Source organism: Providencia sp. Marseille-Q8014 (assembly GCF_965112055.1).
The window spans coordinates 519,044-576,714 of the sequence record NZ_CBCOPT010000001.1 but is presented as its reverse complement, the minus strand read 5'-3'; the positions used below and the strand labels follow the sequence as shown (position 1 = coordinate 576,714).

Sequence of the window (57,671 nt, the reverse complement as noted above, 5' to 3'; positions counted from 1 at the left end):
ACCAAGCGCGATCCATTGCGGCACAAGGCATTTCGCCATGTAATGGATGATTATCTTCTGGAGATGGGCAGCCATTGCTAATTAAACCTGAATGAAAAGCAAAGCAACCATATGTTTCTACTACGGTTTTAACTGGTTTTGGCTCTGAAAACATATTATCCATTTTCAGATTATGTCCACAAAATTCGGCATCCCAGATCATCTGACCTAGGAAAGGTAAATTGTTAGATATCCTTGTGAATTCTCAACTCGAAGCCCTTCAACACCCGATGCATAACGAAATGCACTGACCGTAAATTGATTATTTTTTATGATAAGGCTTGCTCTATCCGTAAATAAGCTTTTGTGAAGCGGAATAATTGTGTTCATTTTCATACTCACGGTTAAATTAAAGGAATGAGGCAGGCTTAACCTGCCTCAAAATAACTTATTCAGCTTGTTTTGCTTTAAAGCGGCGTTCACCCACAAAATAGATACCGACATAGATAAAGCACAACATAGAAACTAAGAAAGAGAGTTGTAATGAGTGCAATACATCCGCCACATAGCCTTGAACCGCAGGTACAAATGCAGCACCGACTATTGCCATAACAATGACAGCACCCGCCATTTCAGTATGCTCGTTATCAACGGTATCTAACGTTCCCGCATAAATGGTTGCCCAACAAGGTCCAAAGAGAATACTCACCAATACCGCTGCGTACACTGCGGTGAAACTTGGGACAAAGGCCACATACGCTAGGAATAGAGCCCCAATCACTGAATAAATAATCAATACTTTTTCAGCGTTAAACCGAGTCATTAAGATATTTGCTACAAATTTACCGATAAAGAAGCAGGCAAAACTGTAAACCATGAAGTTAGACGCATCACGTTCATTAATATCGCCCATTTCCAGCGCAAGACGAATGGTGAATGACCAGACAGCGACTTGCATACCAACATATAAAAACTGTGCGATAATCCCTTTTCTGAAACGGCTATTTTTAGCGAGATATTTCAACGTCTCTAATGCGGAAGGTCGTTTGTGATCTTTAGTCTCAGCCACTTTACATTTTGGGAATTTCGTTAGCAGGAATAAAATCATCACAATCACTAGCACCATAATCATATAACGATAAGGTTCTAGTGTATTTTCTAGCATTTCCAAACGGAATTGATGTACTTGTTCAGGATTCATATTGGCCATTTGGCTTTGTAGGCTTTCCCCTTCAGAGAACACCAAATACTTACCTAATAAAATACCGCCAGCAGCCCCAATCGGATAGAAAGTTTGGCTGATATTTAAACGTAATGTTGCATACTGTTTTGGACCAATCATTGAACTATAAGTATTCGCTGCGGTTTCTAAGAAACTCAAACCAATTGCTATTGCAAAGATTGCAGCTAAAAACATGGTATAAGTTGCCATATGTGAAGCAGGAAAGAACATCGAGCAACCAGCAATATATAAGATCAAACCAACCATAATGGCATATTTATAACTGGTTTTTTTAATTACTAATGAAGCAGGAATGGCAATTAAAAAATAACCGCCATAGAAAGCACTTTGTACCAAAGCAGAGGCAAAGTTACTTAATTCAAAAACGCTTTTAAACTGTGTAATCAGAATATCATTAAGTGCCGCTGCACACCCCCATAACGGGAAAAGGCAGGACAGTAGGATAAATTGGAATATAGGAGTCCGACTCAGGTAGCCATCAGGCAACTGAGTGATATTTTTGATGTTCATAGTAACCCTTATTTTTATTATTAATATCCGCTGAATTGCGGCTCTACGGCCGCATTTAACATCGAGGGATATTGTTTTCTATTAACTATTAAGTTGAACAAACTCTGTAAATTGCTCAATGCTAGGGTAAGAAGATTGGGTACCTTTACCTGTTACACTAAATGCAGAAAACATCACCGCTTTTTTTAATGCTTCGGCGACATTACCTGTGTGCACATAGTAGTGAGAGAAACAACCAATAAAGGCATCACCGGCTCCGCTGGTATCCACCGCATTGACTTTAATCGCGGGGATCAATAACTCATTGTCACGCGTCATCCATAGCGCCCCTTTATCGCCCAATGTGACAATCAGATTTTTTAATCCTTTATCTAATAAAGACTGCGCTGCACGACGAATATTTTCCATCGTATCAACAGGCATATTTGTCAAAATTTCCAGTTCAGTTTCATTAGGTACAAAGAAGTCACAACGACAAGCAAAATCAAGATCTAACGTGCGTTGTGCTGGTGCAGGATTTAGCAATACCGGTATATTATGCTTATTACCGAATGCGATCGCGTGATAAACCGTTTCTAATTGCACTTCAAGCTGCAATACGATTAACTTACATTTTTTCAGATCTTCTGCGGCGCGCTCAATATCCTCTGGAGATAAAAACTTATTTGCTCCTTTTACAATAAGAATGCTATTCGCAGAATTTGGATTCACGAAAATAGGTGCCACACCACTCGAAGTGCAAGGCACTTTTTCAACATAGCGTGTATTTATGCCATAAGACTCAAGATTGCGAATGGTATTATCTGCAAAAATATCATCGCCTACTTTTGTTAACATTATGACTTTTGAATTAAGTTTCGCAGCAGCAACCGCCTGATTGGCACCTTTACCACCACAGCCAATTTTAAATGCAGGCGCTTCCAAGGTTTCGCCCTCTTTTGGCATCTGATCAGTGTAAGTGATCAGATCGACCATATTTGAACCTATAACTGCTATATCCATAATGTCCCTCGTGTTAAATAAATCACATAATGATATGATAATAACATTATCATGTTGCATAAATATCATTTGTGATTAAGATCTCGAATAACGAATGACCAAGTGTTATATCCGCCACATTTTTTCATTCATTGTTATTGACTCCATATTTATTCTTAATAGGAAACATTTAAATGAAAAACTTAGCACAATATATCGATCATACACTGTTAGCGGCTAACGCTACTGTTAGTGATATCAAACAGCTCTGTGCTGAAGCTGCTGAACATCACTTTGCTTCTGTTTGTGTGAATACAGGCTATGTGCCTTTAGCCAGCGAATGCCTAAAAAATAGCGATGTTATGGTTTGTTGTGTGGTAGGCTTTCCGCTGGGTGCATGCTTAACCGAAGCGAAAGCCTTCGAAGCGGCTGAAGCCGTTCGTCGTGGAGCAAATGAAGTTGATATGGTGATCAACGTTGGTATGCTAAAGAGTGGTGATCTTGAGTTCGTTCGTCAAGATATTGCTGCTGTGTTAGCCGCTTGTGGTGATGCGACATTGAAAGTCATTTTAGAGACTTGCTTGTTAACCGATGAAGAAATTATCCAAGTTTGTGAAATTTGCCGCACATTGAAAGTTGGTTTTGTGAAAACCTCAACAGGTTTCAGTACAATGGGAGCCACAGAACACCATGTCGCATTAATGCGTAAAGTCGTTGGTGATGAAATTGGTGTAAAAGCATCTGGCGGTGTACGTGATCGAGAAACCGCAGAAAAAATGATCAAAGCCGGAGCCAGTCGTGTTGGCGCAAGTGCCAGTGTCGCGATTGTTTCGGGAGATAATGTAACCTCAAGTGGGTACTAAACGATGGGGCGCGGCAGGCCCGCGCCGATTAAAAAAGGATTGCTCGGTGATAGAAACAAAACAAAAAGAACGCCTCCGCCGTTTGAGTGAATGCATCAAACGCTCAGGTAGAATTCACCTTAAAGAAGCGGCCAGAATACTTGAAGTCTCTGAAATGACGATTCGCCGTGACCTTAATGCCGATACCGAAGGGCCTATCCCGATGTCGTTACTTGGCGGCTATATCGTTTCTGTTACTCAGCCATCCTCACTGACCTCAAAAGATCCACAAGCCGATATCTTTACCCCCGACCAAACTGAAGAGCTGTATATTCCTAACTTAGCGGCTAGCATGGTGTCAGAAGACGATGTGATCTTTTTCGATAATGGTATCGAAATGGCGACACTAATCTCCTTAATTCCTGAAGATATCAGCTTTACAGGCATTTGTTATTCTCATAACGTTTTTCTGGCATTAAGTCAGAAAAAAAATGCGACTGCTCTGCTATGTGGCGGAGAATATCGTCCAAAAAGTGATTCCTTTTATAATCCTACTCAGCCATCCATCCTTGATTCCATAAACCCCAAAAAAGCCTTTATCTCAGCGGCGGGTATACACAGTACCTATGGTGTCACGTGCTATAACTTAGATGATTTGCCCATGAAGAAAAAAGCGATGGAAAAATCGATCCGTAAAATCTTACTAGCAACATACAACTTGTTTGATGAGGTAGCGACGGCGAATATGGGCGATCTCTCGCAATTTGATGTGATTATCACGAATCGCCCACTCTCTGACGAGTATGAAACCTATTGCCGCAATGGATTTGTGAAGGTTATTTACTAACTTTGCGACTCTCTATTGCTTATGTCGCTTTTAGCGACTGTCGTCGACCCGCCATTTTTGCGAGTCGACATCATCGATATTTTGTAGATGACTTACTCATTAAATTTTAATCGTTAAATAATCCGATGCCATCTCTGTATTAGGGAAAATAGCCTGACATTCTGCCAACAACATCGGCACATCTTCAGTGCTATAACGTCCACTAATGTGAGTTGCAATAAAACGTTTTACGTTGGCCGCTTGCGCAACCAATGCCGCTTGCCCTGTCGTACAATGGCCGCGCTCATTGGCTTTTTCTTGGTACGCATTTTCTAACGTCGTTTCATGCACCATCACATCGGCATCTTTTGCAAGTAATACCGCCTGCTCTGTTGGCACCGTATCACCAAAAAGCGCTATCACCTTACCGGGTTTGGGTTCCCCCAAATAGTCAGCCCCCTTTATTGTACGCCCATCTTCTAATTGGACCGTTTCACCAGCTTTCAAAGCTTGCATCCATGGTCCGCGGGGAATGTTATCTTGAGCGAGTTTTTCTGTATTCAATGCGCCTTTTTTTGCATGTTCTTCAATACGATAGCCATAACATTCAACACGATGATTTAACGCGTATGCAGTCACAATCAACTCGCCATCATCGAACAGTTGTCCAGCCTCTATCTCAACAATGTCTAACGGATAAGTTAAATACGAGCCACTTATGGTGAGCGCCGTTTCAACATACTGTTTTAACCCTTTCGGACCGTATAAGGTTAACAAGTCTGTCGATCCTCCCATTGAACGGCTGCATAACAACCCTGGCAAACCGAAAATATGATCCCCATGCAGATGAGTAATAAAAATTTTCTCAATTCTTGGCGCCTTAAATACGCTATTAAGAATACGGTGTTGGGTACCCTCACCACAATCAAACAGCCAATATGTCTTACGAATGCCCGTTAAATTTAATAGCATACTGGTAACATTACGCTCTTTTGTCGGCACTCCAGCACTAGTGCCAAGAAAAGTTAACTCCATAATTTAATTCCTTATACTTAATGACTTTATTATTTTTATAAAAATGATATCTAAACATATCGCTAACGATTTCATTAAGTTAACAGATTCTCTTAATGATTTTTCACTTTATCCCAATCCAATCCGAAGCGAGCCAAATATTTACGCAGCCTATCTGCATCATTTGGTTGCTTTTTCTGTAGTCTCGAGACAGAAAACAACATTCGGCCAGCCTCCGATAAACTCGATGAGCGATAGCATACCTCCAACACGGTAGCTAACTGCGGCTGCTCGAACAGATCGATTTCACCTATTTCCGGCGGGAGAGCATGCGTTGTTTTCGTTCCCCATAGCGATTTCAAGCGTATAATTTCTTCATCGACAACCTCTTTTGTGATACGCCCACGCTCTGCGAAAGTCGCCATACGGTTAATGGAGGCGCCCAATTCTCGGAAATTCCCTCGCCATAATGCCGAGGGGGAATTGGCAAATTTCAAATATAACTGTCGAGCTTCACGATCAAAACGAATTTGGCTTTGTGCTTCCCGACTGAATTTTATCAATTCATAATCTATGTTTGGTTCAATATCTTCACGACGATCCGCTAAACCTGGTAGCGTGAAAGTCCACATATTAATACGTGCAAATAAATCTTCGCGAAACTTCCCCTCTTCCACCCATTGCGCAAGGTTGCGGTGGGTTCCCGCAATAAGCTGAAAATCACTCTCAACTTCCTCATCAGAACCGTACGGAAAAAAACTTTTCTCTTCGATCGCTTTCAATAACATCGCTTGTTCATCAAGCCCTAATTCGGCGATTTCATCTAAAAACAAAATACCGCCATCCGCTTCCTTGAGTAAGCCGCGACGGGGATTGATAGCACCGGTAAATGCGCCTTTGATATGTCCAAATAACGTTGACATCGCATTATCACCACGCAAAGTCGCACAGTTGACCTCAACGAAACGCCCTTTTACGTGATGACGACTTTCACGTAATTGGTAAATACGCCGAGCCAAAAAAGACTTTCCTGCTCCCGTTGGACCATTCAATAAGATGGGAGCTTTAGAGCGTAATGCCACCCGTTCGATTTGTGCAATCATGGCATTAAATTTGGCATTACGCGTCGCGATACCCGATTTCAAAAAAGAAACCTGAGCTTGCTGTTCTTTCTGAAATCGATTAGTGATATCCGTATAGCGGCTTAGGTCAAGGTCAATAATCGTATAAATACCCGCTGGATTTTTCTCTCCTCCCGCCTGTGATGGTGAGGTTTGTAATAATTTAGCGGGTAGGTAATGAGCTTCTGTTAGCAGAAACCAACAAATCTGTACCACGTGAGTACCTGTCGTGATATGAACCAAATACTCTTCTTTCTCTGTGTCAAAATGGTAGTTTGCAGAAAAATCTAAGAGTGAGGTATACACTTCTTCGAAATCCCACGGATCCGCAATATCAATTTCGCGCAAAATCACTTCAGTCTGTGGCGATGCTTGCTCAATATCCTCTTTAACACGATGTGCCATCGTATAGTCATTCACCTGATGAATTAACTCAAAACGATGAATATTCAAATCCGCTTGCTGACATAACCCAACCGTTGGTCGCCACTTCGTCCAGCGATTCGCTCTTTTGCCTCGTCGGTCAAGAACGGTACCCAACACGCCAATAACTACTTTACGTTTTCCACTCATATAATTTATATAAATTTATAAAAGACGATAAAAAAAGATAATAAATAGCATAGGTCATTTTGTGTTAAAAAAATATCCAAACCTCACACTTAATATAAAAACATTTATATATCATGATGATACAAATATTTTTCAATCAAAATAAAAAGTTGGCACGCTTATCGCAATATTAACCCTATCCGCTGCCGGAAATTGTCAGAACTACGGTTCTACCCGTGCAGACATGGTGACTCAATGATGTCACTACATGGTCTGTATGCTGCCGCCAGTAAGATAATAACTTCATGATAGTTAAACCTGTTCCTTCCAAGAACACATACTGACATACGTTATCTTTGTAATTAAGCAAGCACCAGCATCCGAGCGTTTTATCGGGTAACGGGCAGAAATTTAGACAACCCTTTGGTGGTGCTCTACCTTTCCCCCCGTGACTTCATCTCTCTCTCCGATGATGGTTAATTTGAATCATAAAAGGACACATAATGAAAAAAATAACAGTGGCACAAGGACAAATCGCATTAACCGAAAAAAACGGTAATTTTCAGCATATTTTGATGGCAGGTGAACATAAAATTCATGACTGGTTTAATAAAGTGGCAGTCACCGTATACACACTCAATCATGAGCCTATTGATGAGAAATTAGCGGAGCATTTACGCCAGTATCACCCTGAATGGGTTGCCGAATATTGCATAGATATTAATTTATTAGACAACGAAATCGCTTTTTTATATCTGCATAATAATCTGAGCGAAATTTTAGCGCCAGCAACACGCCGTTTATATTGGAAAGTCTCGGACACCTTGCGTGTCGAGACTCAACAAACGGGAGAAATTGTCATCCCACAAATGCTAATGAACCGTTTAAATACCAAAAAACGTATTCAAGGCAGAGAGCTTACTTTACTTGTGCAGATTCCTGCATGGCATGTAGGCGTATTAAAAATTGATGGTGTCGTGGAGACACTTTTACCGCCTGGCAAATATGGCTATTGGTGTATTGAACACACGCCAGAAGTGGAAGTGATTGATACGCGTTTACTTGCACTGGACGTTAGCGGACAAGAAATTCTGACCAAAGATAAGGTCACGTTGCGTATCAATTTGTCTGCCAACTGGCGCTATAGCGATATTTTACTCGCATACGCAAAATTAAGTCAGCCTGTTGATTATTTATATCGTGAACTGCAATTTGCACTACGAGAAATCATTGGTACACGTTCATTAGATGAGTTACTGGAAAACAAACAACTCATCGATGAATTGATGCTACAGCAGATCACACACTGTGTGACGGAATTCGGCTTAACCGTCGAGAGTATCGGGGTAAAAGACATCATTTTACCGGGCGATATGCGAACAATTTTATCGCAAGTCGTCGAAGCAGAAAAAGCGGCTCAAGCGAACGTGATCCGCCGCCGCGAAGAAACGGCCGCAACACGTTCACTACTTAATACGGCAAAAGTGATGGAAAATAATCCTATCGCATTGCGTTTAAAAGAACTCGAAACATTAGAAAGCATCGCGCACCGTATCGACCAGATTTCCGTTTATGGTGGATTAGATCAGGTATTAAACGGACTGGTAAAAATTAAGGAATAAATAATGGTTAGTAATCATGTAAACAACATCATTTTGGAAAACAGTGCCCCTGTCAAAATGTGGACTCACGGAGTCCCCGTTGACCCAAAAGCAATCACACAATTACAAAACACGGCGAAAATGCCATTTATCTTTAAACATTTAGCTGTAATGCCGGATGTACATGTTGGAAAAGGTTCAACTATCGGTAGTGTTATCCCAACGAAAGGGGCCATTATCCCTGCTGCCGTGGGTGTCGATATTGGCTGCGGAATGATAGCGGTACGTACATCACTAACGGCTGCTGACCTTCCCGATAACTTACAGAATATTCGTTTTGCCATTGAAGCTGCGGTACCACATGGGCGAACCACCCAGCGGCACGGTCGTGATAAAGGTGCATGGCATCAAGTTCCTCAGATTGTTGATCAACATTGGGCGCATCTGGATGAAGAATTTAAACGTTTATGTGATAAGTACCCCAAACTACGTGCGACTAACCATTACAAGCATTTAGGAACATTGGGAACGGGTAATCACTTTATTGAGCTGTGTTTGGATGAACAAGATCGCGTGTGGGTGATGTTACATAGCGGATCGCGTGGAGTGGGTAATGCGATTGGTAACCTGTTTATCTCGTTAGCGCAAAAAGATATGCAGCAACATATTGCCAATCTACCAGATCGTGACTTGGCTTATTTTAAGGAAGGCAGTCAACACTTTAATGATTACATGAACGCTGTGGGTTGGGCACAAGATTTCGCTCGTCATAACCGCGAAGTGATGATGCACCGCGTATTAGAAGCTCTTTCAAAAGAAATTACGAAGCCTTTTACGACACAGCAAGAAGCCGTTAACTGCCACCATAACTATGTGCAGAAAGAACAACATTTTGGTGAAGAAATTCTGGTTACACGTAAAGGCGCAGTGTCCGCACAAAAGGGGCAAATGGGGATTATTCCTGGATCAATGGGAGCGAAAAGCTTCATTGTACGTGGATTAGGTAATGAAGAAAGTTTCTGTTCTTGTAGCCACGGTGCTGGCCGTGTGATGAGTCGCACTGAAGCCAAAAAGCGTTACTCCGTGACTGACCAAAAAATAGCAACTGCCCATGTTGAATGTCGAAAAGATAGTGATGTGATTGATGAAATTCCTATGGCATACAAGGATATTGATGCTGTGATGGCAGCGCAATCCTCATTAGTAGAAATCGTACATACACTACGCCAAGTTGTGTGTGTTAAAGGATAGGAGGGCTTAATGGAACATGACAGCATAACGCCATTAATGCAGGATCGAATACGACAAACATTAACACAGATAGAAAAAACGCAACGAATAAAAATACTTTACGCTTGTGAATCAGGAAGTCGCGGATGGGGCTTTGCCTCACGCGACAGCGATTATGATGTCAGATTTATCTATGTTCATCAATTAGATTGGTATTTAACACTTGATAGAAAGCGTGACGTGATTGAAAGACCTATCGATGATGAACTGGATGTGGCCGGTTGGGAATTATCAAAAGCCTTAAAACTAATGCGTAATTCTAACCCTGCGTTAATTGAATGGCTACATTCGCCTATTGTTTACCAAAAAGACGCGCTATTTATGCAGCAATGTGAACAATTAGCCTCAAAATTCTATTCGCCATTGAAAGCGCGTTACCACTATTTATCTATCGCAAAACGTAACTGGCGAGAAGACTTTAAAGAGGAAACAATACGACTAAAGAAATACTTTTATATATTAAGAGCGGTGCTGGCATTACGTTGGATTGAGCACTCAAAAATGATGCCGCCCATGGCATTTTCACAGTTAGTGCAAACAACGGTGACAGACCATGCGGTGCTAGCTGAAATTGAGCAGTTATTGGTAATGAAACAACATGCTGATGAAAGCCGATATGGTCCACATCGACCAGCTATCGATAGATTGATAACTGAAACGATTGAAAAATCAGAAAAACTCAATCTTCCTGAGCCTTATTACCGTGATAGTCATTTATTGGATGATTTTTTACAAAAAACCATCTTAGCAAATGATATAAAATGGGAGTAACCTTTTAAATAGCGGCAAAATCAACTTGCCGCTATTTTTCCCCTATCACTCTGCCCATCAATGTTATAATCTCCCCACCCAATGAGTAAATCGAGTAACAGATGACCCGCACACAACGCTTATTGACTTTATTGCAAATATTAAAAGAAAGCCGCTACCCAATTACGGCGGAGTCTCTGGCTTGCCAATTACAAATTAGCATTAGGTCGATATACCGTGATATTGATGAATTACGCAGCCAAGGTGCAGAAATAACAGGCGAAACAGGGATTGGTTATCAATTAAAATCAGGGTTATTACTGCCTCCTTTAATGTTCGATGAAAATGAACTCGAAGCACTGACACTCGGTTTACGTTGGGTACAAAATAATGCCGATGACGAACTGAAATTATCGGCAATACGCACACTTGATAAAATCAATTCAATAGTTAAACCGAATTCAAAAAGCATTCTCAATCAAACAACCTTATTTGCGCCAACAACCCAAGTGACGGCTATTGATAATGTGATGGCAAAAAATCTAAGGCGTAGCTTACGAAAAGAAATAAAAGCGCAAATTGAATATCAAGACGGAAGTGGACAGTTAAGTCACAGGGTTATCTGGCCGATCGCGATTGGCTATATGAAAGAAACCCAAGTGCTTGCTGCTTGGTGTGAACTAAGGCAAAGCTATCGCCATTTTCGTTTAGATAGGATCCAATCCTATACCGCACTTGATGATAAATATCCCTACCCGAAACATTATTTATTTGAACAATGGAAAAAAGAAGTGCTATGCATGACTACTGACAAAATCTGACAGTAACCTACCTTATGATGGCATCTCTACTTAATCATAAGGAACAATTCATGAGCTCACTAACTCTGTACACAAACTCCATGTCACGCGGAAATACTGTCGACCTTTTATTTAAATTATTAGCAGTGCCTTATAAGCGAGTTGAGCTTAATTATGGCGAACAAATGCATACGGCTGAATATCTTGCACTTAATCCGATGGGAAAGGTACCTACGTTAGTTGATGGTGACAATGTTATTACAGAAACCGCGGCCATTTGTGTTTATTTGGCAGATAAGTTTATCGAAAAAGGGTTAGCTCCCGCATTGAATTCCCCACAACGTGCCATTTATTACCGCTGGTTCTTTTTTACAGCAGGGCCAATTGAAGCTGCATTTACAGCCCATATGACAGGATTAGTACTCGATGAAGAACAGCAAAAAATGTCAGGTTTTGGTTCACTCAAACGCGTTATGGACTGTTTAGCTACAGGAATTGCAGATGCGTCCCCTTATATTTGTGGAGAACAATTAACTGCCATCGATGTATATGTGGGGTCTTTCCTATTATTCTTACAAAAACAGAGCATTATTGAGCTAACTGACAGTATGGAGCACTATTTAAAAACGCTAAAATCTCACCAAGAATTTGCCGAAAGAATGACACAATAAAATGACCTACCATTGGCCATCCTGACAGATGGCCATATATTTATAGGCGATTAAACTTAACGCCAATTCGCATTTTTCATAATAGAAAACTTTCCTGCTCCCATCAATGCAAGCGCAATCGAACCCACAAAGAAATACACAATACTTTCAATTGCCCATGCACCTGTTCTATCCAGCAAGAATGTCTTATCTAGACCGACCATTAACCAAGCAATAAACATTGTAAAGGCAACAAGTAATGCTGACGGACGAGTTAATATCCCTAAAATAATAAAAATAGGTGCGACAACTTCACCTAAAATAGTGCCATAGGCAATGTACTCAGGTAAGCCATATGAGGCAAGCATAACCTTAATGCCACTGGCCCCTGTTAATAATTTACTCATGCCGTGAAATAGCATTAATCCACCAATCGTCATACGCAATAATAATTTTCCAGCATCATCATGTGCCAGTAAGCGATTAATAAACCCCATCATCTGCACGTCCTCAAGTAATAATATTTATCATAACGACTGACTATGACCGACTTAAAACGAATATTAAAAAAGACTTGTATATTTAATTGTTATATTAGTATCGTGTTTATTCAAAATTGTTACTAATACTTTCGGGGTATAAGAAAGGAGATTTCCCACTAATTTAGATATAACTAAAACAAATTCAAGGTGATAGTTTTTACTCGTTATTATTAAATTAAAACTTGAACGACCTATTTGGATTGTCAAAATAAGAGATGGCTCATCCTATTATTAATACTAAAATATGCCTTTATTAAACATGGCTGATTATTATTAATAAATATTTATATTTACGTTTTCTATCAATATAAAGCAGAATGATTTAATTTATCAATAAGATATTACAGTGATATAATTTTATTGCTATTTGATTATTAACATGTAATTTTATTATCTAAATAGGGATATGCATGTTAATTAACCATCATCAAGGTCGCATCTCATTTATACGAGGCATAAATATGAAAAATAATGCATCTCACTTCTCTCATTCATATATACACCAATTAAAATTATCTAAAATTATGAGTTACTTGCAATCCATTAACATCCCTTTTTCATATAGGTCAAAAGTAATATTTAATAAATTTAAGCTATTAAAAATAACAGAAGTTGCACCTATTCAAGTTTATAATGAATTTTTACACTTAATTGCCCATGAAACTAAAGATCCGCAATGGTGTGCAAAGGCAGGCATTTCAAGAACTCATGATTGCTATTCGCCAATAAGTGAACTTTTCATGTCTGCTAAAACTTTGCATGAAGCCTTAATTGAGCTTAATAAATACACTGATTTGTTCCAAGGGAAGACTCATACCAGTATTGTTATTGAAAATAAAAAAGTATTTGTTAACTATGAAGTCAGTATATTTAAACCTGATTACTATAAGTTTGACATCGAATATACTTTATTTAGATTAGTTAGCCAATTAAGGGAACGACTTGGAAAAAATTGGATACCCGATTCGTTCCACTTTCAATATAGCTTAAGTAAAAAAGACAAGGAAAATCTAAAGAAAATTATCCCAACTCGTTATGAAGATAATGCTAGGTTTAATGGTATATCATTTGATGAACATTGGCTAAATGATAATTTAAACCAAAAAACGCCAGATGAAACTTTCATATTTTTCATGAAAAATCACTTAGATAAACTTAAACACTCAAGTTGCATGCCTGATTCAATGAGTATCAAAGTTCAAAATATTATTTATCAATATATTTTGGTGGAGAAAGATCTTTCATTGTCATGGGTGGCCTCAAAATTGTATATCTCCCCTAGGACATTACAACGTAAACTCGCTAAAGAAAGTATCAATTACTCTGATATCCTAGACAAAATCCGCTGTGATATCTCCATTGATAAACTTACTGAAGAAAATATTAGAATCGATAGCCTAGCAGAATTACTAGGCTATACCGATAGCGCTGCATTTTCAAAAGCATTCAAGCGATGGACAGGTTACCCGCCACTCCAATACATTAAGAAGAATAACAATCACAAAGCATGATGATTATAGTCATCAAGCCTTTTATTGATCTTTTTCATATGCGCACCAATTGGGATGCTAAACCATTGTTCATCTGTATAGCCAATGGCGAACCCTGTGTTTCTCATTAATTTAAAATCTAACACTAAAATAATCGCAACATCGACAGCCAATTCTCTAAATCCAAGCAAATAAACATCATCTTTAATTTTCAGATATGTTGCTTGGTCACAATCACACTCACCATGCCTGACTCCCCCATAAATATGGTAAGCGTACCATTGGCTATTAATATAAATATGCTCAACTGCCGTGCTATCACTATACTCATTAAGAATATGCAAACCAAGTAGATCACGAGTTTCTGTCGGTGCAGCAGTATATAAATTATCGCCAATGATCTTTCCGAGATGATAGTTTTGCTCAAACCTAGGCGTTATTTTTTTACTTGGTTGATATTGAGAACTCAATAAAATCACATTACTATTGTTAAGGTCTAAAACTAAAATTGAATGTGCAAAATCGATATTTCCTTTTGATAGTTCAATTAAAAATACGTTCTCTGCAACTTCAGTCAAATCGCTAATCTTTTGGTTTTTGCTATCGATATAATCACTCAAAAAAACACTATTCGTTATGATCCTATCACGCTCATCAATACGGAAATAGAAGTTTTCATTATTTAAATACAAGTTAAATTCAACATTAATGATTTTATAACTCCTCTTTATTCTATTTATTTTTAATTCTTTAGCGAAAGCATCAAATGATGTATCTGAAACTATCTGATCAGCCATATTATCACCTATTGTATGAATTAAAATGAATGAATGTTTATTTCAAGAAAAGATTTGTTATTCATCAGCTTTCTAACCGGTAAAGTTTCTATAATATAATCACTTACATTCGCACTCGCTAATTTCATCATTAGCTCATCATGTATGATATCGATATAAACCCCACTACTATTCTTACTTTTAACATATTTTGTTGTGACTCTGATCCTTGGCGAACTGTTATCTTTTAATATTGTATCAATGTATTTTTTGGCACTCGTAAAACTATCATATAAATCTAAATTGAATTGAAAGCATTGATAATCAATTGGATTGTCAATGTTTAATTGATGGTTTTTCACAAAGCCATCGATTTCAATTAAAAAGCTATCAACTGCCATACCATCACAATATGTGATATTAATATTGCAATTAATAGAAGATGGGCTGTTAGTATACTTCGCTAACTCATCTTTGATGAGTGATATTGCATCCTGATAAGCAATATCACTACGGAGATAAACATTTAATAAAAAAATATCATCTATTGAATAATCTAGTTCAACTATCGAATTATAAATCTTATTAATAATAACACTAACCTGCTCCTCTAAGGTATCACAGATATAATAAGGTGTTACCGTATTGTCAGAAACGACTAATGCTTCAGTACCAGTAATATAAAGTAGTTCTTCATGAATTAAAGAACGACTCACATCCATATCCATATTATAGAATGGTAAACACCGTACCTGTGTTTTTTTGCATGAAAAAACAAATTCAATTGAAACTAAGACATCATCAAGATTAAAGTGAGGTAATTTAATAATTGTCCCGACTGGCTTTTTATCCCCATATCCTTTAGATATTTCCTTACTGACTTTATGAAATTGGTTAATTGCATAAATAGGGTCCACTTGACCACTTTTTATAGCAATAGTATGTTTTAACATATCAGAATAATGAATACCCATTTTAAATAGCTGATTATTCACATCGATGATAATTTCTTTTAATTGTGTATCAAAGTCACCTTGAGAACAGGATGAGTGCCACCCAATAATAACGCAGTCATTCGTTTTTAATATATTCATTCTTGACCACCTGATTAATAAATTAAGTTAGGGCTAAAAACATCATTGAAATATTAAAAAAGGCTTATTTAACGGCTGACACTATAAACCAAGTTTAATGGCTTGATGATTTATCAAATTTTCTTGCAATTCTTTTAATTCTTTAGGAATGGTTTGCTGCTGAATAAATGAAATAAAAGGGTCTATCACTTGTGTAGTGATACCACTTAATCCTTCAAGTGCTGCTAACGCACAAAAAGGGACATAATGTTCCGAATATCCACCTTCATGTATAGCCACGACTCTGCCATGACAAATATCTTGTGCTAAAGCAACAACACACTCCATCATTTCTCGATAACTTTGACTATGAAGCTGCATATGTCCAAGAGGATCAAAGGTATTCGCGTCATATCCGCTGCCAACAATAATGACATCGGGCTTATACATCAATAGTGATGGGATCACAATTGTTCTTAATGCATACAAATATTCATCATGCCCACATCCCGGTAATAATGGAATATTAATATTAAAGCCAAGCCCTTCGCGGCTTCCTTGCTCCTCTATCGTACCAGAGTGAATAGGAAAGCAGTTATCTTGATGCAGAGATATAGTAAGGACTCTATTATCGTTATAAAAAATAGCCTGCGTACCGTTTCCATGATGAACATCCCAATCTAATATCGCCACCTTTTTAGCTGAACAATGTTCTAGTGCATACTTAGCGGCAATACTACTGTTTGCAAGATAAGTCGCCCCCATCGCGCTATCCGCTAATGCATGATGCCCTGCGGGTACACATGCTGCATAAGCCCTATTTAAAGACCCCTCCATAACATGATGTATAGCGGCCTTGGCTTGACCTGCGGACAGTAGTGCGATTTGGTAACTACCGGGACCAAATGGAGCTTGTAATCCCAGTTCCCCGCCTTCATTCTCACTAAGCTCAATAAAGTTATTTAAATACTCCTTAGTATGAACAAGCGCAGCATCGTGATAAGTAATTGGGGGCGCGCTATAAGAAAATAAAAATTCATTTATTCCGCTAACGTCAATTAATGATTTAAAACGACGAATACAACTTGCAGAACTGGCACCAAATTCATTAACCGCAAAAGGTTGCATCCAATTCATCTGATTATAAGCTAACGGGGGAGCTTTATGGTTTTTCCCCCATAAACAATATTCATGATAAAAAAAGCCTGTTTTAATCGTGGAGTCTTTAATATTACAATGCATACTATCCCCTTAATTAATTACTCGATATTGCCAGTGATAGCAACAAACTGATTTATTTCTATTTATTGCTTATAGACCATTTTTCCATGACAAATAGTTGCTATAACACTCGTTTCTCCGATTTGATGACTCGGAATAGTAAATATATCGTGACTCAATATTTGTAGATCTGCCCATTTTCCGATTTCTATAGAGCCTCGTTCATGTTCAAGGTGTTCCTGTTTAGCACCATTTATAGTGTACATACGAATAGCATCTTCAATATGACAAGCTAATTCGGGCTGATAAATTTGGTTATTTTTCGCTTTTCTTGTAAGTGTAAATTCAAGACCTTTTAACCAATTGAAAGGAAAACAACATGCATCTGAACCCGCTGCAACGACGACGCCTTCATTAATGTAAGCTTGCCAGTTAAATAAATTAGAATTATATGTATCAGGCATAATTTGCTTAATATTATCGATAATGCTATACCCAGCAATAGGTTGACAAGATAATAAAATATTATTTTTTGCCATTGTTTTCGCATTATCGATAGTGAGATCATCACCGTGAATAATAAAGTGCCGTAAATCTTTATTCGGCATTATCTCTTCAGCATAAGCAAAGGCCTCTATTGCAGCATCAATAGTTTTTCCACCTATAGCATGAATACCAACCTGCCAACCTAAACGATGTAACTCAACAATCGTTCTTTTTAGCTCAGTAATCTGTTCTTCAACGGTATCACCCTGGAAAGTTAATTCACCGTGATAATGGTTATGGCTTTTCCGAATACAAGGAGAGCTATCACCAAATAATTTTATAGTATTTATTTTTAGCCAAGATTTATTAATATTCGTTGGTAATTCAAATTCTTCGATACCCACGATAACATGTTTAAAACTGTGAATCCCATCCTTAGCTGCAAATAAGTTTACACTAACGCGTGTCAATAATTTATTTTCATCATAAAGCTCTTTATAGAGCCGAATAATCCTCGAGCTCCATGCACCATGAAATAAATTATCACCACCGGGTCCTAGAATATCTGTATAACTGGTTATTCCATTTTTTAATAAATGACTCTGGATGAGTAAAATGTAGTTTTTCAGAGCCTCATCAGATAGCTGAGGTAAGTATTTTCCAACAAGATTCATCGCCCCCCACTCGGAGATAATCCCTGTCGGCTCCCCTTTTTTATCTACACCAATACGACCGACCTCTTTAGGTAAATCGATTAACTCTTTCCCTAATCCCACTAAGTCGATAACATTTTTATTGACAATTAGGTTATGTAAACTGAAGTCACTGAACGTAGCAAGTTTCCCCTCCGTTTTTTTTGTTAGATAGTGACTATCCACAATAACGTTGTCTTGATTATCATCGATTAATTCAAAGGGGCATCCAATGCCGTATATCCATTCCTTATTGTTATTCATGAGCACATGCGCATCTAGTTTGCTATCAAATTCATTTTTCCCTTTGCTTTCAAATAAATCCAAAAAATCACCTGAAATTAACATGCCTGTATGTGTGGCATGAATATGAGCATCATTTGCAGCAGGTAAAACAAGTTTCTTGTTTGCATCAATAACCTGAGTTTGTACACCGATTTTCTGACTAATATCATCGTTGCTGCCAACATCAATAATACGTCCTTGTGAAACAGCAATGGCTTCTGCAAATGAAAATAAGCTATCAACCGTAGCCACTTTAGCGTTAATAATGACTAAATCTGCTTCTTGATTCATTATAAACACCTTAGCTAGGGATATAGTTTAGTGGATAATTTAATGCATTTAAGGAAATAATATTCGCTCCCGCCGGAATATTAATCATGACATTTGTATCAGATATATTTCCCCAACCTTTCCCAGTTGTTGTTTTATTATCCAAGTCATAAACAAAGACAAATGATAGGTCGATTAATAATTCTCGCCAAGTCACGATATAAGTCGAGTCATCAAACTTATAATAGCTCGCTTGGTCACATCCACCATCCCCCTTTCTTATTCCATTAATCACATTATAACAATACCAATGTGAGTTAATATAAATATGCTCATACACCGTCGGTGAGGAGTTCGAGTAGCAATATAACGCACGTGTGCCAATCAAATCACTAGTGACAAATGGATACTCACAACGATCAATTTGATTATTTCCTGTTAACACGACTGCTGGTGTAAAATATTGATGGTAGTGAGAAGCTAATTTCAAGGCGATGGGCTTATTTTTATCAGGCAAACTCGTTGGTTGATACTGAGTCAGAATAAATAAAGCTTTATTAGATTTAAAATCTACCGTAATAGATAACGTAATTTCAGTATTTTCAGGGAATAATAAATCAATAAAGTACAGGTCATTCCTAACCTCAACCACTTCATAATTAGCGACACTAGGAATAAAAATGCCTTGATGTTTAAAACCTTCAACAGTGCATGTTTTATGGTCAAAAAAGAGCTCAATAATTGAATTCTCAGTTTTGAATTCAATACCAGTCAAATCAAGTTTTTGACTTTGAGGCAAGCGATTATGGGCAAGTTCACTATAGACAACTTCTGATTTTAATTTGGCATCTTCGGTGAACGTTTCATTCACCATTTCTTCAGAAAGCTGCCATAATTTTTGTGCAAACTCCTCATCCAATACCCATGGAATAACACCCGTTCCCTGCCGAGTATCGTCATTGATTTGAGAATAGTTGCAATGTTCTAAAAACACCCCGCCTTTATTAGCAAATTCGGGATGACACAACGCCATAATCTGTGTTGCAACTCCCGCTTGGAGTGATTTTACAGGCACTTTATTCGTATCTTGCTTCTCGGCTAATTCATTAAAATCATCATGCTGTAAATGCATATGAAGATGAGTATCCAGAATAATACCGGGAGCAACCGCAAAAGCACGAACATTATAATTTTTCCAACGCCTATCAAATTCGAGTGCGAATAACACATTAGCTGATTTAGATTGGCCATATGCAGTCCAACGACTATAAGCTCGATAAGTAAAATTCGGATCCTTTAGATCCACATTACTTAACCGGTGAGCTCCCGATGTCATGACAACAACTCTTGCACCCTTTAATAAACATGGTGTTAGTTTATTTATGAGCAAAAAATGCCCGAGATGATTAATCGCGAATTGTTGTTCAAACCCATCGACTGTTGTTTGAAAATCTGTTGCCATTATGCCCGCATTAGCCAGTACCCCATCTAGTTTTAATGCTTCTAAGAGAAACGCTTTTGTAAAACGCCTAACATCATTCAGAGATGATAAATCGAGTAACTTAATATCAAATAATGTCTTATCAAACTGCAAAGAAAGCTCTTCAATAAGTTGTTGTCTTTTTTCTTCTGTTCTTACCGTCAGAACCACATATCCTTCATGACTTAATATTGCTTTAGCCGACTCCTTACCTAAACCTGAGTTTGCTCCTGTAATTAAATATTTTTTACCCTTAAGTGACACGCCATTTAATACTTCACTCCATGTCGTATATACATGATAATTATTTAAGCTATTTACCATCGTTATCCCTTATATTTATTATTTTTAAAAATTATCTTCACAATAATTACCATCGATATAACCAGTAATATTAAATTCAGTAAGAACATGCTAGAAAAGCTGACCCTTTCAATAAGCATACCACTCATCATAGGGCCTAAAGCGATACCTAACCCTAACGTTAATGACGTAAGATTCATCACATTACCATCCACTTCATATTCAGCGGCAATACTCATCGTGAACGGTAATATCAACGTCCATATATATTTAAAAACATAGCAACTAACAATGACAAATAGCGTATTAACATTTAAATACATTGCAAGTACTGCGGCGATGAGAAAAATAAAGCTGGTGACAAAAACTAAATTGACTTTTTTACTGAATAGAATCGATGTTCCTGCACCTAATATCCCTATCATGCTAGCTGAACCTAAGATATTGTAGATTGTTGATAGCTCCACATTGATTGCTTTAAGATATCCACCAATAAATGTCCAAACACCTGCAATCACAACATTGAATAAAAAGATAGCAAACAAACAAAAATACATTTCACTTTTAAAAACACTTTTACTGGCAACACCTTGTGTTTTCTCTTTAAAAATCTTTTCTTCTTTCATCCGCCAAATAGAATCTATCCCCTTTGTCAGGGGTAACACACAGACGAGTAATATTGATATAAAAATATATGCCGATATTATTCCGTAAGTATCAAGAAAAATGGGAAGAATAAAAAGACCTAAACTGCCTAAGACGATTTGGCTGAATAAAGAGATACTGAATGCACGATATGCGTTTGGTAACAATGCCATACAGGAGTTAGTAATGATAAATATTGTCGACCCAAAGATGGCGACTAGAATTCTGATCCCGATATAGAGATTAAAATTATCTTTAATGAAAAAACCTGAAGCAATATTCAATACTGAAACTAATAAAATCATGACGATATAGATATGGTACCAATTTATCTTTGTTTTTAACCAAAAAAAGGCTAGCACATTGGCTAACATCCCAGTTAAAATTTCTATCATATAGATAAAACCAACTTTTTCTGGGGAGAAACCAAGTTCCTTATCCATTTGTAACGTAATTAACGGAGCCCATAAAAACATCATTGGAATAAAAATTCCGCCGATAATAGGTGCAAGATAGATTTTCCATGTTGATAATGGCATTTTTTGAGACTTTATAGAACCGACAGATTCACTCATATCACCCTCTCTTATTTTCCATTTTCAATCATATAAATATAAATAAATAATTTTTTTAATAGCTAAACATGACAACTTTTTGTTTTATTACGCCACTTTTTTAATATCCCCATGAATTATATAAGATTAAACTTCATAAATATTAACCCCTGCGTTTAACTAAAAATAAAAAACACACCAAAAATATTTTTTCGCTTAAAAAACAAAATACAATGACAATTCACAACCATATTATCTAGGCACTAAAAAAATGACGATATAAAAAACCACATTAATAATGTCAAAGCAAACTCAATAACTATTTAACCGTTTAATTTTAAATAACCTCACTTTAAATACGTAAATACACCATTTTCAGATTGCTTAATATTTATCACAAAATATAACTATTATGGGCTTAGTCCTGAACTACGTTTTTGCCCTTTTATTATTTATAAAAAATAAAAATCAATTAATTTACTCAATCAATATTGAGGTATAAAGAATGGCTAATTCAATTATTAAACATACTAAAAAGCTGTTGGCATTAGAGATATTTTCGATATTAACTGCAAGCTGTTACATTCCTACCATCAATGCGTCTCCCCTTTTTGACGATGCAACATTAAAAGGTGGAATCTATTATTGGCAAAGGGATAGAACAAGAAAAGAGTTAAATCCAAGTAGTGATAAATATGGTGAGTATACTGATAACCTAAGACACTCCTCATTAAATGCGGCATTGGACTTTTCCTCTGGTTATCTTAACGACTTTATTGGTTTCGATTTTGCTGGATTTACTGCTATTGAATTATCGGATGGTGGCCCTGCCGCCCCTAACGAAATTGGTTTTAGTGATGCGAAAAATGTTTGGGATGAAAAATGGACCGGTGATCGTAGTGGGTTTACGTTTACAACCGCAGCAACTAAATTAAAAATGGGCCCGTTTTGGGCTAAAGCAGGTTATATACAACCGAGTGGACAAACCTTATTAACACCGAACTGGAGTTTCTTACCAGGAACATATCGCGGCTTAGAAGTTGGGGCTGAATTCGATACTGACGCTAGCGGTAAATTTAATATTTCATACATGTGGACAGATGAGTATAAGGCGCCATGGTATCGAGAGATGGCGGATTATCGTGAAGCAGATGCAACCACGACAATTGATTATTTACACTCCCTAGGCGTCAAATATGATGCCAAAAATAAATTGGTATTAGAGGGCGCTTTCGGTCAGTCAGAAGGCTATATGGATCAATACTTCGCTAAAATCTCCTATGCATTCCCACTTGCGGAACGTGATTTAAGAGTTTCGTATCAGTTTTATGGTGCACAAGATAAAGATAATAGTGGCGGGGTTAACGATGTCTATGACGGTTTAGCATGGCTACAGGCATTTACCTTAGGCTATACCTATGATTCTCTAGACTTTAAGGTAGAAGGAACGATGGTCCATTCACCAGGCCGACAAGGATACTTTTTATCACGCATGACATCTGCCTATAGCTCATCGAATGGTCGTTTAGATATATGGTGGGATGGCCGCTCAGACTTTAACGCTGATAATGAAAAAGCATTATTTGCGGGGGTCACCTATGATTTATCCAATTGGGATCTGGCAGGTTGGAAAATTGGAACCTCTTATATCCATGCTTGGGATGCAAAACCAAGTAGCAATCCAATTTATGATCAAAGCCAACGTATCAGAGAAAGTGCATGGAATGTTGATATAGGCTATACCATTCAGTCAGGGAAAGCGAAAGATACCTCATTCAAATTACATTACACCCGCTTTGATAATCATAGTGATATTCCAAGCTGGGGAGGTGGATTTAATAACATCTTCCAAGATGAAAGGGATATTAAGTTTATTGTAATGGCGCCATTTACGATTTTCTAATTAGCACGCACATTTTAACTTTTCTCCCTTTTGAGCGCGCGAGTTCTCTCAAAAATGCGCATTGCCTCATCTAAAATACCGGCCATCACTATATGGTCGGTATTTCCCCATTCTTATCACTATTCTCTATACCTTAAAACAGGCTATTATTTTCTCCGTTCACGACTGTTCAAACAAAAGTAGCTAATGCGTGAAAAATAGATAATGATATTTAAATCTCAGGCGAACCCGAGCTATTATGCGAAATATTCTTCTTCATCGAATTGATCATATACAGCGTGATGTTTTAGCTATTGGTACCGATTATCAACCTAATGTACTGCTAAATTCACATGTTCATAGACGTGCGCAGTTTTTATACGGTGCAACAGGTCTCATCGAGGTTAGCACCCGTGATGGTGAATGGGTCATCCCTCCTGACTGCGGTGTATGGATCCCTGAAAACACACCACATGAAACGAGAATGCTAAATGTGAGTACGCGCAGTCTCTATATCGAACCACATGCGGCACCACGACAACCGCATAAATGTGAAGTACTACGTGTTTCTCCTTTATTACGTCAGCTATTACTCGAAGCCGTCGACATCCCGCTTGAGTACGATCTCCATGGCCGTGATGGTATTTTGATCCAGTTGATCTTACATGAGATTTCACGTGCAGAGCCTTTACCTTTTTTTGCACCCGTTCCTCAAGATCCCCATTTAGCAAAGTTGTGCCTAGCATTCCTACAAGATCCGAAAATCACCTCATTACCTCATGAATGGGCAAAACAATTACACAAAAGTGAGCGTTCATTTAGTCGCTTTTTTGTGGCTCAAACGGGTCTCTCTTTCTCTGAATGGCGTCAACAGGCTTGCTTGCTTAGAGCCATGACTGATATTTCAGCCGGTAAATCAATTACCGAGGTTGCTTTTGGCTTAGGTTATAACAGTGCGGGGGCTTTTTCAGCCATGTTTAAAAAATGGCTAGGGCAAACGCCCTCAGATTTTATTCAACATATAGGCAAATCCACGCGGGTTGGTTGAGCCGTAGGTTAACGCTAATTTGGGGATGATAAGCGAAACGATTGTTTATCATCGAATAGACTCCGTCACATCACCTCAGTCTAGATTCAAGACACACAATACTTACGGCTCAACCAAATACTTGTATTTCTGAACCAACATCAATCATAGGTCGCAATCAACCATGCCGAACCTTGATAATCCCCAGCTACCGCATTTTTTCCTTGAATACGGCTGGTCACTCTTATCGTATCTAATTGATGAATTTCTAATGTTAAACTTTGTCCTGTCTGCCCTGTTGCTTCATCCGTTAACGTTAATTCGCTATAGATAACATCATTGCTATTTAAATGGCTTTTCAATGGCAAGCGTTTTTGCGGATCACTGTCTTTCGTATAATCTAGACGCAAGCGAATATTGGTTGATGACTTAAACTTACAGCTATAAAAAATTTTTTCTGTCACCGTGCTATCGTAATTCAAACTATTTAATTTACCATGGCGTAGGCTCACCGTTTCTGCCTGACCGGTGCTTGTCGTCGTCGTGCAAAGAGAATCAATATGAATTTGGGAAGCTGCTAATCGTAAAGGCACCGTCGTTTCATTGATTGGCCAGCTATCATATGGAGGTACCGTTCTATTAGCAGTAAACGCTCTCACATAGCCCCCTAAATCCATTGCATTGATAACTAACTGCCCATCAATAATTCTTTCACCAATATAGAATGTTAGCTTAATAGGAAATTGGCTATAAAATTGGCCAGATGGAAAGACATCACCACCAAAACCATTGGAGCACACTGCCGCATCAATATTCACCCAGTTCATTAGGTTTGTTTCAACGGTCATAATTAAGTTGCTATTGATTTGATAAGCCGGTTTGCCTTCAATATGAGTGCCCGCCATAGGTGCATACATAAATAAACGGTGGAATGCGTTATCAGACGGAATATTGGTCTCTTTTTTCCCCCATTGCCTTCCGTGGCACCTAACCTGCCCAGAAACGCTGACATCCTTACTCGCGCTATCAATAAGCATGGTATTACCGATGCGGTAATAATTTTTACCATTAGAACCGACTATCGGTTTCGGTATTAATTCACTATCACGTTCTAATTTGATCACATAGCCTGTATTCGGGTCGACGATTTGTGCTGCATAGTCAGCTATAGCCTCAAAGCTAATCGCAATGAATAATAAAGCGATTATTCCTTTACCATGCCGAATTCTGACACGAATACCGCCATAAGATTTAAACTTAAACATAACCGCGATTCCCATTAGTCATAGGTCACCAAAATAGTCATAGCAGAGGTAAACTTACCTACAGCTAATCGCTCCGAAGGGATAGTGCTGATTAAACGTGCTTGTAAATCAGCTCTATATTCGGTGGCGCTGATTTTTTTAGGATGAATTCGTTGCAGCTTATTAATATCCAGTACATGTACTGCTCCCTCCGTTATTTCATTAAACAGGATCCCTAACTCTGCCGTTGTGGTCGCTAACAATGTCTGTCCATGATGTTGTAATGTATGAGTACCTTTAGGATTTAAAATAATCGCTAGGTTTTTATTAAAATCACAACCTGAAAGATGAATCGGAAAATCTTTATTAATATGCGTGTTATCTAATGCTTCAGGCTTCATACTTCCAAAATCTATCGTCAGTTGTGAGTCATTATGTTCACTATGAATATTACAGCTAGGCGCCACCATAGTTGCATTAACTTCAACTAACACATCAGATTGAGCTAATGTGCTCATTAAAAAGCAAACGGCGATTATGGTACTGTCTCTTTTCATTACTCATACTCCACCGAAAATGTCGCTGTCCCCTTAAAATCACCAACCTTTATTTTTTCAGTCGCAGGCTTGCGTACAAAGACACCAAACGTTAATTGTTGCTGGTCATTCACCACTGAAACAACACCAATATCAATAGGTTGATTCCAAACAATAAGCTGATTATTTTTATTGGCTTCAGTAATTCCAAGCAACGCACCACTTTGACCTTGTGTCATTAAATAATGATGACCGCCAATATTGGTTAGTTGCTGGCTTTGCCAGGTAAATCGAATCGTTTTATTCAAATTAGATTGACTGCATTTATTAATCGCAATAAAGAAAGGTTGTATTTCGCTGGCGCCATGCTCATTAATATATTGCCAACGTAAATTATCTAGCTTAATTTGCTTATTAACGGATTCAGTAGCAATTTGGCATTTGCTGTGCACCAGTTCACCGCGAAATTGCACGTCTAATTGTGGATAACAAAATGCGTTTTTTGGCATTAGCACTAACATGATGACAACAATAAACACGTTATTCATAGCTAACCTCCAATCTCAATATATGCTGATTTTCATTGAGAATAGGCAGTGGTATTTTATTATTTCCATGCGTTAGTTGCGCTGCTGAACGTTTAAATTTTTGCCCCAGCAAGACATCATAAAATTGCAATTTAACGGGCGTTTTAACCGAACTATCAGGAATATCATTTTCATGAAAAATAACGCCAGCCCCACATTCCGTTAAAATAACGTCAGTATTCATGGCTAAATTACAAGGGGCACTAAATAATGCTGCATTAACCTTAATCCACCCTTGTCGTGGCTGTTCATAATAGGTTTCTTCCGCGGGTGTATTAGCGACAGGCGTTGCAGCTTGAGTCCAATTGCTCACGACACAACTCAGAATAACCAACAATAACCGTCTTCTTTGATGTTTCATTATTGCCTTCCCCCTCGACTATCTTATTTGAGAAGCGCGACTACAGCTCTTTTGTCACTGTGCAAACATCACTGACACACTGAAAAGCCAGTGTAGGCTTGCCACCATAATCATTGATATAGGTAAGATAGGGGGTTGCTAATTTGGAGGATGCCATATCGTGCGTAGATCTTGGTGGCACCATCACGACATCAAAATGGCTTTTCTCTGATTGCGTTTTGCTATCGCCTAAACCAATCACCGTTAAATGAAAAGGGGTCCGATTGTGCAGTTTATAGCCTTTTGTCGTTCGAGTTAGTGTGACCTTATGAGCCCATCGCGTTTCTGATTCCGCCAAAATACGGGTAGGCCGATAAAACAACTTAACACGAGACTGCAACGCAATTTGTAATGTATTCCCTTCCGTGGATTTTGGGGGAACTTCCCGCAGATTGAAATAAAATACCGACTCTCTATCTTGAGGTAACTGCGCAAGCAAAGGCGTTACACTCAATCTCACTAAGCTATCACTGTTTGCTTCGACTCTCTGCAAAGGTGGCGTTGATAAAATTGCCCCTTTGGTTAATTTATTTCCCTGTAAATCCTCAATCCAGCTTTGTGCTAAATAAGCTTCTTCAGGATTATCATTCGTGATCCGGATATTGATAGAACGTTCGCTTCCGGGAAAAATAATTCTTGTTCGGTCTAATGTAATGGCGCTATATGCACTCATCGCAACTGACATTGTTAGCAAAAAACAGCCCCATAATAGCCCATGATGTAACTTTAAATTCAACATAAATGACCCCATTAACCTAATTTAATGACCTTTTGAATACGCGGTTGGTAAAGAAGCGGCGCTCTGAATACACGGCAGCAGCAACATGTTGGACGATTGCGTGAAGTTGTCTGGTAACCTTAGCTCACACTGTTTGTGGTTATTCCAGTAAGCAAACAGTGTTTCTTGTGCAGAAACACCGACTAGCCAAGTGACTCCGTCTTCCCCAACAATTCCTAATTCTTGGTTATCCGCATTACGCACACTGGCACCAAAGGGGAGGCTTTGGCCATTTTCTAAAGATAAAATGGCAAATAATTTCTCTCCCTTCATCACGGGTAAATGACGATAACCAATGGCCCCTTTAGTCAGCGTAATATCTGTCGTCGATACCATCGTTTCTAAATTATCAGGTAGCTTACTGGTATTAATTGATGCGGTAGATTTACGGTAGCTATTCACATTTGGGATAACTGCCAGACCAAAGCCATTCGTTTTTATCACGCCATTATCTAATGGCACGTCACTGGCTCCCGCCGTGTCGATCATTAATCGAGTATCACCGTGAGCAGACCGATGTAATGCAGCGCCTTTCGCCGTTACTGTCACGCCACTATTGATTGAGCCACCAATACTGCGATATTGATGAGGTACATAGCTCGCGTTTGCAGAAATATTGGCTTGTGACAGGTCTCGTGAATAGAAACCGCTCAGGCTGGTTTGATTATCAATATTCTGACCATGGTTATACCCCATATTTAAACTGTAATTATCAGTGGCGTTATAACCGCTATAACCAATGTTATGGTTATATTGATGGTGACCAGATGCTCGAGAATAAAGTTCAGAGAAAGTTACACTATGGCCTGTATAAAGTGGCACTGAAAAATACACGTTGATAGCATCATCTGCGACGCCATTATCACGTTCAGTACGAGTCGCCGATAATGATAAATTAGTATCATATTGAGATAGCGTTGGCAGACTCATATTCGTGCTCGCATACAAACCATATTGTGTTTGTGAATCATTTTGCCAATAAGTACTATATTGATAATTCAAAGAGATATTAAAGTTCTCAAAATACTTATTCAGATAAACTTGATAATTTTCTTTTTGAGCGCGAGGCGTTACGCCAATGCGCTCTTCATCCATAAACTGTGTTAACGTTCGGTATTCTTTATCAGCAAAACGATACCCCGCAAACGTGATATCCGTGCGTAAATCATCAAATGATTTCGCGTAGTTAAACCGATAAGAGCGCCCCTGTAATCTTTCGTCTGGAAGATCTGAAAACGATTGGGTAATATCAGCTGAAATCGCACCGATAGCAAAAAGATCACGCCCTAAACCAAGCGCTAATGTTTGATAATAACCGTTTGCCTGTGTTCCACCATACACTGACCAAGTATTGGACACCCCATAAGAGAACTCACCGCCAATAATAGGCTGACCAGTCAGGTGACGGCCGTCATAACGTGTTTTTCCGCCAACTAATTTATAAATCAACCTGCCCGGACGGGTTAAATAAGGTAACGAGGCAGTACTGATACTAAATTTTTTCTCCTCGCCATTTTCTTCGCGTACAGTGACATCTAATACCCCTCGTATTCCGCTATCCAATGTTTGAATACGAAACGGACCGGGTGGTACGGCCGTTTCGGCAATTACCCGCTCTTGACTACGAATAATCACCGTTGCATTAGTATTGGCGACGCCAATAATTTCTGGTGCATAGCCAACAAGCTTTGGCGGTAACATTCGGTCATCGCTTTCTAGCGAAATACCACTGTATTGCCATGCGTCAAAGATATCCGAATAGAAGTCATTTTCCCCCAACGTCAAAATAGCGGCGGATTCTTTTAATGAGGTAAAAGCATATAAGCGGCTAAAATCAAATTGATGGGTTTCCTGTGGATAGTGTGAGCCACGCTGGTTTTGATAATTAGCATGATAGTCTCCGCGTAATCGCCAAGCACCAATATTGATCCCCGTCGTGCCATTTGCTGATAAATAAACTCTTCGGGTTCCCCCTTTTTCCTTAGTCGCTGACATATTAGCGTTGAAATCAATAAAACCGCCATTGATGCCCTCTTCCCATAATGCCGGTGGTGTCCAATACAGATCCCGATATTCCATCCACATTTGAGGGATCGTGATATGCAGTGACAATGTTGATAATTCAACTTTTGTTTGTATCCCTGATAGAGATGAAAAATCGAGGCACTGGCCATTATCTGAGAGTGTGACCTTTTTTTCTGCCGAACTTTTCAAACCAATCAATTCCAACATATCAGCAGGAATACAAATCCTTTGTGACGGTACCTCAGCCTGTGTGTTTTCGTCATACACCGTAATGTCTCGGGGTGCCCCCAAGCGCAAACCATTAACGAATACTGTCAATACATAGTCACCAGGCGGTACATACCCTGCGACAGAAAATTGGCTTATATCAATATGTTGGATATCTTGGGCATCCAGTACATCGGTATTGAATTCGGAAGCGCCAGCTGTCCATGCCATAAAGCCAAACGTAAATAAAACGACCTGCCTTACTTTGCAATGTTTGAACATCATGCTCTGTTCCATCCCAAATACTGCAAAAGAGTTCCCTCGACGTAGATCTTATGAGGCTCCTCATTTTGTTCTTATTGATAATCGATGAAAAAACGAATCAAACCTTGATAGTTACCTGCCTGAATCGGTTGCCCTGTCAGTTCTAGCCGTAAAAAATAACGTAGAAAAAGGGTTTGCCCAGATTTGTTTTGTCGTAGCACATGATGAGATAAGGGATAATTTTGCCCAGGAATGAGGACCTGTGATTGTTCATTCAATACTGAGACCCCCAAGCCTTGAGAGGGGCCACGCAATACAAAAGCCTCAATATGCTGTGCCTTTTGACCATCAAAGCGAATTGACCATGTTTTACTATCAATAGAGGAATACACACTGCCACAATCACGTAACTCAATAATAAATGGCTGGTTATAACGTTCCCGACGACTCATCGTAGAAAGCATCGTCAACGTTAAAGGAGAAAAATTAATCGTTTGGTGGCGATTTGGCATGACAATGGAACAAGGAGTTGCCACCACGTTGCCAATCATTCTTGTCATCCCATTAAAAGCGCGTTCATCAGCATCCACAGACGCGTATGCAACAGCGATTTCAAGCGTGAATAACATGATTAAGCACATTACTTGGCAATGAAAACGAATAAGCTGTTTGTATGCGCTCACTGTATCCCTCCACATATCAATAATGCCGCCAGCAATTTACTGGCGGGCAGTCATCCTGCTTATTGGTAAGTAATACGGAAATTGGACGTTGCGCTAAATTGCCCTTCGGCAACCTCTTTAGTGGTATCAACAGCTTTAGCCAGCGCTTTGAATTTTAAAGTATTATTTCCTTTTTTATTCACTATCCTCGATAAGATATCTTTAGCTTTACCAAATTCGAACCCATCAATCCCCACTCCGACATTGTTTGTGTTCCCCGCTGACGTCGCCAGTAAAGTATTAGCCGCATCGGCATAACTTTGCCCCGTAAAAACAAGTTCCATCGCTTTAACGGCTATTGGTTTACCACCCGCATCTTTATCAAAATCAGTAAAATCACATCCCGTGAACTCAATATTAAAGTCAACCTCAGCGACTCTACCGTTCTCTAAAGCACGGCGAGATAGTTGTCCAAAATCAATAGTTTGCTTTAATGAGGATTGTGCAATATTACAGGGAGTACTGACGACGGTACCGATAAAATCTAATGTTCCTGTGTTATCTGCAAGGGTGTTGAAAGAGGCCATAGAGGTAGCAATAACAACCACCTGCGTGAATTTAATTAATCTCATGTGTTTTTCCTTTCAATATAAAATTTAAATTGAAGCAACCCCATCATTAAAAATTCTTTAATGACGTAAATTTAATATTTCATTGAAATTTCAATCGCTAAATAAAAAAATCATCCTTGATCAAACCGTCTTTCTCCTCCTTCATACGCAATATTGGAGCGTCGCGTATAAATAATATTATTTACTGATAATTTCATTATTAGATATTATCGATATAGCTTTATTTCTGCTATTTCCGCTGAGTAGTTAGCCATTACGTTGAAAAAAAAGTCAGACCAATCCATATCGAGTGCTTTCAATAACACATCTAATGTTTCAATACTGATACTCGTTTCACCTCGTTCATAGCGGGATATTTGTTGCTGACTGACGTGCAGCATCTTTCCAACTTGAAGCCCAGTTAACGATTTACGTCTTCTTGCTGATCTTAAAAAATCACCAATATCTTGCCGTAGTAGAATCCTATTTTTAATCATATTAAAAACCAACGAAAATATAGTTAACATTTAAAAAATAAGCCAATCTTTAATTTAAAAACCTCACCATCATGAATAAAATAAAATTCATAAATTGGTTCGAAACATAATAAATAAAAAACATAATTTTAATGAAATATAGAGTTATCATTAGAGACTGTAAATACGTTTATATCGATCGAATCATTAATAATTCATAGGTAAATGCTATCAAAGGCAATTAAATCGATCGTTATATACGATTGCAAATTTGATTTAACCCTTTAAAACCAACAAGATAAACAAAACACATTCGAATTAAATAATATAAAAGACAATTAATTATTCAATATCAAAATGAAAAAAAATATAAAATTAATCATTAATGCTATTTGTAACAAAACAATTTAACTCGACATTAAAAAAACAGCATAAAACCATCAACAAATAAAAAAACAACATTAATATCAATAAAAATCATTACATCAAACATAAAAACCACAATTACCCAAAAAATGAGTTAAAAGGAAAGTCATGCAACATTAAAACAATTGAAAAATATAAAAGTAAACACCAAGAACAAAAAATAATTAAAATAATACCAACTTGTTATTATCTGATTCACATTATTATCTCCCTTGTGATTAAAATAACCCATTGAGCAATATGATCATATAATCTCTTTGCTATTAATTGGTTTAGTTAATTATTATCTCATTACTTATTCTATTATCACTTTTTTATTTTACACATGATTGCTTAGCACGATAGTTTAATCAATGACTAAAAAGGTTCCTGCGATGACAACGAGATGCTGGAGATAAACAAGGTTTTTCCATAGCATATCAAGCTATTGAGCTGGGAGGTGGCCTTTATGCTTAAAAGATAAAAAAAGGGCCAGAACATATAGTCTGGCCACGCTTTCATTAATGCTTTTTGTTTTTATGATGATTTAGCGTCTCTTCTTTGAGGTCTAATTCATCACGTAAGCGATGGTATACACGTTCGTTGATATTTTTACCTTTACGCATGAGATATAGCGCATCGCGCTTCGCTTGTAAGGCAGAACGAGACATTTCACGTTCCATATCAATCATTTTATGTAAATCATAAACATCGGATTCGGTTTCATCGGTGTTATCTAAACGTCTGCCATAGATTTCCAATAATTGGGCCCCGACTTCTGTACGCATTGCGATTTCATCCATATCCTCTGAAGGATGATTCATTAGCTCGCGTAAATGAGCCATTGCGGCTTCATTCAATGCCATACGTGCACGAATTTCATCATTATCATACGGTAAATCTTGGACTAACCCTTTGGTCAGAATAGGTAATGCGACACTGGCAATCAGCAAAGAGCAGAGAATCACCCCCATCGCTAAAAAGATTGCAACATCACGATTTGGAAACAAGGAGTTGTCTGGCATCAATAATGGGAGAGTTAAGATACCCGCTAAAGTAATGGCGCCTCGTACCCCCGCTGTCGCCATGACTGCCATCATGCGTATATGTAATACATCAGCCTCTTTACCACGACGGCGATTATGGAATACCGTTAATGTCATGGATATCCATACCCAACCGAAACGTAAAATAGCCAATGCCACTGTAATAACAATCACGTATACAAATAGCATCCATGGATGGCTAGCACCAGCCGCTTCGGCTACCTCTGGCATGTTATTCCACATACTTGGTAATTGCTCACCTAACAGGATGAAAATCATACCATTCAGGGCTGTTTGTACGGTATCCCATACTGCCTTACTCTGCATACGCGTTGCGGCTTGCATGCGTCCTGCAATTTTTTCATAGTGCATTGCGATACCCGCAACCACCGCGGCTAAAATACCAGAGACATGCAGATGTTCAGCCAATAGGTATGCACTGAATGGCATTAATAGGCTGATCATAATTTGGATAGCAGGCTCTTCCCCCGTACGCTTGACTAAAAATTGGTTTAACCAACCGATGACCCAAGCCACTAACAAACCAATTAAAATACCGCCGAAAGCAACGAGTACAAATTGTCCAGCCGCCGATGCTAATGAGAAGGTGCCGGTTAGCGCTGCGGTGACAGCAAAACTAAAGCAAACCAAACCTGTTGCATCATTGAGCAGTGATTCACCTTCAAGAATATGCGCCATACGCGAAGGTAAAGGTGAGTTAACTGTCATTGCAGAGACCGATACCGGATCAGTCGGGGATAAAATGGCCGCCAACGCGAAAGCAACAGCGAGTGAGATAGCAGGAATCAACCAGTGAATAAAGAACCCCATTCCAATCACCGTGACCACAACAAGGCCAATTGCCAGCGACATGATAGGTTTTATTTCTTGGAATAACGCTTCTTTAGGGATACGCCATCCATCTAAAAACAGTAATGGAGGAATAAACAGGAATAGAAATAGATGCGGTTCAAATTCAACCGTAAAACCAAAAACGGATAGCCCAGCACCGAGCGCTATCTGAATAATAGGTAAAGGAATAATATCCTTAAGTAACCGTGAGATAAAAACACTCACAATCACGGCGAGTAAAAATACCAAAACAAGGGTCACAACTGACATGGATTTGCTCCAATTTTAAACTAAATAGACGTTATCAGTAGGAAAGTAAATAGATAAATTGAATCGATGTAAAGTATCTATTTAGTCAGAAAATAAAAAAACAGAATTATCATAAAACTTATAACATAATCATTCTGTTACAAAATATTACCGTTATCATCAAATAGTGATGAATAAAAATCTATCTTAATGATAATTAAATATTTATTATAATTAGCACAGATAAATTACATTCCCCTCTTTAATTTTGCTTTTCTGGCGTTTTTTTCTCTTCAACATCAAGGTACCCAGTTGTTTCTGTTGTCATGCCCTTTCTGTTTGCCTGAAGGCTCGAAAACAGATGAGTCAGTATATTGTTGGTTGCTTAAATCTGCTGTTCTCCTTTCCTATCACGCTAACACTGTTGCCTATCTTCAATGGCCACTAACAGACTCAGACGAACGATTAAATGTGCCAGTGATACGTATGACACTATTCACTCCCGCTATCACTGGCATCAATATTTAACATTCGAACTTATGGCAAAGACCGCTTTCTTGGTGATGAATCTCAATGCATGAGCAATGTAATTGAAACAATGCATAGGTGAGTGCATATATCGGCGTTAAATAGATGATAGGGATACAGAAAAAGAGCGTTAGTGTCGTTACCACTAACGCTCTTTATACGTTTAAGAACGTGTTATTTCTTTTTTATTAATAAAGGTAATAACAATACTGCTGATAAAAGTGTGGCGATTATCATTGTCATAAAGAAACCATTCCACCCTGCGGTTTCAATGATCTTAGCCAGTGGGTATCCCGACAAAGCCGCGCCTAAATAACCAAATAAACCAACAAACCCAGTTGCAGCACCAGCTGAATCTTTATGAGAAGCTTCTGCGGCCGCCATACCAATCAACATTTGTGGCCCAAAAATAAAGAAACCAACAAAAAAGAAGCAGACTGAGATTAATAAATACCCCATTTCAGGGAATAGCCATAAAAAAGCAGCCACAACACCAATACCTATCATAAAGATAATATTCATCGGTGTTCTATTCCCTTTAAAGAAAAAGTCAGATCCCCAACCAGCGACTAATGTGCCAATAAATCCCCCAATTTCTAGGAATGACAGGGCAGAGTTAGCTTTAATTAAATCATAACCATATTCTTCGACTAAATATAAATTAGTCCAGTCATTCAATCCAATACGTACGATATAAACAAGAATATAGGATATGGCTAATAACCAAACATATTTATTGGTAAATATATATTGAACTAAAATGGGCCAAAGTTTTAATTTTCGGCTAGAGGCTTCTTGTTGTAATTCAAGTTCATCATTACGCCAATGTCCTACGGTTGGTAGCCCCATTGTTGAAGGTTTATCTCGCAAACGTAAACAGACAAATAACCCAACAACAATTGCAATGATACCGGGTATATACATACCGTAACGCCAACCATAATGTACTGCTAGCCCCCCAGCTAATAGAGGAATAATAGCACCACCAACATTATGGGAGGTATTACAAATAGACCACCATAGCCCTCGCTCATTACGAGAATACCATGAGGTTAAGGACTTAGAGCATGGTGGCCATCCCCAGCCTTGGAAAAAAGCATTTAACACCCAAAAGAAAGTAAATAACCATAAACTTGAGCTCATCCCAAAAAAAATGTTGATAAACCCAGTAATGATTAATCCCACTCCCATGAAAAAGCGGGGATTAGAGGCATCACTCATAATACCGGAAGCAAAACGAGAGATGCCATATACTAAATAAAATGCCGTCGTTAATATACCAACATCAGAAATACTAATTCCCAGATCTTTAATCATTTCAGGCATCACATAATTAAAGCTCTTACGGGTGAAATAATACGTTGCGTACCCAGCATATAACGCAATCATAATATGAATTCGCCAATAACGATAAAGTTTATCTATTTCTTTTTTATCTGTTATAGTGGGTTGGTCGGGTAACGTTTTTATCCATCGGAACATAACATTCTCCTCAATAACCATTATTTTTATTTTTTGTCGTTATTTATAAAAACTGCTGTAATATTTCCAATGCTTGTCGATGGAGCTCTGCTGTTCCCGCCGCAACGACGGTTTTTCCTGAATGCATCGTTAACGGTTTTCCATCCCAATCTGTAATTTTTCCTCCAGCGCCCTCGATAACGGGGACTAACGCACAGTAATCAACCTCCCGCATGCCACCACTATCAATACTTAAATCAATACGCCCTGTTGCAAGACAAGCATAGGAGTAACAAGCTGCCCCATAAACTCGCCATTTCGTTTTAGGTATAATGTGTTCGTAACCTGCGCGATGTTCAGGTAAGACAGGTTCGGTATTACTGGAAGACATGAGCGCTAACTCTAACTGAGTGCAATTACGGGTTTGAATAGGCAAGCCATTTAATGTTGATGGGTGTCCTTTTACGCCAACCCAACGTTCTGAGACGGCAGGGTGTTCGATAATACCTAAAACAGGTACTCCATGGTGACAAAGCGAAATGAGTGTGCCGTAAATCGGAATCCCTGCAATAAATTGCCGAGTACCGTCAATAGGGTCAATAACCCAAGTAAACTCTGATTCTCCTAATTGAAAGCCATATTCTTCACCCAAAATGTTATGTTCGGGATGGAATGTTTGGATAATTTGTCTAATTTCTCGTTCTACATACTGGTCAATTTCAGTAACAGGACTTTCATCATCTTTAGTATCAAAATAGATGTGCTCATAAAGTTTATTTTTACGATGTTCCGTTAAAATATAACGAGCCCTGTCTGCGGCAACATGTGCTGCTTGTAAAAAAATACGATAATCCATGGTGACCTCTCTTGTTCTGCTTGCCTGTTTTTAACGATCATCTTCGCGACCTAAAAAACTTAACCATTTGTTTTTTTATTTGAATAGTTGACATATGAATTGAGTTTTCACTCTACCCATATCGAAATTTGACTCTTGAGACACAATAACCAACTTGATGGTTTTGTAAATTTATTGTTTCAATAATGTTTCAATTTATAGACTGAGGGATTTTGTCTCGATGATCTTGATAAGTTTCCACGGAAATAGTGCGTAATTCGGCATAACGGCTGTCAAGCCAAGGAATAATACGTAGAGTGACCAGAGATTGACTGAGGCTTAGCACTGATAAAATACAGACCTAAGTTCGACGAATAAAAACCAATGAGAGAAATGAATTCGTCAGAGTGTGTGCTTTGAACAGAGCTTATACTGAAAGGTCGCTGTTTGATAATAGTCAGAATATAGCATGCTTTATTTATTGAGCTGTTTTAGATAATTCATATTATCTAAAGTCGCATTTTCTTTAATCTATAGTTTTTAATAAATAATGTTATTGAATGATTCTAAACAGATAACCGTGTTCGCTATTATCAATACTATTTCAACATTCAAATAAAAATAGAAATCAATTAACCCTTCTCATTCTGAAATTCGTCGACTGAATATATTGCACATTCCTCCCGTGATGAACATTATTAAATGGATTAATTCCCTTAATCGCATCCCATTAAGATCGAAAAAATCATCTTCTATAAGAAATAAAAGACCAAATTAAAATTAATATATTATTTATCTATTTTATTTGTAAATTAAAAAAAACAGATGATACTTATAATCACTCACTAAATTTCCACTGAGTCAGATGATTATCAATATGAGAAAAAACACATAATGAAATAAAGATACTTACAATAACAACAGCACAGTAATGAATACACCAGACATACTGGATCATAATCTAAATTTAGACTCATCATTTATCAAAAGTTAACTTGATGACTGGATAACCAACTGAATATTAAGCATTAGTTCTTAATAAAATAATAGCTGACATTTTAATACATTATATTAAACCATATTTAAAATTTGATAATCCAAATAATAATTTCATAAGGATATGTTTGCTTCATGTTTATAGATGCTTCCGAATTTTTGATTATTTTATTTTAATGATTAAAGAAAGTCGTTCTTTTTTACCCGTAAGTTTATTTTAATTTTAACAAAAACCTCGATAAGGTGACCTATTATGAATGAAAAATCAAATTCTAACGTTATATTTTTAATCACTAGCTCTAATACCGCATCAGCGGATGGTGTCAGTTATAATGAGATTATATGTATCTTCTCTTTTGGTGATATGCCAATTAATGGCGCTCAAGTGAGTTTTCATACCAGTCATCAAAATGCCAAGTTTTCAAATGACCAACGTAGTATAACGGCACACACAGATTCAGAAGGAAAATGTCGTGTTTTATTAACGAGTACAGAAGAGTCTGTATTAGTATTTGCCCTAGTTAATTATAATAATCAAAATTACTCAACGTCGACAACGAGTGTATTTTCTGATCATAATAATACTGATAATGAATTGTTCTCTTACGTTCTGAAAAATAATGCCCAAGCTGACGGAAAAGATACTAACTATATCGTCTATAAGTTACTTGTTAATGGTCAGCCAAAAGAAAATGAATATATTACATTTGATAAATTACCAGCAACCAGTTCAGCTAACATTGCGCCTGCTTTCGGCGTAACGGATTCTTATGGACAATTGCTCATTACTATTACGGATACCAAAGCAGAAAGTGTGTTTATTACCGCTCATGCGGTTACAGAAAATATCTATGCAGAACCGCAATTTATTAGCTTTATTCCAGAAGTGCCTGCCAGTACGATTGAAGGTGATATTACCATTACAGGTCCTAGAAGTCTTCTCGGTCACTTTGGCCTTTTAGGTGAAGATTTTGTTTTTGAGCCTGGTCGCTATTACTCTTTTCATCTGAGTAATAGAGCCGATATCAGGGTAGCTAGCTGCCCTAATGGAACTTTATTTAATGGGCTGAATAATAGATGTGCCTTACTTAACGATGACCCCGTGCTATTAGATGATTTTAATATTGAAGGTAGACCTTTCTATTGCTCGAGAGGGGGTTCAATAATGAAAGAATATTTCTACTCTACTACTAACATAAGAGAAACCCACCACTTTATCTTTAAAGATTTAGGCACTTCTCTTTCGTAAAAAATCACTGTCACCTCGCTGAATATCAGTGAGGTGACAGTGCATTTGGCAACACCGCTTGATAAACATGGTCAGCAGCTTAATCATACAGCGCATACAGTAATTATTGCTGGCTAACTCAGAGTAAAACCGCCTTATATTATAGATTGTTGTCGAGTCATACTCTGTTCCAGCAGGCTCAATGTTCGATTATTCATTGTATTCAAATGAGATTAGCTTATCACCAACCAGTATTTACCAGCCAAGTGAAAGGTTCATCACTTAACCAGTTAATAATCACAATCGTTTACGGTCGTTCTAGAATTCGAGCACCTGGTCCTTTACGCCCTAACACATCATCAGGGTTGCGCAGTGGACATTCACTCAGCGATAAACAGCCGCAACCAATGCAGTGGTCTAGTTCATTACGTAAACGCGTGAGCTGTCGGATCCTCCTATCTAACGACGTTTTCCATTCAGTTGACATCTCCTTCCACTGCTCTGAAGTGAGTTTGCTATTCGCTGGAAATTTTCCCAATGCGTCTTGAATCTCTTTTAATGGAATACCAGTGCTCTGAGCCACTTTAATAATTGCGATATAGCGTAATACCACAGAAGGAAAGCGTCGCTGATTGCCTTGTGTTCTCGTACTTTGAATTAACCCTTTTGACTCATAAAAGTGGACAGTCGATACAGGTACACCAGAACGTTTTGCCACCTCTCCAACCGTTAATGCCCTTGTAAAATCGATCTTATGTTCACCCTTAGCACGCCTTTTTGTCGTTTTCGTGTCTTTCTCCGTCATTTTTACCCCCCTTCTCTTGACCTCAACTTAACTTAAGGTTTTATAGTGCCAGCCACTGAATTTGTCAATTCAGATTATTCCATTCTATTTTCTGCATGAGGTGGTGACAGCACTCATTGTATGACATGCAGGTTAACTTGTTTTTAAAGGGGATAGGCTATGCCATCGGTAATTGCCAAAATTTTAGAAAGCAACACATTATGGATTATCGCTCGTTTGCTGATGTCAGTTCTGTTCATTTCATCTGGCCTAGCAAAGGTTTTTGACTATGAAAATAGCCTAGCAGAAATGCGCGCAGCAGGGTTACATCCAGATTGGTTTTTCAATATCGCCTCTGCTGCGGTCATGCTAGTCGGCTCACTATTATTACTCTTTAACCGACTACTATGGCTGGGCACCGGTGCTTTAGCCGTATTTTTATTCTTGACTATTGTCGTTGTTCATACCTTTTGGAGTTATACCGGTGAAGAAGCGAAAATCGCCATGTTTTGGGCTATTGAGCACACTTCGGTTATCGGAGGATTAATGGCAGTCGCTATCGCGGGTCATTTCCGTGAGCTTTATTTCGCTGTTAAGGCACAGAAATAGTAGGTATTGATAATGAATAAAAAAACAATTGTTACACTGTGTTCTTTACTTATTGCAGCTGGCGGTGGAGCCGCGATTTACACGTCTTATGCTAAAAATGAAAAAGACGAACAAGCGGCTTATCAATATCCACCTGTGAAGGTCGCTTTAGCACCAGTGACTCAAGATAATGCTCCACGTACTTTTTATGGTGTTGGTGAGTTAGAGGCCGGTAGCCAAGTGTTTGTTGCCGCTGAAACCAGTGGTCGCATCACAAAAATTAATTTTGAATCAGGCCAGCAGGTTAAAAAAGGCCAACTCCTAGTACAACTGAATGATGCCGTCGAGCAAGCCGACTTGGCTCGCTATCAAGCTCAGTTGCGTAATGCGTCAAGGCTGTATGATAGAACTCGTACACTGGCAGCCAAACATTTAGTGGCAGAAGCACAAGTGGACAGTACACGAGCAGAGCGCGATATAGCGCAAGGGCTAATCCGCCAGACACAAGCTTTAATCGCGCAAAAGGCTATTCGTGCTCCATTTGATGGCACTATCGGTATTCGTCAGGTACATGAAGGACAATACCTGAGTCCGGGTGAAGCGATAGCTAGCCTGGTTGATACTCAAACATTGAAACTCAACTTTTCTCTTGATGAACAAGCTGCGCCTGAATTGCATGTCGGCCAAATTGTCGATATCAATGTTGATGCTTATCCCGGCAAAACCTTCCCTGCTCGTATCAGTGCTATTGATCCGTTAGTCGGTAAGTCTCGCACCATCCAACTCCAAGCCACGCTAGAAAATAGTGCTGGTGAGTTAAAGGCCGGTATGTACGCTAACGTCAATGTGATACGTCAAGCAGAGTCTGCTGTACTGACTATTCCTGAAACCGCAGTCACTTATACCGCGTACGGTGACACCGTTTTCATTGCTGAAGGTAGTGGTGAAAATATGACGGCAAAACAAGTCTCGGTGAAAATAGGCCAACGTTGGGATGGCAAAATTGAAATTGAGCAAGGTTTAAAAGCGGGCGACAAGGTGATCACCTCAGGGCAACTTCGCCTCAATAATGGTTCTGCCATTACCCCTGTAGCACAAGACACACTAACAGAATCACCCGTTAAGACAGCTCAAGATTCATAAGGACGGCGCTATGAAATTTACTGATGTTTTTGTGCGCCGACCTGTTTTGGCGCTGGTGGTGAGTGCTTTAATTGTCTTAATAGGGTTATTTGCATTAAGCAAACTCCCTATTCGCCAATACCCTCAATTAGAAAGTTCCACTATCACTATCACCACACAATATCCAGGTGCATCCGCTAACTTGATGCAGGGCTTTGTGACTCAACCTATTGCCCAAGCTGTTTCTTCAGTTGAAGGTGTCGATTATTTATCTTCTTCTTCTGTGCAAGGGAGTAGCTTAGTCACGGTGAGAATGGAACTTAATCGAGATTCAACTCAAGCACTCGCGCAAGTGATGGCCAAGGTGAATCAAGTGCGTTACAAGCTGCCTAAAGAAGCTTATGACCCAGTGATTGAGCTTTCTTCCGGTGAGTCTACCGCGGTTGCTTATATCGGATTTTCCAGTACCACCCTTTCCATTCCTGCTCTGACGGATTATTTGTCACGAGTTGTTGAGCCTATGTACTCTTCTATTGAAGGGGTTGCCAAAGTTCAAGTATTCGGTGGGCAACAATTAGCTATGCGCTTATGGTTAGATGCCGACAAACTGGCTGGCCGAGGACTGTCTGCCGCAGATGTCGCTCAAGCTGTCAGACAAAATAACTATCAAGCTGCTCCCGGTAAAGTGAAAGGCGAATATGTCATTTCAAACGTCTATGTTAATACTGATCTCACCAATGTCTCTGAGTTCCAAGACTTAGTTATTCGCAATGACGGCAATGGACTGGTACGTTTACGTGATGTTGGCACGATAGAACTGGGTGCATCCGCCACTGAAACTAGCGGTTTAATGAATGGTGAGCCTGCAATTTATTTAGGTTTATTTGCAACGCCGACCGGAAACCCTCTGGTGATTGTTGATGGCATGAACAAGTTAATGCCTGATATCATAAAAACATTGCCGCCTAACGTGAAAGTGGAGATGGCCTTTGAAACATCCCGCTTTATCAAAGCCTCAATTGATCAGGTATTCAATACACTCGTCGAAGCGTTATTGATTGTTATTGCTGTTATTTATTTATGTTTAGGTTCCATCCGTAGCGTTATTATTCCTATATTAGCCATTCCACTGTCAATGTTAGGTGCGGCTGCACTTATGATGGCTTTTGGCTTTAGTATCAACTTATTAACACTACTTGCAATGGTCTTGGCCATCGGGTTAGTTGTTGATGATGCCATTGTTGTTGTCGAAAACGTTCACCGTCATATTGAGGAAGGTAAATCACCAGTACTGGCAGCATTAATTGGCGCTCGTGAAGTCGCAGGTCCTGTCATTGCGATGACCATTACTTTGGCAGCAGTTTATGCCCCAATTGGTTTAATGTCAGGTTTGACTGGCGCGTTATTCAAAGAATTTGCGTTAACTCTCGCAGGCTCTGTCATTGTTTCAGGTATCGTGGCATTAACATTATCCCCTGTAATGAGTTCATTTATGTTGAACTCAAAACAAAATGAAGGCCGTATGGCTCATGCTGCGGAAAAGTTTTTTACCTTCTTAGCAAATTACTACACGAAAGGCCTTAACTTCTCGTTAAAACACCGCTGGATCACCGGTATTATCGCAGTGTTCGTATTTATTAGCTTACCACTGTTATACCAATCCGCCCCCCGCGAGCTAGCGCCTGTTGAAGACCAATCGGCCGTGTTAACAGCAATTAAATCACCACAACATGCTAACTTAGAATATGTTGAGCGTTTTTCTCGCAAACTTCATGATGTGATGATGGAATTACCTGAAACCGAAAGTACATGGATCATTAATGGTACTGACGGTATATCTTCCAGCTTCGGTGGTACCAATCTAAGTTCATGGGAAGAGCGTGAGCGCCCAGCATCCGCCATTCAGGCCGATTTACAAGGCATGGTTGGTGATGTTGAAGGTAATAGCATCTTTGTATTCCAATTACCTGCCCTCCCTGGCTCTACTGGCGGCCTACCAATACAAATGGTTCTCAGAAGCCCTCAAGGCTACCCTGTCTTATATAAAACGATGGAGGAGATCAAGCAACAGGCTCGTGAAAGTGGGCTATTTATGGTGGTAGATAGTGACCTTGATTACAACAACCCAGTGGTTGAAGTCAAAATTAACCGCTCAAAAGCCAATAGCCTTGGCATCAGTATGCAGGATATCGGAGAATCACTCACACTCTTAGTCGGTGAGAACTACATAAACCGCTTCGGTATGGATGGACGTTCTTACGATGTTATTCCACAAAGTGTTCGTAGCCAACGCTTAACACCAGATGCGCTTGCTCGTCACTATGTCAAAGCACAAGATGGCACCATGATCCCACTGTCAACCGTGGTCGACATCAATACACAAATTGAGCCAAATAAGTTAACGCAGTTTAATCAGCAAAATGCGGCAATATTCCAAGCGATTCCCGCTCCTGGTGTCACATTAGGACAGGCTGTTTCTTATTTAGAAAACATTGCCAATGAGCTGCCTGCTGGTTTTAGCCATGACTGGCAATCTGATTCGCGCCAATATAAACAAGAAGGTAACACCCTCGCCTTTGCATTTATGGCGGCGCTCATCATCATTTACCTTGTTCTTGCGGCACAGTACGAAAGTTTAGTCGACCCATTGATTATTTTGATCACGGTACCACTCTCCATTTGTGGGGCACTCATTCCTCTCGCATTCGGATACGCGACCCTCAATATTTATACGCAAATCGGATTGGTGACATTAATCGGGCTTATCAGTAAACACGGGATCTTGATGGTCGAGTTTGCGAATGAATTGCAGGCGCACGAAGGATTGGATAAACGCCAAGCAATTTTAAAAGCTGCACAAATTCGTTTACGTCCTATTTTAATGACCACCGCGGCAATGGTCATTGGTTTAGTTCCTTTGCTCTTTGCAACAGGAGCCGGTGCGAACAGCCGTTTTGGATTAGGCCTTGTGATCGTAACGGGTATGTTAGTCGGTACTCTATTCACATTGTTTGTTCTTCCCACCATTTACTCGCTACTTGCACGTAACCACAGTTCAACTGCATTAACCCCAAGACGTTACGAGCTAGCCGAAGCGAATCGCCTACTGAAAGAAGATGAGGAGAAAGCGCAATGAACCATAGCATCACGAATCGTCATTCAAAAAACAGTCGAGCCATGAGTAACAATGACATTAGTACCATGAGCAATAGCTTTGCCATGCTAATGATTTACCATGGGCTGACGGGTCATGCTACAAAGTCCCCCAATGAAAAAGGGGAGCCCACTCTGGATAAAATGACAAAATAGACTCTATATTCAGTAAGCCGCATACCTAAGATATGCGGCTTTTTACTATTCTATCAATCCGTTGCGTCCATTATAAAAAACAAAGACGAGATTGCCTTCATAGACAATTATTGGTTTCCCCGGCAAAGCGGCTAATATATCATCTTGCGAAGCCTCGACGAGTACAGCAATATCTTGATAATTATGTTGTTCTAATAACGTCGGCAGTTGATCTAAGCGATAGAATCGATTCGCTGCATCCGGATATTTTAATCCATAATTCAGCTCACCATTTTGGTGTAACATCGTAATATCACTACGCTTTAATACCCAAGCCAATGCAGTTCCTAACCCTACATTATTTGTCAGCAAATACGTTTTATTGGCTAACTGTGGACGGTATTTTTCGATCAATTTTTGAGGGGTATTGTTACTGGCAACCTTATCAGGGATCACATGGCCTACACTCAAACTCAACGCAAGAGTACAAGCGGCCGCCCAAGCCCAATATCGACGATGATATGAGATAACACCAGCAAACCCCCAAAAGAGGAATGCACCAGCAGCCAGTAACCTTTTGTTATCCTCATCGAGTGAATAGGGACTCACTTGTGGGAAATAAGGTAACACAAACAAGGCAGCCGCAAGAATCAGCCCAATACTGATATTAATCACGGCATTAAGGCGAATCGTCCCAACGCGATTTTGTTGTCTAATTCTATCGATATAAGCGGCCATTAAGACGGCAACGGGAGCCAAACAAGGAAGTATATAGGTCAATAACTTACCTTTAGTAATACTAAAAAATAGGAAAGGTACCAAGAACCACATCAGGAAATAAATGTGTAAGCCCTTTTGACGAAAACCATTCACTAACGCGGCTAAAAAATAACCGAGCCAAGGCAATACCGCTGCTATCAAGATAGGTATATAGAACCAGAAAGGTGAACGGTTTTGCGCATCTTCCGACATAAAACGCTGTACATGCTCAACCCAAAAGAAATAATGCCAATAATCTGGCTCACGACCTGCAATCACAATCGCCCAAGGCAGACAAACCAGGAACAAGCTACACAAAGAGACAAAAGCAAAACAAAAAACTTCTTTAAACTGCTGATAGTAAAGCGAACTTAAAACAATCACTAACCCCGGTATAACCAAAACCAAAAAGCCTTTTGTCATCAATCCAAGGCCACCCGCCACACCGAGTAAAATAAATGCGATCAACTTATGCGAGAAGCTTTTAGTTGTTAGGCCCCATTGATAAAAGAAGATAGCCATCGTGATAAATGCCGTCAAAATAGGGTCGAGGACATTATAGGTTCCAATGGCGAGCACCATTAACATGGAGAGATAAATCAAAGTGGCATTAAACGCAAGGTCATTTTTTTTCCATGCCATCTTTGCACTGAGGTAGACAAACAGGGCACTGGTTAAGGTGCTAAACACCACACCGAGGCGAACGGAAACATTATTTTCGCCAAACAGCATTTGAAAAAATGCATTCACCCAGTAACCAAAAATTGGCTTTTCAAAATAACGAATATCAAGAAGCTCAGGCACACTCCAGTTATAACTAAGAATCAATTCACGGCTAATTTCAGCATAACGTAACTCATCGGGTTGCCAAAGAAGCCGACCATTAAGCGGAATAAAGTACGTCAGTAATACAAACCCAAATAGCAGGCACCATTTAAGGTAGGCAATCTTATTATTTGCCATCATCATTTTTCTCAACCATTCTTTTAATAAAAACTTAATAATTATTAGATATACATCTGAGTGTTATTGACTACATGGATACGACATAACGCAATTATAATTATTTAGCTTAGTGCTCATTCATCCCATCATTATCACCAACATAAATAAACCTGATATAAACGAGTAAAAAATTAATTTATTATCCTTAAACAATTAATAAATGGATATAAAATAAAGAGTTATTAAATATCAAATAAGTACTCGATAGCTAAGACTCGCTCCTCATCAAAGAGTTCACCGTCAACAATAAAATATCTTTATCATTTCTCGTAATAAGAAATCAGGGATTCTTTGGTTAAACTTATCATTAACAACGAACCATTGAATAATAATCACAAAAAGAGTAACAAGGATTGCGTTAAATATAGTGAGATTAAAAAAGCGATTATCAATAAAGCTCACTTTATCGATAACCGCTAATATTCGCTACCTCTGTTCAGATAACGTTATTGAGCTGCTTTCAATGCTTGCTCAAGATCTGCCAAGATATCATCAATATGTTCAATACCAATAGAGAGGCGGATCATATCGCGCGAAACCCCTGCTTTGGCTAATTCCGCATCGTTAAGCTGGCGATGGGTTGTTGAAGCGGGGTGGCAAGCTAATGACTTAGCATCACCAATATTCACGAGTCTCACAATTAATTTTAATGCATCAATAAAGCGAGCCCCAGCGTCTTGCCCACCTTTAATGCCAAATGACATGATACCCGCGGGTTTACCTTGCATGTATTTTTTCGCTAATGCATGCTCAGGATGACTTGCTAATCCCGCATATTTGACCCAAGCCACTTGAGGGTGGTTTTCTAAATATTGAGCCACTTTTAGTGCATTCTCTGTGTGGCGTTCCATTCTTAAAGCCAGCGTTTCCAAGCCTTGTAGAATCAAAAATGCATTAAATGGAGAAAGTGCCGCCCCCGTTCCGCGTAAAGGCGCGACGCGACAACGAGCAATAAAAGCAGCTGCACCAAAGTGTTCCGTATAGCTGACGCCATGGTATGCAATATCAGGCTCCACCAATAGCGAGAAACGCTGCGCATGTTCTAACCAAGGAAATTTACCCGAATCAACAACCATGCCGCCGATAGAGGTTCCATGCCCTCCAATATATTTGGTCAATGAGTGCACGACGATATCAGCACCGTGCTCAATGGGACGGCATAAATAAGGTGTGGCCACCGTATTATCAACGATTAACGGTACGCCGTGGCGATGAGCCACTTCAGCTAATGCTGCAATATCGACCACAAATCCTGCTGGATTCGTGATGGATTCACAAAATACCGCCTTAGTTTTATCATCTATCAGCGCTTCTAATGCGGCTAAATCATCATGCTCAGCAAAACGTGTTTCAATCCCGAAACGTGGCAACGCATGCGCCATTAAGTTATATGTGCCACCATAAAGTTTGGCAACAGAAACAATATTATCTCCCGCTTGTGCGATAGTTTGAATTGCATAAGTGATAGCCGCCATTCCTGATGCAACAGCAAGCCCAGCAATCCCACCTTCTAATGCCGCCACCCGCTGTTCTAGTACATCATTCGTCGGGTTCATAATACGAGTGTAAATATTGCCAGCGACTTTTAAGTCAAATAAATCTGCACCATGCTGAGTATCATCAAAAGCGTAAGAGGTCGTTTGATAAATCGGAACAGCAACCGCTTTTGTGGTGGGATCTGGAGAGTAGCCTGCGTGAATCGACAATGTTTCTAATTTCATTTGTTATCCTTATTATGCCGTAGTAAAGGGTACCGTCAGTTCTATGACTTCTGTATTTACTACGTACCTGTTATATAAATAGATATTACCTAACAGTCTCTAGCAGACAACCCGTCTCAACTTGAAATTATTTCACACAGACAAATATCTTAAGTATTAATGACTCTACAGTATTAACTCACCGTAATTCGTTATTTACTAGGTTATTTGTTATAAATTTAAGATATAAAAAAGCCCACAACAATCACTTGCTGTGGGCTTTTTTTATTCTGGGGCATCAATTATTGAAACGCACCATAGATAACTGATGTGATTGAAGCTAAACCACAAATTAAAGTGAACGCTTGTGCAAGAGCTGATGTGCTGAATTTTTTCATCGCTGGCACAATACGCATCGCAACCACAGGTAGAATAAACAGGATAGCCGCAATCATTGGGGCCCCCATCGTTTCAATCATACCTAAAATGCTTGGGTTTCTAATTGTGACGATCCATGTTGTTAAGACAATGAACAACATAGAAGCCGTTTCAATTTTTCTCACAGAGAAAGATGAACGAGATTTAATCAATCCAACTAAACCTTCATGAGCCCCTAAGAAGTGTCCAAAATAACTGGATACAATAGCCGCAAAAGCAACAATTGGGCCTAAGTAAGATAGGATTGGTGATGGGTTAATGTTAGCAATGTGCGACAACACGCTAATGTTCTCTTTTTTCGCGATTTCTAGCTCCGCTGGATTTAAAGATAACACCACCGAAAAGACAAAGAACATCACGAATCCAGTTAACATCATCGCAGCGCCACCTGTAATCATATCCGTTTTAATAACGGCTTGGTCACCAAATTGTTGACGTTGATCTTTGGTGAACTGGCTGATGATTGGGCTATGGTTAAACGAGAATACAATCAGAGGAATCGCCATCCATACCACCGCTGGCATTGCACTCCAATCAGGTGCCACTTCAAGCATTGAAGTGTTCCATTCTGGAATTAAATACAAAGAAAGCGCTAATAGAATGAAAACCAGCGGATAAACCATCATGGAAGTCACGCGTAGCATTAAATCACGGCCAAATAACACACCGGCAGTCATTGCACCAATCAATACGCCAGACAGTAGCCAACGAGGAATAGGCTCCATGCCAATTTGGTTTACTAAGAATGAATCAACGGTATTAGTAATCCCAACGCCATAAATCAATACGATAGGATAAATAGCGAAGAAGTAAGCAAATGTGATGACGTTTGCCCCTACTTTACCGAAATGCTCTTCCACGGTATCCGTAATATCAGCATCTGGATTTTTTGCCGATAAAACAAAACGGGCTAATCCTTTGTGGGCCAACCAAATCATTGGGGTCGCAATTAATGCAAGAATCACTAATGGCCAAAAACCCCCAGCACCGGCTTTAATAGGTAAAAATAACACCCCTGCACCAACCGCTGTACCGAATAAGGATAAAACCCACGTAAAATCTTTATAGGTCCATTTATTAACTGGTTTGTCTGTCGTCTTCATAGCATTTTTCATTATTTATTTAACACAAAAAAAGATGTGCGGATTTTGCATCAATTGCCATTCAGTACCTAGCTTATTTTTTGGCTTTTGTTTGGCTTTTTGGTGTAGATCTCAAAAAAAGGTCTTTATAAGGAAAAGTAGACAGAAATGAAAAATAAACCACCTCATTTCATTTAAAAAAAACACACGTAAAATTAACAAATTTTCGATTAATAGCCTGATTAACTATCAACATATAAATTAAATTTGGCTAGAAACAGACTATTTCTAGCCATTTTGATATTAGATTGATGAATAATTAGAGATAAACCGGAACTAAAATTTCGGTTGCAATAATCACAACAACCAATCCAACTAACACGGGAACTGAAGTTCTTTTCACGACCTCAAATGGTGAAATTTTCGCCATACCGGAGACCGCAACCACCACCCCAGAAACAGGTGATAAGGTACGCCCTAAATTGGAAGCCTGTAACATAGGAATGACTAAATAAGCAGGGTTAACGCCCATTTGTTTCGCTAGATGTGGGATCAACTCGACAAACGCATAAAAAGGCGCATTACCTGAACCTGTCGTCATCGCAGCAAGCATAGTAATAATCACCAATGCAATCATCATCACTATCGCGCCGGAACCGAAAGATTGTGCAAGGTCGATCAACCCCTTGATAAAGCCAATGGTACTTAAACCTTGTGCAAATATACCGGCGGCCACTAATAACATAACGACACTCGCAAATGCATCCGCCATGCCTTTATAACAAGTATCCAGCCCAGCATAAACGTGCTTAGCACTGAAGCTACGTAAAAATTCAATAATTGCGGCTAAAATAATGCAGCCAACAATGATAGTTACGATATGCAGTTCAGGCGCCCATTTACCATCAAAAATCAGTACGCCAATAATTGGCGTAAATGGCAAAATGGCATAAAAACTAGGTGCATGCGTTTTAATTTCATTCACGTCTAACATTTCAACGTTAACGTGCTCTTTTCTATCAAGAAAGCGCTGCCAGAAAAAGTGCGCTACCGACATCGCGATGATCGCCGCAATGGAGATTGGCAGCGTTGTTTTAAAGGCAAAATCAATCAATGGCATCTCTGCGGCTTTTGCCGCTAAAATCACATCGCCAGATGTCGGCGCCAATATGATTGCCGCGGGTGAAGCACAAATCGCTGCGGCGGCACCACGGCTAATACCGACATTCACCATAACGGGGAATAAGGTTGCCATTAACAATACACCTAGCCCCGTGGCTGAAGAAACGGCTAATGACATCAAACAGGCAACAATATAGGCTGCAACCATTAATATATAAGGTGAGTTGATCATTTTTAATGGTTTAGAGGCAATTTTCACCACCACATCATTTGCACCAATGTGGGTCATATAAGACGCGAATCCACACAGCACCATGATCATCATGCCTAAGTCGCCACCGCGACTCATCAATAAGAATTTGATATATTCTAAAATATCTGTAACACGCCAACCCGTCGCCTTCACGGATTCAGGTAAAATACTTTTCCCCATAATTGCGGTAATGATCAGTAGTAAAATACCCCCTGTCATCAGCACGCCCGTTGCCGAGTAGCCTTTAATAATGTAGCGCCCAACGCCGATTGCGACGATGACGCCAATTAACAGTTCAACCATATATTTCTCCTGCCTGAAATAATTTTAATTTTAGTTAACTGTACTCTGCCCAATATATAAGCGAAATTTACTGACGCGGATCATGTCATGAACAGATAATTATCATAAAAAAATAACTATTCGCTTTGCTTTATAGAATGGACAAGAATTTTTGAAGGCAGAAATACTCAGGGCGATTTCTCTATATTTTTAATATTTTTTAAAGAAAAAGCCCTCTAGTAATTTAAAGGCTAAAATAGATATTTGAAACGAATACGAAACCCATATCGTTCATCATCGGACTTATCAATGAGTTCGCTTTTCGCTGTTGCTATCGTTGAGTAGTAAGCACCCAAATAAATATTATAGTTTTCAATGTGTAAGATATTGGGGATTTCGTAAGAAACATACAGAGTATGTAAATCATATTTTCCTGGAACGCCATTGAGGACCGACTCATCATCCAGTACATATTGATATTTATTCGGATTAAAATCTTTAATATTATTGTGAGCGTATATATAACCTAAAACGAAACGACGCCATTTTGCATATCCGCCAGCTGAAAAGTCCGTTTCCGCATTAGCCTCCATATAAGCAGTATTAAAAGCGGCTTTAATGCCACTCATTTTATCTTTTGATGTGGTATCCCAAGTGATATTTAAACCATAGCCATTACGTCTTGAAAAATCTTGCCACTTGCCATCAATTGTCGCACCATAAGCGTTATGCATAACTTGGCTCTCCATCGCCAATGCAATTTTCAATGGTTTTGGTTTCCAAACAGCGACAGGCCGAAGATAAACTGCACTTTTTCTGTTATCAAGGTCGTAGCCATGATAGCGCTCATCACCAAATAATGCGGTTCCATCTTCAACTAAGGTGTTCACTTCAAAATACCAATTGTCCAACCTTTTCGAGAGCTGGATACTTCCACCATCATTTGAGCGACCCCGACCTTCTTTCATCATATAAACATAACCATATCCATCGGTATATAAGCTATTTGAGGTGTTACCTGAGTGAGAAATGAAAATATCTTGGTCAAGGGGGAACATACTATAACCTTCATACCGCCCGACTTTAATTGTCCAGTCATGATGTTTTCCAAAATAAAAGAAAGCATCATCTAACCCGATATCCCCATCTGCCTTAGCAAGAGGTTCAACTTGAAAGCCAGTTTCATTACCATTGGCGAGTTGGTGTTTACCTTGGAAACCCAGCAAAATGCGCCCATTTATATCCCAATTATCATTTTTACCACTATTGGCACTTTTACTCACCGCTTCACGTATCGATGTCATTTGCCCTTTACGACTGGAACCATCGATATTCAGCTCAATATTTCCGTCGATCTTTAACTCACCATTCTGCTGATTAAATTTAATAGTGGGTTTTGTTGTGTCTGTCTTTAGCGCTTCTTTAGGTTGGGATGATGGTGTCGTTGCCTGTAATGTCATCATCTGTGCTAATTTATTGGCTCGATTTTCAGCACTCTCCGCTCGCTGAATAGCTTCGGCTGTCAAAATCTCAAGCGCTTTAATGCGCGACGCCATATCCGCTAGCGTTATATCGGCCAGAACGGTTACAGGTAACGCCCCCCAAAACATGCATGTTATTTTAATTAACCAATTGATCTTCATAGCATTCCTTAGTTGGAGAAAGGGTTTTTATCACCCAACCAAGATTGCTGAAATTAACCGTAAGTTTTATTTTTTATTATAAGAATACTGCATATTAAATGACCAAAAAAACGGTGTATCATCACAATTTTAACGATGCCTACAGCAGAATAATGATTAATAAATCAGATAAAATTTTTAGCGAAACTGCTCAAAAATCATGTCACCCGAAAAGCCACGATATTGTAAATAACGAATCTGTTTACTTTTTTCTTTAAAATCACTCGGAATATCATCACTAAATTTTTTACGACGTACTGTCGCCGCAAGTTCAAACCAATCAACATCCGTATTCTCAAATTGTTGGTCAATCAAAGTAGCAGCAAACCCTTTTTGTCGTAACTCTTGTTTAATACGCAGCGGTCCATAACCTTTACGGATATAACTTTGAAAATGCAGTTCCAGCACTCGAGTATCATCAAGAAAATGTTGTTCACTCAGACGCGCAATCACTCGTTCAATCAGCGTTTCATCAACAATCCCTTCATTCTTTTCATACATACGACGTTTCATACGCGCATTTAGCTCCTCTGTTCCATAATCGCGACGAGAAAGCATAAATAGTGCATATTGATATAATTCAGATTCAGTCATAGATAATACTCAACAATAAAAAATGGGTACCTAATGTACCCATTCTATATGCTAATGCATTCGAAATGCAGTTAAGTGGCGTCTTAGTGAACTTGAGCACCCGAAAGTAATTTATAAATCGTATCAGGTGTGTAGTTACCATCTTGATAGTAGATAGTCCAATCAGTGATATCATCACGCGTAAGCGGATAAACCTCTCCTTCTTGCATCGTCTGCACATAGAAAGGATGATTGATCAAACGACCTTCAAAGTGATCACCATTCCAAGACACGGGCTCAAACCACATATGCTCATGACCTTCATAGTCTTCTTCTTCATCACGATAGCCAATTCCACACTTCACTAAGAAACGCCATTCGCTCTCGTCTTGCTCTTCTGATTTTCCAAGCAGTTTAGATAGAAAACCTTTCTTTTGTACAACCGGTTTTGGCCCATAATTATCGAGCATATGGGTAAAATATTCCCAACGTAATTTTGCTTTACGAGACATATCCGCGGTTTCTTCATCAGTACGCATAAACATCATCGCATTTTGATCTTCAAAACCTTTAAAGAAGCTTTCTAGAACTGGCTCTTCTTGTGTGACTCTAAATAACATAACAGATGGGTGTTGATGGGATTCATCGCGATCATTCCAATCGCCCATAAACCGTTTTGACGCCGCGTCACCAAATTCATAATTCATCTCTTCAAGCGGTTTCAAATTATCAATTGGCGTTGATTGCCCTACATGTTGTAAACCTTCTTCAAACGGTAGTGCCACTAAATATTCGTAACCACTTTGTGTTTGACCAATAAAAATTGGCTCATTAAACACAATTTTGCCATGCGTAATACTATTGTTAACAAAACTCCAGAACAGCTCAGGAATACCGTAATAAGACGCGATAGGATGTGGGATAATAATTTCCGCTTCCGATAATCCACAGCGCGCAAGACCATGAGTGTGGAACCAATACATTGTTGGCCCACGTTCTTCAGCCGATTGTTCTTCAATTTCATCAGTATCATAGATGGCATGAACGACATATAAAGAATCAATGCTTGGCATCAAATCATCAAGCAATTGGAAATTCAGCCACTCGCGGGTAAAGACCTTACCCGCCGCGGACAAATCAAGTCCTAACAATAAGTCGGGAACTAATATCTGTATAATTCTTAGCTGTTGTAAGTAACTCACTAAAGGCTGATCTTGAAATAGGCATTCAACGATAACGGCTTGTGGCGCGGCACTCGCCTCAGCATATAACTCCGGGCTGATTGGATCTGTAGAGAAATAAGGATTAATGACATATTCAGGGTCACTATCCACCAGAGAAATATAAAAACGTAGCTCTTCCTCGCCTTGCTTACAGGTAAAGAAAAATTCCCCTTCACTTTCAGGTATGTAGTCAATCTCTCCATCAGTAAAATAGTTTTGCTCTTCTAAACGTTGTTCTAGACGCGCGAGTGTTAATTCTGAAGCAGGAATTGCCACCATTGAAGAAGCTTCTTTTTCACCGTTACCGGCAGCGATATCGAGGTATTGTTGTTTATTATTCATTATATAAGCCTATAATTTGTTTACTCGCCCAAGGATAGCAGCTTAGTCTAGCCATTTATATTGTGAATAATCTTAACGAATTCATATTAAAATATTTGCCTGTACATTTTAAAATAGTCACTATCGAACAAAGTGTTATTGTACTTTGCAATCAAAGATCACTCAGGCACAATAGCCTTAACGTAATTCTCTAACCGTAGCTCCGCTTTAATTGGGCTGAATAATGGATATTAAATATGGCAGAACTCACTAAAGAGCAGAAAAAATACGTTGACCAATTGGCGATGGAACGTGTTTATGACATGAATAATGATGACGTGCTCATCAATGCGCTTGAGCAGAAAGTGCATCAAATGGAAGATCACTTAAAAGCCTATTTCCATGAACGTGTCCATTTCCATCAAAGTAAGCAAAAATAACAACAAAATGGGTAATAAAAGAAGTGATCTTAAATACTTCTTTTATTACTTCTTAACTTTAATCAAAAAATATCGAATTAAACCCTTATTTCCATAAAACACAGCATTTAACGCCATCTATTAATTAACTTATTATGCTAAACTTGAACTCATCTTTTATTGATGTGTTTTCTCTTGTTTATTTCAATGTAGAGTCCATTTATGACACGCATTCAACTTAGCAAAGCGTTGCTACTCTCTTGCTGCTTTTCTATTCCAGTCAGCTTTGCAGATAGTGACCGTCCACTTTTTTCCGTCACCATGAGTGAGTCTGGCGTTCCACAAAATAACAGCGAAGGCGGTATTACTCGCTCATCTTCTAGCGAATCTCGTGTATTGCCTATTTGGGGAGATGAAGCACGCGCTCGCGGTTATGATATCCCAGAGCCTTTTGGTGTGAGCTACGGCTATATGAACCTGCGCCAAGATGTTGTGGTGGATAAAATCGGTTTTATTTCTAATTCCAATATGGATTTAGAAAAAATGCTTCATATCGAAACCGGACATACCCGTAGTAAAAATGAATCTCATGTATTAAAGCTTGATGCATGGGTATTCCCTTTTATGAATGTATACGGTCTTTATGGAAAAACAAAGGGAACATCAAAAACCAATCTAAATAACGTAGAAGCGCGCATGAAATTGCCTTGGGGTAAAGATTGGATTATCCCTATTGGTAAAGATTTACCATTCGA

General features: G+C 39.0%; 48 protein-coding genes and 1 pseudogene (2 of these 49 running past the window's edge). 17 read left to right on the top strand and 32 right to left on the bottom strand.

Features of this window, described 5'->3' with window-relative positions; genetic code table 11:
• The 3 genes and pseudogenes from ACWPW6_RS02460 to rbsK form a co-directional block, all read right to left on the bottom strand.
• Positions 1–369: pseudogene (locus ACWPW6_RS02460) on the bottom strand (aldose 1-epimerase family protein) (it extends 647 nt beyond the left edge of the window).
• A 58-nt stretch (positions 370–427) separates the two neighbouring features.
• The gene (gene fucP, locus ACWPW6_RS02455) at positions 428–1,732 is read right to left on the bottom strand and encodes an L-fucose:H+ symporter permease (RefSeq protein ID WP_154623538.1); all 1,305 of its coding nucleotides are present in this window, start codon (positions 1,730–1,732) and stop codon (positions 428–430) included.
• An 81-nt stretch (positions 1,733–1,813) separates the two neighbouring features.
• The gene (rbsK, locus tag ACWPW6_RS02450; protein WP_154623537.1) at positions 1,814–2,734 is read right to left on the bottom strand and encodes a ribokinase; all 921 of its coding nucleotides are present in this window, start codon (positions 2,732–2,734) and stop codon (positions 1,814–1,816) included.
• Positions 2,735–2,907: 173 nt separating this feature from the next.
• On the opposite strand from rbsK, the gene deoC reads away from it, so the two are divergent.
• Complete coding sequence (gene deoC, locus ACWPW6_RS02445) at positions 2,908–3,576, top strand: deoxyribose-phosphate aldolase (protein WP_249999775.1); 669 nt, start codon at positions 2,908–2,910, stop codon at positions 3,574–3,576.
• A 46-nt stretch (positions 3,577–3,622) separates the two neighbouring features.
• Positions 3,623–4,402, top strand: a complete 780-nt coding sequence (gene deoR, locus ACWPW6_RS02440) for a DNA-binding transcriptional repressor DeoR (RefSeq protein ID WP_163860620.1) — start codon at positions 3,623–3,625, stop codon at positions 4,400–4,402.
• Positions 4,403–4,501: 99 nt separating this feature from the next.
• Here the strand turns inward: deoR and rnz are convergent, their stop codons facing one another.
• Positions 4,502–5,416, bottom strand: coding sequence for a ribonuclease Z (gene rnz / locus ACWPW6_RS02435; protein ID WP_249999773.1), 915 nt, complete (start codon positions 5,414–5,416; stop codon positions 4,502–4,504).
• A gap of 92 nt (positions 5,417–5,508) precedes the next feature.
• On the bottom strand, positions 5,509–7,089 hold the full coding sequence (gene rtcR, locus ACWPW6_RS02430) for an RNA repair transcriptional activator RtcR (RefSeq protein WP_196713994.1): 1,581 nt from the start codon (positions 7,087–7,089) through the stop codon (positions 5,509–5,511).
• Between the two features lie 482 nt (positions 7,090–7,571).
• Here rtcR and ACWPW6_RS02425 point away from each other — a divergent pair, with 482 nt between their 5' ends.
• The 5 genes from ACWPW6_RS02425 (at position 7,572) to ACWPW6_RS02405 (ending at position 12,180) form a co-directional block, all read left to right on the top strand.
• On the top strand, positions 7,572–8,690 hold the full coding sequence (locus tag ACWPW6_RS02425; RefSeq protein WP_247047264.1) for a slipin family protein: 1,119 nt from the start codon (positions 7,572–7,574) through the stop codon (positions 8,688–8,690).
• Between the two features lie 3 nt (positions 8,691–8,693).
• A complete protein-coding gene (locus ACWPW6_RS02420) occupies positions 8,694–9,920 on the top strand; it encodes an RtcB family protein (protein WP_163860617.1) in 1,227 nt (408 codons plus the stop codon).
• Positions 9,921–9,929: 9 nt separating this feature from the next.
• On the top strand, positions 9,930–10,730 hold the full coding sequence (locus ACWPW6_RS02415) for a nucleotidyltransferase domain-containing protein (RefSeq protein WP_249999771.1): 801 nt from the start codon (positions 9,930–9,932) through the stop codon (positions 10,728–10,730).
• A gap of 101 nt (positions 10,731–10,831) precedes the next feature.
• On the top strand, positions 10,832–11,530 hold the full coding sequence (locus tag ACWPW6_RS02410; RefSeq protein WP_154622991.1) for a helix-turn-helix transcriptional regulator: 699 nt from the start codon (positions 10,832–10,834) through the stop codon (positions 11,528–11,530).
• A gap of 50 nt (positions 11,531–11,580) precedes the next feature.
• Positions 11,581–12,180, top strand: a complete 600-nt coding sequence (locus ACWPW6_RS02405; protein WP_163860616.1) for a glutathione S-transferase family protein — start codon at positions 11,581–11,583, stop codon at positions 12,178–12,180.
• A 56-nt stretch (positions 12,181–12,236) separates the two neighbouring features.
• Here ACWPW6_RS02405 and ACWPW6_RS02400 read toward each other — a convergent pair whose 3' ends face one another.
• Complete coding sequence (locus ACWPW6_RS02400) at positions 12,237–12,659, bottom strand: DoxX family protein (protein WP_154622989.1); 423 nt, start codon at positions 12,657–12,659, stop codon at positions 12,237–12,239.
• A gap of 503 nt (positions 12,660–13,162) precedes the next feature.
• On the opposite strand from ACWPW6_RS02400, the gene ACWPW6_RS02395 reads away from it, so the two are divergent.
• Complete coding sequence (locus ACWPW6_RS02395; protein ID WP_154635540.1) at positions 13,163–14,212, top strand: AraC family transcriptional regulator; 1,050 nt, start codon at positions 13,163–13,165, stop codon at positions 14,210–14,212.
• Here the strand turns inward: ACWPW6_RS02395 and ACWPW6_RS02390 are convergent.
• The 6 genes from ACWPW6_RS02390 to ACWPW6_RS02365 form a co-directional block, all read right to left on the bottom strand.
• The gene (locus ACWPW6_RS02390; protein ID WP_249999770.1) at positions 14,200–14,988 is read right to left on the bottom strand and encodes a MoaF C-terminal domain-containing protein; all 789 of its coding nucleotides are present in this window, start codon (positions 14,986–14,988) and stop codon (positions 14,200–14,202) included. The two genes, ACWPW6_RS02395 and ACWPW6_RS02390, sit on opposite strands and share 13 nt — an antisense overlap.
• 20 nt (positions 14,989–15,008) lie before the next feature.
• Positions 15,009–16,061 carry a RidA family protein gene (locus ACWPW6_RS02385; RefSeq protein ID WP_249999768.1) on the bottom strand — a complete coding sequence of 351 codons (1,053 nt, stop codon included), beginning with the start codon at positions 16,059–16,061 and terminating at the stop codon, positions 15,009–15,011.
• Positions 16,062–16,142: 81 nt separating this feature from the next.
• A complete protein-coding gene (locus ACWPW6_RS02380; protein WP_163860613.1) occupies positions 16,143–17,282 on the bottom strand; it encodes a class II histone deacetylase in 1,140 nt (379 codons plus the stop codon).
• A 62-nt stretch (positions 17,283–17,344) separates the two neighbouring features.
• Positions 17,345–19,015 carry an amidohydrolase gene (locus ACWPW6_RS02375; protein WP_249999765.1) on the bottom strand — a complete coding sequence of 557 codons (1,671 nt, stop codon included), beginning with the start codon at positions 19,013–19,015 and terminating at the stop codon, positions 17,345–17,347.
• A gap of 10 nt (positions 19,016–19,025) precedes the next feature.
• Positions 19,026–20,798 (bottom strand): SDR family NAD(P)-dependent oxidoreductase, encoded by a 1,773-nt coding sequence (locus ACWPW6_RS02370; protein WP_154624237.1) that lies wholly within the window; start codon positions 20,796–20,798, stop codon positions 19,026–19,028.
• Between the two features lie 2 nt (positions 20,799–20,800).
• Complete coding sequence (locus ACWPW6_RS02365; RefSeq protein WP_163860611.1) at positions 20,801–21,997, bottom strand: MFS transporter; 1,197 nt, start codon at positions 21,995–21,997, stop codon at positions 20,801–20,803.
• Positions 21,998–22,481: 484 nt separating this feature from the next.
• Here ACWPW6_RS02365 and chiP point away from each other — a divergent pair, with 484 nt between their 5' ends.
• The gene (gene chiP, locus ACWPW6_RS02360) at positions 22,482–23,879 is read left to right on the top strand and encodes a chitoporin ChiP (protein WP_154623380.1); all 1,398 of its coding nucleotides are present in this window, start codon (positions 22,482–22,484) and stop codon (positions 23,877–23,879) included.
• A gap of 238 nt (positions 23,880–24,117) precedes the next feature.
• Entirely contained in the window at positions 24,118–24,906 is a 789-nt protein-coding gene (locus ACWPW6_RS02355; RefSeq protein WP_249999764.1) for an AraC family transcriptional regulator, read from the top strand.
• Between the two features lie 140 nt (positions 24,907–25,046).
• Here ACWPW6_RS02355 and ACWPW6_RS02350 read toward each other — a convergent pair whose 3' ends face one another.
• The 12 genes from ACWPW6_RS02350 to ACWPW6_RS02295 all read right to left on the bottom strand — a co-directional run bounded on the left by ACWPW6_RS02350 (position 25,047) and on the right by ACWPW6_RS02295 (position 38,072).
• Positions 25,047–26,150 (bottom strand): adhesin, encoded by a 1,104-nt coding sequence (locus tag ACWPW6_RS02350; protein WP_249999761.1) that lies wholly within the window; start codon positions 26,148–26,150, stop codon positions 25,047–25,049.
• Between the two features lie 14 nt (positions 26,151–26,164).
• Positions 26,165–26,686, bottom strand: coding sequence for a fimbrial protein (locus tag ACWPW6_RS02345; RefSeq protein ID WP_249999759.1), 522 nt, complete (start codon positions 26,684–26,686; stop codon positions 26,165–26,167).
• Positions 26,686–27,213 (bottom strand): fimbrial protein, encoded by a 528-nt coding sequence (locus ACWPW6_RS02340; protein WP_249999757.1) that lies wholly within the window; start codon positions 27,211–27,213, stop codon positions 26,686–26,688. The genes ACWPW6_RS02345 and ACWPW6_RS02340 overlap by 1 nt, the downstream gene beginning before the upstream one ends.
• A complete protein-coding gene (locus tag ACWPW6_RS02335; RefSeq protein ID WP_249999755.1) occupies positions 27,206–27,613 on the bottom strand; it encodes a fimbrial protein in 408 nt (135 codons plus the stop codon). Before ACWPW6_RS02335 ends, ACWPW6_RS02340 begins: the two co-directional genes overlap by 8 nt.
• A 40-nt stretch (positions 27,614–27,653) precedes the next feature.
• The gene (locus ACWPW6_RS02330) at positions 27,654–28,391 is read right to left on the bottom strand and encodes a fimbrial biogenesis chaperone (RefSeq protein WP_154623375.1); all 738 of its coding nucleotides are present in this window, start codon (positions 28,389–28,391) and stop codon (positions 27,654–27,656) included.
• Positions 28,392–28,412: 21 nt separating this feature from the next.
• Positions 28,413–30,959: a fimbria/pilus outer membrane usher protein gene (locus ACWPW6_RS02325; protein ID WP_249999753.1), complete on the bottom strand. Its 2,547-nt coding sequence runs from the start codon at positions 30,957–30,959 to the stop codon at positions 28,413–28,415.
• Positions 30,960–31,018: 59 nt separating this feature from the next.
• Positions 31,019–31,609, bottom strand: a complete 591-nt coding sequence (locus tag ACWPW6_RS02320) for a fimbrial protein (RefSeq protein ID WP_249999751.1) — start codon at positions 31,607–31,609, stop codon at positions 31,019–31,021.
• A 59-nt stretch (positions 31,610–31,668) separates the two neighbouring features.
• On the bottom strand, positions 31,669–32,220 hold the full coding sequence (locus ACWPW6_RS02315) for a fimbrial protein (protein ID WP_154623373.1): 552 nt from the start codon (positions 32,218–32,220) through the stop codon (positions 31,669–31,671).
• A 206-nt stretch (positions 32,221–32,426) separates the two neighbouring features.
• Complete coding sequence (locus ACWPW6_RS02310; RefSeq protein WP_154623372.1) at positions 32,427–32,696, bottom strand: helix-turn-helix domain-containing protein; 270 nt, start codon at positions 32,694–32,696, stop codon at positions 32,427–32,429.
• A gap of 905 nt (positions 32,697–33,601) precedes the next feature.
• Positions 33,602–35,248, bottom strand: a complete 1,647-nt coding sequence (locus ACWPW6_RS02305) for a Na+/H+ antiporter (RefSeq protein WP_154622049.1) — start codon at positions 35,246–35,248, stop codon at positions 33,602–33,604.
• Positions 35,249–35,929: 681 nt separating this feature from the next.
• Positions 35,930–37,237 (bottom strand): MFS transporter family glucose-6-phosphate receptor UhpC, encoded by a 1,308-nt coding sequence (gene uhpC / locus ACWPW6_RS02300; protein ID WP_249999749.1) that lies wholly within the window; start codon positions 37,235–37,237, stop codon positions 35,930–35,932.
• Between the two features lie 43 nt (positions 37,238–37,280).
• Positions 37,281–38,072, bottom strand: a complete 792-nt coding sequence (locus tag ACWPW6_RS02295; protein WP_163860604.1) for an inositol monophosphatase family protein — start codon at positions 38,070–38,072, stop codon at positions 37,281–37,283.
• 1,228 nt (positions 38,073–39,300) lie between these two features.
• Between ACWPW6_RS02295 and ACWPW6_RS02290 the strand changes: the two genes are divergently transcribed.
• Positions 39,301–40,296 (top strand): Ig-like domain-containing protein, encoded by a 996-nt coding sequence (locus tag ACWPW6_RS02290; protein WP_249999748.1) that lies wholly within the window; start codon positions 39,301–39,303, stop codon positions 40,294–40,296.
• 286 nt (positions 40,297–40,582) lie between these two features.
• Here the strand turns inward: ACWPW6_RS02290 and soxR are convergent, their stop codons facing one another.
• Positions 40,583–41,080 (bottom strand): redox-sensitive transcriptional activator SoxR, encoded by a 498-nt coding sequence (gene soxR, locus ACWPW6_RS02285; RefSeq protein WP_154622217.1) that lies wholly within the window; start codon positions 41,078–41,080, stop codon positions 40,583–40,585.
• Between the two features lie 159 nt (positions 41,081–41,239).
• On the opposite strand from soxR, the gene ACWPW6_RS02280 reads away from it, so the two are divergent.
• Genes ACWPW6_RS02280 through ACWPW6_RS02265 form a run of 4 tightly spaced genes read left to right on the top strand, consistent with a single transcriptional unit; the run spans position 41,240 to position 46,078 of the window.
• Positions 41,240–41,668 carry a DoxX family protein gene (locus ACWPW6_RS02280; RefSeq protein ID WP_154622216.1) on the top strand — a complete coding sequence of 143 codons (429 nt, stop codon included), beginning with the start codon at positions 41,240–41,242 and terminating at the stop codon, positions 41,666–41,668.
• Positions 41,669–41,680: 12 nt separating this feature from the next.
• A complete protein-coding gene (locus tag ACWPW6_RS02275) occupies positions 41,681–42,790 on the top strand; it encodes an efflux RND transporter periplasmic adaptor subunit (protein ID WP_249999746.1) in 1,110 nt (369 codons plus the stop codon).
• Between the two features lie 10 nt (positions 42,791–42,800).
• Entirely contained in the window at positions 42,801–45,905 is a 3,105-nt protein-coding gene (locus ACWPW6_RS02270; RefSeq protein ID WP_154622214.1) for a MexW/MexI family multidrug efflux RND transporter permease subunit, read from the top strand.
• The gene (locus ACWPW6_RS02265; protein ID WP_167520908.1) at positions 45,902–46,078 is read left to right on the top strand and encodes a hypothetical protein; all 177 of its coding nucleotides are present in this window, start codon (positions 45,902–45,904) and stop codon (positions 46,076–46,078) included. Before ACWPW6_RS02270 ends, ACWPW6_RS02265 begins: the two co-directional genes overlap by 4 nt.
• Before the next feature lie 45 nt (positions 46,079–46,123).
• Here the strand turns inward: ACWPW6_RS02265 and arnT are convergent, their stop codons facing one another.
• The 7 genes from arnT to ACWPW6_RS02230 form a co-directional block, all read right to left on the bottom strand.
• A complete protein-coding gene (arnT, locus tag ACWPW6_RS02260) occupies positions 46,124–47,785 on the bottom strand; it encodes a lipid IV(A) 4-amino-4-deoxy-L-arabinosyltransferase (RefSeq protein ID WP_249999744.1) in 1,662 nt (553 codons plus the stop codon).
• A gap of 482 nt (positions 47,786–48,267) precedes the next feature.
• Positions 48,268–49,542, bottom strand: coding sequence for a bifunctional O-acetylhomoserine aminocarboxypropyltransferase/cysteine synthase (locus ACWPW6_RS02255; protein WP_154622212.1), 1,275 nt, complete (start codon positions 49,540–49,542; stop codon positions 48,268–48,270).
• Positions 49,543–49,823: 281 nt separating this feature from the next.
• The gene (locus ACWPW6_RS02250; protein ID WP_154622211.1) at positions 49,824–51,062 is read right to left on the bottom strand and encodes an SLC5/6 family protein; all 1,239 of its coding nucleotides are present in this window, start codon (positions 51,060–51,062) and stop codon (positions 49,824–49,826) included.
• 298 nt (positions 51,063–51,360) lie between these two features.
• Entirely contained in the window at positions 51,361–52,719 is a 1,359-nt protein-coding gene (gene dcuC, locus ACWPW6_RS02245) for an anaerobic C4-dicarboxylate transporter DcuC (RefSeq protein ID WP_154622210.1), read from the bottom strand.
• A gap of 230 nt (positions 52,720–52,949) precedes the next feature.
• Positions 52,950–54,341: a carbohydrate porin gene (locus ACWPW6_RS02240; RefSeq protein ID WP_249999742.1), complete on the bottom strand. Its 1,392-nt coding sequence runs from the start codon at positions 54,339–54,341 to the stop codon at positions 52,950–52,952.
• Positions 54,342–54,518: 177 nt separating this feature from the next.
• Complete coding sequence (locus tag ACWPW6_RS02235; protein ID WP_154621812.1) at positions 54,519–54,974, bottom strand: regulatory protein RecX; 456 nt, start codon at positions 54,972–54,974, stop codon at positions 54,519–54,521.
• A gap of 83 nt (positions 54,975–55,057) precedes the next feature.
• Positions 55,058–56,518: a DUF4026 domain-containing protein gene (locus ACWPW6_RS02230; protein ID WP_196713979.1), complete on the bottom strand. Its 1,461-nt coding sequence runs from the start codon at positions 56,516–56,518 to the stop codon at positions 55,058–55,060.
• Between the two features lie 236 nt (positions 56,519–56,754).
• On the opposite strand from ACWPW6_RS02230, the gene ACWPW6_RS02225 reads away from it, so the two are divergent.
• Positions 56,755–56,937: a hypothetical protein gene (locus ACWPW6_RS02225; protein ID WP_154621810.1), complete on the top strand. Its 183-nt coding sequence runs from the start codon at positions 56,755–56,757 to the stop codon at positions 56,935–56,937.
• Positions 56,938–57,138: 201 nt separating this feature from the next.
• Positions 57,139–57,671, top strand: the 5' portion of a protein-coding gene (locus ACWPW6_RS02220) for a hypothetical protein (protein ID WP_154621809.1). 469 nt of this gene lie beyond the right edge of the window; 533 of the gene's 1,002 nt are visible here — the first part of the coding sequence; it begins with the start codon at positions 57,139–57,141; the stop codon falls past the right edge of the window.

Bases quoted from the DNA above. Each gene is read 5' to 3' on its own strand.
- fucP (WP_154623538.1), bottom strand. From the start codon at position 1,732: ATGAACATCAAAAATATCACTCAGTTGCCTGATGGCTACCTGAGTCGG.
- rbsK (WP_154623537.1), bottom strand. From the start codon at position 2,734: ATGGATATAGCAGTTATAGGTTCAAATATGGTCGATCTGATCACTTAC.
- deoC (WP_249999775.1), top strand. From the start codon at position 2,908: ATGAAAAACTTAGCACAATATATCGATCATACACTGTTAGCGGCTAAC.
- rnz (WP_249999773.1), bottom strand. From the start codon at position 5,416: ATGGAGTTAACTTTTCTTGGCACTAGTGCTGGAGTGCCGACAAAAGAG.
- rtcR (WP_196713994.1), bottom strand. From the start codon at position 7,089: ATGAGTGGAAAACGTAAAGTAGTTATTGGCGTGTTGGGTACCGTTCTT.
- ACWPW6_RS02425 (WP_247047264.1), top strand. From the start codon at position 7,572: ATGAAAAAAATAACAGTGGCACAAGGACAAATCGCATTAACCGAAAAA.
- ACWPW6_RS02420 (WP_163860617.1), top strand. From the start codon at position 8,694: ATGGTTAGTAATCATGTAAACAACATCATTTTGGAAAACAGTGCCCCT.
- ACWPW6_RS02415 (WP_249999771.1), top strand. From the start codon at position 9,930: ATGGAACATGACAGCATAACGCCATTAATGCAGGATCGAATACGACAA.
- ACWPW6_RS02410 (WP_154622991.1), top strand. From the start codon at position 10,832: ATGACCCGCACACAACGCTTATTGACTTTATTGCAAATATTAAAAGAA.
- ACWPW6_RS02405 (WP_163860616.1), top strand. From the start codon at position 11,581: ATGAGCTCACTAACTCTGTACACAAACTCCATGTCACGCGGAAATACT.
- ACWPW6_RS02400 (WP_154622989.1), bottom strand. From the start codon at position 12,659: ATGATGGGGTTTATTAATCGCTTACTGGCACATGATGATGCTGGAAAA.
- ACWPW6_RS02395 (WP_154635540.1), top strand. From the start codon at position 13,163: ATGAAAAATAATGCATCTCACTTCTCTCATTCATATATACACCAATTA.
- ACWPW6_RS02390 (WP_249999770.1), bottom strand. From the start codon at position 14,988: ATGGCTGATCAGATAGTTTCAGATACATCATTTGATGCTTTCGCTAAA.
- ACWPW6_RS02385 (WP_249999768.1), bottom strand. From the start codon at position 16,061: ATGAATATATTAAAAACGAATGACTGCGTTATTATTGGGTGGCACTCA.
- ACWPW6_RS02380 (WP_163860613.1), bottom strand. From the start codon at position 17,282: ATGCATTGTAATATTAAAGACTCCACGATTAAAACAGGCTTTTTTTAT.
- ACWPW6_RS02375 (WP_249999765.1), bottom strand. From the start codon at position 19,015: ATGAATCAAGAAGCAGATTTAGTCATTATTAACGCTAAAGTGGCTACG.
- ACWPW6_RS02370 (WP_154624237.1), bottom strand. From the start codon at position 20,798: ATGGTAAATAGCTTAAATAATTATCATGTATATACGACATGGAGTGAA.
- ACWPW6_RS02365 (WP_163860611.1), bottom strand. From the start codon at position 21,997: ATGAGTGAATCTGTCGGTTCTATAAAGTCTCAAAAAATGCCATTATCA.
- chiP (WP_154623380.1), top strand. From the start codon at position 22,482: ATGGCTAATTCAATTATTAAACATACTAAAAAGCTGTTGGCATTAGAG.
- ACWPW6_RS02355 (WP_249999764.1), top strand. From the start codon at position 24,118: ATGCGAAATATTCTTCTTCATCGAATTGATCATATACAGCGTGATGTT.
- ACWPW6_RS02350 (WP_249999761.1), bottom strand. From the start codon at position 26,150: ATGTTTAAGTTTAAATCTTATGGCGGTATTCGTGTCAGAATTCGGCAT.
- ACWPW6_RS02345 (WP_249999759.1), bottom strand. From the start codon at position 26,686: ATGAAAAGAGACAGTACCATAATCGCCGTTTGCTTTTTAATGAGCACA.
- ACWPW6_RS02340 (WP_249999757.1), bottom strand. From the start codon at position 27,213: ATGAATAACGTGTTTATTGTTGTCATCATGTTAGTGCTAATGCCAAAA.
- ACWPW6_RS02335 (WP_249999755.1), bottom strand. From the start codon at position 27,613: ATGAAACATCAAAGAAGACGGTTATTGTTGGTTATTCTGAGTTGTGTC.
- ACWPW6_RS02330 (WP_154623375.1), bottom strand. From the start codon at position 28,391: ATGTTGAATTTAAAGTTACATCATGGGCTATTATGGGGCTGTTTTTTG.
- ACWPW6_RS02325 (WP_249999753.1), bottom strand. From the start codon at position 30,959: ATGGAACAGAGCATGATGTTCAAACATTGCAAAGTAAGGCAGGTCGTT.
- ACWPW6_RS02315 (WP_154623373.1), bottom strand. From the start codon at position 32,220: ATGAGATTAATTAAATTCACGCAGGTGGTTGTTATTGCTACCTCTATG.
- ACWPW6_RS02310 (WP_154623372.1), bottom strand. From the start codon at position 32,696: ATGATTAAAAATAGGATTCTACTACGGCAAGATATTGGTGATTTTTTA.
- ACWPW6_RS02305 (WP_154622049.1), bottom strand. From the start codon at position 35,248: ATGTCAGTTGTGACCCTTGTTTTGGTATTTTTACTCGCCGTGATTGTG.
- uhpC (WP_249999749.1), bottom strand. From the start codon at position 37,237: ATGTTCCGATGGATAAAAACGTTACCCGACCAACCCACTATAACAGAT.
- ACWPW6_RS02295 (WP_163860604.1), bottom strand. From the start codon at position 38,072: ATGGATTATCGTATTTTTTTACAAGCAGCACATGTTGCCGCAGACAGG.
- ACWPW6_RS02290 (WP_249999748.1), top strand. From the start codon at position 39,301: ATGAATGAAAAATCAAATTCTAACGTTATATTTTTAATCACTAGCTCT.
- soxR (WP_154622217.1), bottom strand. From the start codon at position 41,080: ATGACGGAGAAAGACACGAAAACGACAAAAAGGCGTGCTAAGGGTGAA.
- ACWPW6_RS02280 (WP_154622216.1), top strand. From the start codon at position 41,240: ATGCCATCGGTAATTGCCAAAATTTTAGAAAGCAACACATTATGGATT.
- ACWPW6_RS02275 (WP_249999746.1), top strand. From the start codon at position 41,681: ATGAATAAAAAAACAATTGTTACACTGTGTTCTTTACTTATTGCAGCT.
- ACWPW6_RS02270 (WP_154622214.1), top strand. From the start codon at position 42,801: ATGAAATTTACTGATGTTTTTGTGCGCCGACCTGTTTTGGCGCTGGTG.
- ACWPW6_RS02265 (WP_167520908.1), top strand. From the start codon at position 45,902: ATGAACCATAGCATCACGAATCGTCATTCAAAAAACAGTCGAGCCATG.
- arnT (WP_249999744.1), bottom strand. From the start codon at position 47,785: ATGATGATGGCAAATAATAAGATTGCCTACCTTAAATGGTGCCTGCTA.
- ACWPW6_RS02255 (WP_154622212.1), bottom strand. From the start codon at position 49,542: ATGAAATTAGAAACATTGTCGATTCACGCAGGCTACTCTCCAGATCCC.
- ACWPW6_RS02250 (WP_154622211.1), bottom strand. From the start codon at position 51,062: ATGAAGACGACAGACAAACCAGTTAATAAATGGACCTATAAAGATTTT.
- dcuC (WP_154622210.1), bottom strand. From the start codon at position 52,719: ATGGTTGAACTGTTAATTGGCGTCATCGTCGCAATCGGCGTTGGGCGC.
- ACWPW6_RS02240 (WP_249999742.1), bottom strand. From the start codon at position 54,341: ATGAAGATCAATTGGTTAATTAAAATAACATGCATGTTTTGGGGGGCG.
- ACWPW6_RS02235 (WP_154621812.1), bottom strand. From the start codon at position 54,974: ATGACTGAATCTGAATTATATCAATATGCACTATTTATGCTTTCTCGT.
- ACWPW6_RS02230 (WP_196713979.1), bottom strand. From the start codon at position 56,518: ATGAATAATAAACAACAATACCTCGATATCGCTGCCGGTAACGGTGAA.
- ACWPW6_RS02225 (WP_154621810.1), top strand. From the start codon at position 56,755: ATGGCAGAACTCACTAAAGAGCAGAAAAAATACGTTGACCAATTGGCG.